The organism is Pseudomonas sp. 06C 126 (assembly GCF_001855215.1).
Classification (GTDB): domain Bacteria; phylum Pseudomonadota; class Gammaproteobacteria; order Pseudomonadales; family Pseudomonadaceae; genus Aquipseudomonas; species Aquipseudomonas proteolytica.
The window spans coordinates 165,242-219,447 of record NZ_MIFU01000108.1 but is presented as its reverse complement, the minus strand read 5'-3'; the positions used below and the strand labels follow the sequence as shown (position 1 = coordinate 219,447).

The following is a 54,206-nucleotide window of genomic DNA, read 5'->3' as shown; positions in this document are numbered from 1 at the left end:
TTCCAGGGCATGATCAGATACCTCCTGACCATGCGTATTAACCTGTAAACCATGTCCCCGGTTAGAAATGTAAACGATGTCCCCGGTTTGTACCGGGACGAGCCCCCTCGCCACAGGGGCGGTGTTCAATTAGTTGCCGCTAAACACTGCCGGCCGGCGCTGGGCAAAGGCTGCCAGGCCTTCGCCAAAGTCGGCGCTTTCGCAGGCCTGGCGGCGCAATTCGGCGATCTGTTCCATGGCCTGCACCGGCATCGGTTGCAGGTCTTCGAGGATGCGCAGTTGTTCCTTGACTGCCGCCACGGCCAGCGGCGCTTTGCTGGCGATGCCTTGCGCCAGTTCCAGAGCGGTGGCTTCCAGCATATCGCTGTCGACCAGGCGGTTGACCAGGCCAAAGCGTTCGGCGCGTTGCACATCAAGCTTGTTTGCCGTGAAGAACAGTTCCTTGAGCACATGAATCGGCAAGTTGTGGAAAAAGCGCAGCAGACCGCTGGTGGTGTACGGCAAGCCAATGTTTACGGGGGTCATGGCGAAGCTCGCGCTGTGATCTGCCACGACCATGTCGCAACTCATCACCAGGTCCACTGCGCCGCCCCATACCGAGCCGGACACCAGGGTAATCACCACCCCGGGATAGGCGCGGATGCTGCGCAATACGCGCTCGAGCGGTTTGCCGTAGGCAATCGGGTCGCGGTCGTGTTGCAGTTCACGGATGTCGTGGCCGGCACTCCACACCGACTGGCCGACTTCGCTGCCCAGGATCACCACCGGGATGCGTTGCGCCGCCAGGGCCGCGAGGCTCTCGTCAAGCGCCTGCAGCAACTGTGCGCTGAGTGCATTGCGGTGGGTGGGATTGCTGAAGACCAGCCGCGCGATGCGTGGGTCGACCTGCTGGACGGTCACGGTGGCGCAAGACGTTGGATTCATGGTGCGGTTCCTGTTGATTGGGCACAGTCTTGGAACACTACTTGCGCGGCGAGCAGTGCGTTGATCGATGCGGCGTCGAAACCCGCTTCACGCAGTACTTCGACGGTGTGTTGCCCCAGCAGTGGCGGCGGTCGGCTGGCGGCGCCGGCGGTGGCGCCAAACACCGGGGTCACGACCTGGCGCAGTGCGCCGAGTGTGGGGTGCGTGAGGGTCTCGGTCAGTTGGCTGTGCAATACCTGGGGGTCGGCGAAAACCTCATCGAGGGTATTGATGGGGCCAGCGGGTAAACCGGCGTCGACGAACATGGCCGTCCATTCGCGCTTGCTGCGGGTTTTCAAGCGGCTCTCCAGAATGCCGCGCAATTCGTCACGCCGTTCGACACGCGCCTCGTTGGTGGCAAAGCGCGGATCGTCCGGCAGCCCAGGTAACTCCAGTAGGACACACAGGCGCCCCCACATGGCTGAAGTAATCGGTGCCAGATTCAGCGGGCCATCCTGGGTCTGGAATACCCCGTAAGGCGCAATCACTGAATGGGCGTTGCCGGTGCGCCGTGGCACATCCCCCAGGCTGAGATAGCGTTGGCCGTGCACACTCAACAACCCCACCAGGCTGGCCAGCAGCGAGGTGCTGACATGTTGGCCACAGCCGGTGCGCTCACGCTCCAGCAGCGCGGCCAGCACCGCCGTCACCAGCCACATGCCCGAGGTCAGATCACCGATGGCGGTGCCCGTGCGCGTCGGGTCGCCATCGACGAAACCGGTCAGGCTCATCAGGCCCGAGTAGCCCTGGGCGATCTGGTCGAAGCCCGGCCAACTGCTCATCGGCCCGTCGGTGCCAAAGGCATTGATGCTGCCCATCACCAGTCGTGGGTTGCGGGCGCTGAGCACTTCATAGTCCAGGCCCATGCTGTGCAGCGTGCCGGGTTTGAAGTTCTCGATGACGACGTCGGCGCCATCGATCAAGCGCTGGACGGTCGCCAGCCCCTCGGGGTTGCGCAGGTCAATGCACATGCCGCGCTTGTTGCGGTTGCAAGATAAATAGTAGGTGCTCACGCCCCGGTCGAACGGGCCCCAGGTGCGACTCATGTCGCCCGTCGGGCCGGGCTCGATCTTGATCACATCGGCCCCCAGGTCTGCCAGGACCATGGTGCAGAACGGTCCCGACAGCGCGCGACTCAGGTCGACGATTTTCACGCCTTGCAAAGCTTGCATAGGGTTCTCCAGTGAAGAACGCTTGGTGGGTTGTGGTCCGAGTCTAGGCGCCGTATCTCATAAACTAAAAATATGATATTCCTCTACTCTCATCGGAAAATCATATGGCTCAAGAGGTACCCATGGACCTGCGCCAATTGCGCTACTTCGTCAAAGTCATCGAGTGCGGCAACATTACCCGCGCCAGTGAAGCGCTGCATATTGCGCAGCCGGCAATCAGTCAGCAGATGCGCAATCTGGAACTGGACATGGGTATGCCGTTGCTCGAACGCAGCGTGCACGGCGTAGTCGCCACGGCGGCCGGGCAGACCCTTTACCGGCATGCCATCGAGCTGCTGCGCCAGGCCGATGGCACCCGGGAACTGCTGCGCCAGGACGCCGACTTCCCGCAGGGTAAAGTCTCGGTCGGCATGCCATCGAGTACCGCACGCATGCTGGCCATTCCCTTGGCGCGCGCGATTGGCCAGCGATATCCCGGCATCAAGCTGGAGTTGATCGATGCCCCCAGCGCCGAACTGGGGCGCCTGATCACCGTGGGGCGGGTGGCACTGGCGGTGAACGTTGATGTGGTCGAAACCCGAGGCATGGCGTTCCAGCGGCTGTTGACCGAAACCCTGTACCTGGTGGCGTGGCCGGCGTTTGAATTGCCCGATGAACCGGTCTCCATCGAGGCCTTGGCAAACATGCCGCTGGTGCTGCCTTGTGCGCCCAACACCATTCGCAATCGGGTCGAGTTTGCCCTGCAGGAGGCCGGCCTCAAATGCGAGGTTGAGTTTGAAGCCAACTCCACCGACCTGTTGTTCTCAGCCGTCAAGGCGCAGTTGGGTGTCACGATCCTGCCGTGGGCAGCGGCCCACGCCGAGTTGGTGCAACACCGGCTCAAGCTGGCCAGGATCGATCATCGACTGTTCAAGCGCGATCTTTCACTGTGCTGGCATGACACGGTGGTCGAGAGCAACGCGGTACAGAAGGTCAAGGCAACCATCATTGAGCTGTTCGAGGCGTTCGGGCGCCAGCCGGGGTGGGCGGACGGGCAGTGACAAGAGGCTGGGGCTCGACGCGGGCGAATAAACGGTACCATTGCCGCGCCTGGCCCACTGATCGGTTCAAATGAAGGAACAGAAGACATGATCGAAACCCGCCTGCTGCGCCAGTTCATTGCCGTGGCTGAAGAGCTGCACTTTCATAAGGCGGCGATCCGCCTGCACATGGCTCAACCGCCGCTGAGCCAGGCGATCAACCGCCTGGAGGGCAAGCTGGGGTTCAGTCTGTTCAACCGCAGCAAACGCGGGGTAAAACTGACCCCGGCCGGTGACGCGTTCCTGCACGCCGCCTATAGCACCCTCAAGGAACTGGAGCTGGGCATCGAACACGCTCGCCAGGTGTCCGAAGGGATCGCGGGCAAGCTGACAGTGACCGCCGTGTCGATCACCTACTACGAGTCGCTGCTCAATAGCCTGCGCCGGTTCCGCGAACACTTTCCCAAGGTGCAGTTGATCATCAAGGAGATGCCCTCCTCCAACCAGGCCAAGGCGATTGTGGCGGGAGAAGCGGACATTGCCTTCATGCGCAAATTGCCGATTTCGGCGCAAAACGTCGAGTCGCGCCTATTGCTGGATGAAGAGATCGTGATGGCGCTGCCTGCCCACCACCCCAAGGCGGATGCTGGCCAGATCGATTTGCGGCACTTTGCTGGCGAAGACTTCGTGTTCACCCCCCAAGCCCTGGGCACTGGCTATCACAGCCAACTTATCGCCCTGTGTGAAGCCGCCGGCTTTTACCCCAGGGTGGTACAGGAGGCCGCGCAGATCCATACCTTGATCGGCCTGGTGGCCTGTGGCTTCGGGGTCGCGCTGGTGCCTGAATCGATTGCCCACTCAATCATGCGCGACAAGGTCGTGTTTCGGCGGATCGGCCCCGTGGGCGCGACCCCCAACCCGACCATCGGCCTGTATATGAGTTGGAACACCGACAACCCATCACCGTTGCTGGACAGTTTTATCGCCATGCTCGATTTCAATCCTGCCTCGGTGCCATCGACCAGGGGTTAGTCGTCGTCAAAGGTATCAGGCAGAGACTTTTATAGTATTTCCCAGCGGGCGAGCGGCGCCCCATCATCCCCTAAAGCCTCGCTCGCCCTCCTCCCGTCACTGAGTTCTTATGCCTGCCGTCATCTACATTTTTTCACTGTGTACCTTCACATTCGGCTTGTCCGAATTCGTCGTCGCCGGCCTGGTATCGGCAATCTCCCTCGACCTGAGCGAGTCCATCGCGCAAGTGGGTTCGGCCATTGCAGCCTACGCCCTGGGTGCGGCCATCGGCGCCCCGGTCATCACCGCCATGCTGGCCACTTGGCGCGACAAAACCGTGTTGCTCCTGACCCTCGCCGTGCTGGCCATCGGCAGCGTAGTCATCAGCCTGGCGGCAGATATCGTGACCCTGCATGGCATACGCTTCGTTATCGGCCTGGCGCACGGTGTATTCATGGCCGTGGCCTCCAACGCCGCGGTCAAGCTGGTTGACCCGCTACGGGCCGGGCGTGCGCTATCACTGGTGTGGATTGGCCTGACCCTGTCGATCGCCTTTGGCGTGCCGATCGGTACCTTTTTCGGCAGCTACTGGTCATGGCGCATGGTATTCCTGGCAATCGGCGGCCTGGGCTTGATCAGCACCCTGGGCCTGATTCTGCTGATGCGCCAGCCACCCGCCGACGCACTGCACAAAGACCACGGCCTGAAACAAAGCCTCGCCGCCCTGCTGCAGCGCGAACTGTTGATGGCTGCCAGCATCGCAATGCTGGTGAGCGTGGCGACTTTCTCATTTTTTACCTTTGTGTCGCCGTTCCTGCTGGAGATCACCCGCGTTCAACCACAGGTGCTGAGTTTTGCGATGCTGGTGTTCGGTGTCTGCTCCATCCTTGGCAACGTGCTGGGCGGTTACCTCGCGGATGCATTCGACGCCGACCGATGCCTGCTCGGCGGGTTGAGCGCATTGATGTTCAACCTCTTGGGTTTGTATGTGTGGGGCGACTCGATCATCGCCACCTTGATGCTGGTGGGGCTGTTGGGGGTGGTGTTCTTTGCCATTGTGACCCTATCGACCCTGCGCTTGCTGCGCCTGGCACACCAGCATATTCCCCAATCCAGTGCAGTGGCTTCAGGGCTCAATATTGCCGCGTTCAACCTCGGCACTGCGCTGGGTGGCATCGGGGCAGGCTGGGTGATCAGCCAGTTCGGGCTGGCCTATATACCCATTGCGGGTGCCGGCGCGGCGTTAGTAGCCATGGGCGTGCTTGGGCTGCAGATGAACCATGTACGATTGAACAACCCCTGCCACCCAACGGTTTTGTAGGAACTGGCTTACCAGCGAAAGACTCAAGCGCGTCGTGTTCCTTCCGGTTGCCCGCGTTATCGTTGACGATTTTCGCCGGCAAGCCGGCTCCTACAAGATGCTGCATTGATTGCATTGATGATGACTATCAAACCGACCGGCCTGTTTAATTGCCAACGCTGATTCCTATAATCGCCTCCACATTCTCCCCCGGCCTGGCTTCAGGCTGCATTCCCCCCGGATCTCAACACCATGCCAAGCGCCAGCCAGGTCCCTCGCAGCCTTCCCGAACATAATCAACAGAGTGTCAAACAGCAGTGGCTGGCGATTCTCTCGGTGGCCGTGGGTGCCTTTGCCCTGGTGACCAGTGAGTTCCTGCCGGTAGGCGTGCTCAATGATGTCGCCAGTGACCTGGGTATCACTGCCGGTCACGCCGGGCTGATGGTGACCCTGCCGGGCATCATGGCCGCCCTCGCCGCGCCTTTGCTGTCGGTCAGCATTGGCACCATGGACCGGCGCTATCTATTGATCGGCCTGACGCTGATCATGATCATCGCCAACTCGGTAGTGGCTTTTGCCAGCGACTTTGGCCTGCTGCTGTTGGGCCGCGTGCTGCTGGGTATCAGCATCGGGGGCTTCTGGGCGACCGCCATCGCTCTGAGCGGCCGGCTGGCGCCCAAGGGCGTGGGTGTCGCCCAGGCGACTTCGATCATCATGGTCGGCGTGACCCTCGCCACCGTCCTGGGCGTGCCCGTAGGCACCTGGCTGAGTGGCCTGATGGGCTGGCGCATGACCTTCCTGGTCACCGCGCTGATGGGCGTCCCGGTGCTCCTGGCGCAGATATTCCTGCTGCCGCGACTCAACCCCGAGAAAGCCATCCACATCCGTGACCTGCCCGCCTTGTTTATCAACCCCCAAGCGCGGGTCGGGTTGATCGCCGTATTGCTGATCGGCCTGGCGCACTTTGCCGCGTACACCTATGTCGCGCCGTTCTTCAAGCACAGTGCCGGCTTCGACGGGCCAACGATTGGCTCGTTGCTTTTGCTCTTCGGCGTGGCTGGGGTGGCGGGAATATTTTTGCCGGCTTCGCCGCCAACCGCAGCGTACGTCACACCCTGTTGCTGGTGGCGCTGATGATCGGCACCAGCACCGCCCTGTTCCCCCACTTCGCCACCGGCATGACCGGCGCAGCCATGTTGATTGGGCTCTGGGGTTTTGCCTTCGGCGCCTTCCCGGCCTGCGCCAGCATCTGGATGTTTGTCGTGGCGCCCAAGGATGTCGAACGCGGCATGCCGCTCTTCGTCGCGCTGTTCCAGGTGATCATTGCCCTGGGCTCATTCTTCGGCGGGCGGATCGTCGACCAGTTGGGCAGCTCGGTGCTCCTGAGCCTTGCCACGGTGCTGGTGGGCTTTGGTTTTGTGACCGTGCTGGTGCTGGGGCGCAATGTCAGCAACAGCCTCGCGGCCCAGCCCTGCTAGTGGGCTAAGTGTGGCTCTCCCATCAGCCGGGGGAGCCTAGTCGATTTTACGAGACAGCCTGACTTTCGCTTTACCGATGGGGAACTCTTGCAGTCCTGCCCTCAATGCCAGGGAAACCCTGGTGTTTTGCGCGTCAACCTTCACTAGCAGGTCGATATCTTTTTGCGTGCCCAGCTTCTGGAAAAGATCAAAGATTTCCTTCTCATCGAAAGCGTCGATCCACACGCCATACCGGCTGGTACCGTTGCGCCAATAGAAGCCACAGAACTTGGGAATGGCCCTTTGTTCATAGCGATTATCCAGTAGAGCCTTTGCGAATATATTTTCTTGCTCGCCGTTGTAGGCGCTGAATGCAAAATCCAGCCATTCGCCCTCTTGCAGGACAACCACAGGTCTCCAGCTATATTTTTCCCGGTAGACGCTATAGGTTTGCGGCGCAGGATAGCCTTGCGCTTGGATTTTTTGCCGGATTTGCGGGCTGAAGGTCTTATAGGACGGATCATTGAGCATGCGGTCTGCATAGCCGTCTTTAAACATGTACTGGGCGTTGCTGTAGGCGCTCTCCTTGGTCATCGTCGTGGCCTGCGCCTGAAAGACCCCGACCTCCTTCTGGTTTCCCGCCCCGCTCAGCCAGAGCACCACCCGACCCTGCGGCGCCAACCCAACGACAAAAGTGTTGTAGGTGTCTTTTTTACGGGTGTCCTGGTCGATAAAGCCCTCATCCAGGAGGCGCTTTATCTGGTCTTTGTCCAAGGCCCAGTTACCGGTATAGAACGTTCGCTCCACCAGCGAGTACCACGTAAATTCCAGCTGATAAGGCACACGCTTTTTTTCGATCGCGGTGGTCATCGTTCCACCGTGGTTGCCCCAACCGGTATTCTGCGTGCCCCAGATCGCGTCAAAACCGTAAGTAAAACCCTCAGCGATGATGGCGCCCCGGTAAATCTCCATAGGGTATTCCTGGGGTGCGGATACCGTTCCCGACCAGCTGTAAGTTTCAGCCACGTCGTTACTCTTGCAAGCCGTCAGGGAAAAACAGGACAAGACAGCAACCATCACTGTCATCAGGCTTTTTATTTTCACGCACCCCTACCTCGTCATTGCCCATCGCCAATCGCTGCAGTTCCTTCTCCCGGAATCAAGACCATGCTCTGGGGGGAAGACAATGTAATGCCCATTTCCTGAAGGCGCGCCAGCAGGATAAACAGCAAATCGCTGCGGGTACCGGACACCGAACGCGGGCTGTTGACGTAGCCGCTGACACCAATGATCAGGCCGTCCCTGGCCAAGTCCTTGAAGGTGACCGAAGGTGCGGGGGTGGCGAGAATCGCCTCATGCTCGGTAAACGACTGCATCAACAGTTCGCGAACTTTCAATACATCGGTGTCCAGCGGCAATGTGAGGGTGATACCCACCACGCCGAGCGCGTTGCCCATGGTGACGTTGCGCACGTTCTGCGAGATGAACTGTGAGTTGGGCACGATCACCGTCGAGCGGTCGGACATCTGGATTTCGGTGGCCCTGACGTTGATCCGCCGAATATCGCCCTCGACCCCACCCAGGCTGACCCAATCGCCGACTTTCACCGGCCGTTCGGTCAGCAGGATCAGCCCGGAGATGAAGTTCTGCACAATGGCCTGCAGGCCGAAGCCGATCCCCACCGACAAGGCACTGACGACCCAGGTCAGGCTGGTCAGGTTGATGCGCAAGGTCGACATCACCAGCAGACTCAACAACACAAAGCCCAGGTACCCCACCAAGGTGACCAGGGACGCACGCATGCCGGCGTCCATGTTGGTTTCCGGCAGCAGACGCTCGCTCAGCCAGCGCTTCAAGGTACGCACGGCGAACAAGCCGATGACAAACATCAGCAGCGCAACGAGGATGTCCTGGGGAATGATATGCAGGTTGCCCAGCGTCTTGCTGGACTCGCCCAACTGGCTGAAACCCTGGAGCAACTCGCTGGGGCTGGAGCCCGCCGGCAAAAAGGCCGCCATCACTGCGGTGAGCAGCAACAACGTACGGCCGACGCCAGCCAGCACCGTACAAGCCTGGGCCTGGTGCCGTGGCGACAGCCCCAATGCGTTGGCCAGTGCCAGGCCGCTCGGCTGTTTGGGCGACAGCAAGGTTTCACAAACGTCGCCGTAAAAGGCGATCAGCAGGTAGGCCGTCGCCGCCACGACGCTGACCCACAGCAGCTTGACGGTCAGGAAGTACGCCAGGGACAGGTAGCCGGTAAACAACGCCAGGACAATCACCGCCACCCATATCGACGCGACAAAAGGCAGCATGCCGGCGAGCCCGCCCGGGCGCTCCAGCGCAAGCTTTTTGCGCACGTGGCGCACGCGCAGCAACGCGGCGATAAAGATCAGCGCCGTGGTCAGCGCCGTCAGGCCATTGAGCGCCACGGTCAACGCCAGGCTGGCGCCCGTGACATTGTTGATCCGCTCTTCGGTGGCCACCAGCATCAAGGCCACCGCCAGAATCGCCGGGAAAGGCCCAAGCGCACTGGCAATCTCATCGGCAATGGCCGGCAACCGCCAGGACGGGCGCGGCAGCATCAGCAAGGCGCGTCCAAGGCCCGCAATAAACGCACAGAAGGTGGCCAGGGTGACCAGATGATCGGAAAGCCGGGCCAGGTTCTCGCTCAAGACGGCATTGCTTTCCAAGCCCCAGCGCATCAGCGAGACGGCGCCCATGATCGTCAGGATCGACGATAACCCCACCGCCACCGCCAACGTGCTGCGCCGCAAGCGACCCTCCGGCAGCCAGCGGATCATCGCCCAGGTCAGCAGATGCTCAAGCAGTCGCCTGCCGAAACTCCAGATCAGCACTGCCGCCAACAACGTGCCGAAGAACGCCCAACGGCGCTCGGGGCTGACCGCACTTTTCAAGGCGACAATGCCTTCGGCCTTTAGATTGTCCAGGCGTTGCAGGTCTTCCGGGGTCGGGCGGATCAGGGTCGACCAGAACGTGGGGCTGAAGGGAGTATCGGTACGTGAAGTGACCTGGGAATTAAACAGATTGCGCCGCAGGTTGACGATTTGCGCAGCGAGCTCGCGGCTCGTCTGGCTCAGTTGTTTGGCCTGCTGCTCATCGTCCAGCAGGCTGTTCTTTTTGCGCGTAAGGGCATTGCGCTGGTCGGTAAGGCTCTGCGCTTCCCCAGGTTGGGCCTCGCCCAATACCTTGAGTTGATCGTCGAGGCGCTCCATCTCGGTAGCGCGTACCGTGAGCAACAGGGCAGCCTGTTGCTGTACCTGCAGTGCACCCTGTCGAAACTCCGCCAGCTTCTCGTCACTGGTGCTGATCGGCACGCTCTGGCGAATCAGCTCAAGCTGCTGGCTAAGCTGCTTGAGGTCGGCGTCTTCGGGCAACAGCGGCAAACTGTCGACGACATCGACTGGCGCCGGCGCTGCGGCCGCATCTGCCCATCCCGGCAGGCTGATAGCCAAAACCATGGCCAGCAAGGCCTGGCAGATGACGCCCCTATACATTCGCCGCATCACTTCACCCTTTTGTGTCTTTTTTCCATTGGCATTATGGACCGCCAGGGCAGAAAGGAAATTCCGCCCTGACGGCAAAAGAGTAGAGGCGGCGTTTTCTTCTCAGTCAACCAGCGTGGCCTTGGGCGCCAATGCCCACGGCGCCATCAAGCGTTGCGGGGTCTGGCAGGTCTTGCGCTTAAACACGAAGTTACGGCACTTCTCGGCGAACTGTTGGCGGTTTTCCACCATGTCCAAGCGCATCTGAGCCAGCTCGTTTTCGCGGCAGCGTTCAATCTGCTCAAGGTCCAACTGGGCTTTGCGCGCTCGATGCAGGGCGTACTTTTGATCGGTCAACGCAGCACTGGCCTGTTGCAGCAACCAGGCGCCAAATGCCCGCGGGCAGTGTGGACCGATATCCTGGATCATCCCCCACTGCCGGGCCTGGAAGGTACTGATCGGCAGGCATTCTTCGATAAGTTTATGGGCGATTTCACTGCCGACCGCGCGCGGCAGGCTGTAGGTCCAGTATTCAGAGCCATACAAACCCATGGTTTTGTAATGCGGATTGAGTACCACACCTGCCCGGGCGAATACGATGTCGGCCGCCAGCGCCAGCATCACGCCGCCGGCTCCGGCACCCCCCGTCAGGCCACTGACCACCAGTTGCCGGGCCGTCAGCAGCTCCTGGCAGACATCGTCGATAGCCTGGATATTGGCCCAGGCCTCCAGCCCCGGCACCTCGGCCGCCTGAATCACGTTGAGGTGCACACCATTGGAAAAGCTCCCGCGCCCGCCCCGGATCAGCAGCACCTGGGTGTCCCGGGCCTTGGCCCAACGCAGCGCAGCGACCAGCCGCTGGCACTGTTCGGTGCTCATGGCACCGTTGTAGAACTCGAAGGTCAGTTCGCCAACATGACCCGACTCTTGATACCGAATCGGTTGATACGCCATCTCGTCGAACCCTTGGCTGGCAATCGAACCATCCAGCACCGGTACACCCGCCAACTGCCCAGCAAGTACGTGACGGGCCGGCAACTTGAAGGTTTCCTCGCCGGGCTGGGCCTTGCGCTTGAGTGAGCCGATCCACAGGCTGTGATCGCCGGTCGCGACCAATACCGCGTCATCCTGCACCGCGAGGATTTCCCCCGGCGTACCGCGGCGCGAATCCAGGTGCGCGTCATACAGGTAATACTGCCCGCCGGCGAGACTCGCCAACACACCGGGCTGGCCGTCGGCCGCATCGATATTGCGTTTGATGAACCGGGCGCAATCGTACCAACCGAAGGTGCGATCAGCCTGCTTCATGTTCGGCTGCAAACGTCCGATAACGTCAGGTTGCGTGTAGTCCAGTGGCGTCGGTACGAAACCGCTGGCAAACTTACCCACCACGTCACGGATGCAATAGAGCGCAGCGTCACTCACCGGACCGTTGTACAACTCGGATTTACGCACATCGGCGGGCATGTCGAACTCACAGGTCGACCAGACTGGGCCGGCGTCCATCTCCTCCACCGCCTGCAACGCGGTGACGCCCCAGCGCCTGACCTGCTGAGTGATGGCCCAGTCCAGGGCGCTGGCGCCACGATCGCCCACGATCCCCGGATGAATGATCACCACCGGGCGGTCCGCGTTGCTCCAGAGCTGCTGCGGTACGCGGTCCTTGAGAAACGGGCAGATCACCAGATCCGCCGCCGACTCCTCGATCTGCCGGCATACCGTGGCTTCATCGGTGAACAACACCACACTGGGCTCGTGCCCCGACTGACGTAAATCCAGCCAGGCCCGTTGGGTCAGACCGTTGAACGCCGACGACAACAAAATAATCTTCAATGACTGCATGACTGACTCTTCCTTGAGAATGCATGGCCGGTGGCTCTCCATGAGCCATCCTTGGCCTTTTATGGAAACGCCAGCATAGAGGGTGTGTCAGGTGGGGTAGATGATCGAGATCAATCTTGTGCCAGCAAGTGTGCCTGGTGAAGCGCGGGGGCGTTATCCATCATGCGCAGCGCCTCAGCGTTGCGTGCCGCTGTCGCACCGCCCCTCCGACGATGGATGCCAGTTTGGTGGGCTCTGCGCTCAATCGCAGCACTATCCAGTCGACCTTGAAAGATCGCTCCTACGTCTTTACCAAGCGCTTCCGAAGGCCCCGTCCGAAAAACCCGACAGTCACGAAAAATGACGAGCCCTTCTTTACAATAAACGTTATGTATTCAGTTGTTCTGGGCAAGAAGCCCACATATCCATTCATCTCATGAAGAATCAGGATCATGCTAAATACTTCGTTTTTACCCACGCTGCGTGCCGCCCTCGGTACATCCCTGCGGCCCCGACAGCTCGACCGAGAAGAAGAGCGATTGATCCGCTACTACCGTTTATTGTCAGAGCAGGATCGTGAAGCAGTGCGCTGCCTGTTGTTTGCAGTCAAGGAAACCAGCCGGTCCGAATGCATTAAGCAGTCGCAAGTGATATCAGCCGATTCAGCGACCAAATAAAGTGGAAGGCTCTAGGTCCGATCGGACTATTAAGACCCACGACCAGAAACACAATGTTTTTGCGCACCTCTTTGGCAGTACGCTCCAGTTGCTGATGGGCCCGGGCATTGACCCACTGAAAAGTGCGCCCACAAGAACTGGATAGGAGTGTTTCAGGGAAGAGCGCAGCAAAAGCCAAAGAAAGACTTTTCTTGGGACGAAAAAAATGGACCTCTTTTCAGAGATCCATTTTTTAATGTTTGGAGCGGGAAACGAGACTCGAACTCGCGACCCCGACCTTGGCAAGGTCGTGCTCTACCAACTGAGCTATTCCCGCGTCTTGGTGGTGTGCATTCTATAGATTCCAGAACACACGTCAAGCCCTTGATTCAAAAATGTTTTATTTCTTTTCCACGGTCGTGCGCAAGTGGGGCCACGCGGCGCGCAGGTATTGCAGCATGGACCACAGGGTCAGGCCGGCGGCGATCAGTAGCAAGGCGTAGCCCAACAGCACCCAGAAGGTGAAGTTCGACGGGTTGGCCAGCAGGATGACCAGCGCCAGCATTTGCGCGGCGGTTTTCCATTTGCCCATGTTGGACACGGCTACGTGGGCGCGTGCGCCGATTTCGGCCATCCACTCGCGCAAGGCCGATACGACGATCTCGCGACCGATGATCACGGCAGCAGGCAGGGTCAGCCACAGGTTGCCGTGCTCCTGGACGAGCAGCACCAATGCCACGGCGACCATCAGCTTGTCGGCCACAGGGTCAAGGAACGCGCCAAACGGCGTGCTCTGCTCCAGGCGTCGTGCCAGGTAGCCATCCAGCCAGTCGGTCGCGGCCGCGAAGGCAAAGACCGAACTGGAGGCCATGTAGCTCCATTCATAGGGCAGGTAAAACAGCAAAATGAAGATCGGAATGAGCAGGACGCGTAGAACGGTGATCAGATTAGGGATATTCATCGGCACAACTGGCTACGAGGTGAGAAGGCATTCTACTCGCTGTGTAGGTTTGCATAAATCAACTCAGCGAGCTTTTTACTGATACCGGGGGCTTTGGCTATTTCTTCAATGCTGGCACGGGACAATTCCTGCAATCCACCAAAATGTTTCAACAGTTCACGCCGCCGTTTTGGCCCTACCCCTGCAACCCCTTCCAGGGTTGAAGTACGCCGGGTTTTACCACGTCTGGCGCGGTGGCCGGTAATGGCAAAGCGGTGGGCTTCGTCACGGATCTGCTGAATCAGGTGCAGCGCCGGTGAATCGCCCTTCAAGGTGAACTCATGGGCCGCATCATTCAAGTACAACGTTTCGAAACCGGCCTTGCGCGTCGTGCCCTTGGCCACGCCGAGCAGGATCAGGTCGGGCACCGCCAGTTCGTTAAGTACATCACGGGCCATGGACAACTGGCCCTTGCCACCGTCCACCAGCAGGATATCCGGCAGCTTGCCCTCGCCGTCCTTGAGTTTACTGAAGCGCCGGGTCAAGGCCTGGTGCATGGCGGCATAGTCGTCGCCCGGGGTGACGCCTTCGATGTTATAGCGGCGATAATCGGACTTGATCGGCCCTTCCGGCCCGAACACCACGCAAGATGCCACCGTCGCCTCGCCGCTGGAGTGGCTGATGTCGTAGCACTCCAGGCGTTGCGGCGGCTCGTCGAGTTTGAGCACGTCAGCCAGCGCTTCAAAACGCGCGGCCACATGCTGGCGGTTGGCCAGGCGGGCACTCAGGGCCTGCTCGGCGTTGGTCACCGCCAGTTGTTGCCAGCGCGCACGGGTGCCGCGCACCCGGTGGCTGATGTCCAGTTCGCGGCCGCGCAATGCATGGATCGCGTCGATCAGTGCGGGGAAATCCTCATGCACCACGTTGACGATCAGTTCGCTCGGCAGGTCGCGCTCGGGGCTGCTGACGTAGTACTGGCCGAGGAACGCCGCCATGACTTCGGCCACCTCCTCCTCGATTCCCGTCTGGGGAAAGAAGTTCTTGCTGCCCAGCACCCGGCCGCCACGCACGCTGATCAGGTGCACGCAAGCGCCACCTGGATTGACGAAAGCCGCGATCACGTCGACATCACCGGTGCCACCTTCCATGCTTTGCTGATCCTGCACCCGCCGCAACAAGGACACCTGGTCGCGCAGTTCGGCGGCCCTTTCGAAGTCCAGGACACTGGCTGCCTGCTCCATGGCGCCGGACAGTTCGTCCGCCAGGGCATTGCTGCGCCCTTCAAGGAACATCACCGAGTGCCGCACGTCTTCGGCATATTCCTGGGGCTCGACCAGCCCGACACAGGGCGCCTTGCAGCGCTTGATCTGGTATTGCAGGCACGGGCGGGTACGGTTCTTGTAAAAGCTGTCTTCGCACTGGCGCACGAAAAAGGTCTTTTGCAGCAGGCTCAAGCTCTCGCGGATCGCCCCGGCGCTGGGGTAAGGGCCAAAATACTTGCCCTTGCGCTTCTTTGCCCCGCGATGGATGCTCAGGCGTGGAAAGTCACCGTCCGACAGAAACACGTACGGGTAGGACTTATCGTCACGCAACAGAATATTGTAGGGCGGCCGCCACTCCTTGATCAGCGTCTGCTCTAGCAGCAGCGCCTCGGTTTCATTGGCGGTGATGGTGGTTTCGACCTGGGCGATACGCCCTACAAGCGCAGCCGTCTTCGGCGCCAGGCCGGTCTTGCGAAAGTAGCTGGCCAGGCGTTTCTTGAGATTCTTGGCCTTGCCGACGTACAGCAGGCGCGCCTCGCTGTCGAACATGCGATACACGCCAGGCCGGCCACTGCAGGTCGCAAGAAATGCACTCGGGTCAAACGCGGCGGTTATTTCAGTGGCTTGCATTTCAGGCGCTGGCGTCCACCATGCCGTGGCGAACCGCCAGCAAGGTCAGTTCCACATCACTGCTGATGGATAGCTTCTCGAAAATTCGATAACGGTAGGTGTTCACGGTTTTCGGCGACAGGCAGAGCTTGTCGGAAATCGACTGGACCTTCTGACACCCCACAATCATCAGGGCAATCTGAATTTCGCGCTCGGACAAGGCATCAAATGGCGAGTCACTGACCGGCTGAAACGACTTGATTGCCAGTTGTTGGGCAATCTGCGGGCTGATGTAACGCTGGCCAGCGAATACCAGGCGGATGGCCTGGACCATTTCCGCGAGCCCTGCACCTTTTGTCAGGTAGCCTGCCGCGCCCGCCTGAAGAAGCCTTGTGGGAAAAGGATCTTCTTCACAGACCGTCACTACGACGACCTTGATATCCGGATGACTGCGCAACAACTTGCAGGTAGCGCCAAGACCACCAATCCCCGGCATCTTGACGTCCATCAAGACCACATCGGGCTTCAATTCACGCGCTTTGATCAGGGATTCCTCCCCTGACTCGGCCTGACCGACTACTTGCAGGCCATCGATGTCAGCCAGCATTCGTGTAATGCCTGTACGAACGAGATCATGGTCATCGACTACTAGCACCCTAATCAAGCAGACACCTCGCGAAATGGTCTTATAGGTTGCCGGACACCTTAGCAAAAAACCACGGCACAGACCTAGCTGAACGCGTCATATATATAGAGTTTCAATACACTACGAACGCCTGCCGAGCGGCAGGCGGGGGTGTTTCCTGGGTAAAAGGTCAGGATTCCTTGGGGATCGGCGGGGATTTTCCATTCACCACAGAGCAATGCTCTGCCAAGGTACTGGTCAGCCGGCGGATCGCATCCTGATCCTCTTTAAACATCGCGCGGTAGTTGCCCAGAACCTTTTCTTCGACCTGGCTCAGGTTTTCCAGCTGGATGGGCGTGGGGCTCCCTGTCAAAACAAACAGGATATCGACACCCTTCTCTGCAACGCGCGATAAGTAATCAGCCTTGGGCGCGCGACCACCGCTTTCGTATCGACCTTGGGCGTTAGCCTCCACGCCTCCTATTTCACCGAAAACCTTTTGCGACAAACCCAGCCGCTCCCTCTCTTGCCTTAAGCGCGAACCTATTCCACTCATTTGGATGTAATATCCTTTATGGCACACCCCAAGAGGTGACGATGTCATCTCGTTTTACACAAACTTGAACGGTTTTGAACTATGCCCGGAATCCGTACCGCTGCACAAGCCAAAGCCTGGCTGGAACATCAAGGAAAATCGGTCCAGGCATTCGCCAGGGAGCATGGCGTGGACCCGGCGACCACCTATCAAGTGCTCGCTGGGCGCAAAAAGGGGCGGCGTGGGGAAGCCCATAAGGTCGCGGTCCTTTTGGGCATGAAAGACGGGATCATCCTTAACGAGGCAAATAGCCTGGGCAATGATCAGGAGATCGGCTCCTAAAGGGCAGTATGCACCGATTCAAGTCGAGCGCGAGGTTTAACGCGACGACTGCGCTGGCAGACAAACGGACTCCATGCGCCAGAAACAACCCTCTTCACCGACGATACTCAGGCCCTGGCGTTGATACAGCCTTTTTGCCGGATTGGTCTTGAATACCGTCAAGCGCAAATAGCCCCGGTTTTCGACACGCGCCTTGGCAATCATCTGCTCCAGCACCCAACTGCCTGCGCCCTGGCGGCGAAAAGTATCGAGAATGTGCAGCTCGCGAATGTATAGCGCGTTGTCATCCCGGCTCAGACTGACAAACCCTACCAGCCTGTCATCCTGGCAAATCAACCAATTTTCCCGCCCGGCCCAGGCGGTATCGAAGCCTTTATCGGACCACGCCAAATCGTACTGCCGATAGTAATGGCCCATCGCCTGATGTGTCAGGGTGCGCGCAAAGGCCAGGTGCTGGTCCGATGCGGCCTTGAGGGTGAATGCCATCGCGGTGGCCTCCATTACGTCACAGCATGACCTGCCAGCCGCTCCAACTGCCAGCCTCCCTGCGCGCTATTACCAGGGCATCGCCCATACCGGGCGCAGCCGCAATCAACTCGCCATCAGGCCCCCAGATAGCACTGCGCCCGGCACACGCCCAACCGCCGGACGGCCCGCCATGATTGGCCATCAACACCACCATCGAGTGCTCGGCGGCGTATCCCTGAAGCAACGCACTGTCTGCGGCGTAACCACCCTCGCTGATCAAGACACCGGCCGCATAGACCGTAGCGCCGAGCTTCGCCGCATCCTGTGGATGGCTGGCGTGGGAAAAGTCGGCGCAGACCGCCAGGGCAATCCGATCCTCACCCCACGCCAACGCCTCTCCACCCGAACCTGCCGTAAATGCCGCCTCTTCGCCAGGATGCAGATGCTGCTTGCTGTAGACCGCCATAGAACCATCCGCCGCCAACACCAGCGCACCAATCAGCACCCCGCTGCTCGACGGCACGCGAATCGGCATGCCAACCACCACCGTCATGCGCAGCTCACGCGCCAGCTCCCGCAGGGGCGCCAGCACTGCATTGTCCGGCGCAATCGCCAACCCCGCCGCCAGCGCAGGCTCGTAGCCGGTCAGGGACAATTCCGCAAATACCAGCAGTTGCACCCCCTGCTCGGCGGCCGCGACCATAAATGCCAGGTGACGCTGGATATTGCCCGACAGGTCGCCAGCGATGGCACAGGTTTGGGCACTGGCAAGGGTCAAGGTGGTCATGGTCGCGTCCTGGCTATCATTGTGAGTATCCATCCAGCATATCGGGACACCCCCCATAGTGGTAAGCCCCTCATCGCGATAGAAATTACTGATTGAATCCACCGCCATGCCTCAGTTAAGCTCCACCCCATCATTTGGAGAAACACCATGTTGCAACTCACCCTCACCCAGGCTTGCCCTACTGCCAACGCACAGCGTTCGGTCGTGGCTACCCGCGTGAACGGTTTGAGCGCACTGGTCAGCTTTTATTTTGGGTATTGGTTTAGCCACTGGCGCGCCTGATACCTGAAATCGGCGCCCACTACTCAAGGGGTCGCCTGCCAGAGAAATCTAACCCCCGGTCGGCTCCCCGACCGGGGGTTTTGTTTTTTCAGCCCTGAACAATTTTTGCTACACACCGAACTTAAAGGAAATCACACCATGAACTACTCCACTTATTACCGTTACGACACCTGCACCGCCTGGCGATTTAGCAAGCTCCGTTCGGGACAGCCTGCCGCCTCCGATCGGTCACCTATTGGTGGCAAGCCAACACACGCAGCCAATACGGCCAATTGTCGAACACCCCAGTAGGGCAGAGCGTGCGGGAACAGCCCGCCGCTTGCCCAGGAAGCAGAAACCATGAACTCATCCATCGCCGCCCTGCCCGTCACCACCCTTGCCAGCGCCAATGAAGCACTGACCCAGCGCTTGCCCAGCGCCCTTGAGCTCAAGCATCAGTTGCCCCTGAGCCCGTTCCTGACCGAGCAAGTCAACGCTCATCGCCAAGCCATCCGCGCGATTCTCAAGGGTGAAGACTCCCGCCTGCTGATCATCGTCGGCCCCTGCTCGATCCATGATCCCGAATCCGCCATGGAATACGCGCGCAATCTGAAAAAGCTGGCCAATGACGTCAGTGACCAGATGCTCCTGGTGATCCGCGCCTACGTCGAAAAACCGCGCACCACCATCGGCTGGAAAGGCCTGGCCTACGACCCGCACCTCGATGGCAGCGATGACATGGCCGCCGGCCTCACGCTGTCGCGGGAATTGATGCGCGAAATGCTGCGCCTGGGCTTGCCGGTTGCCACCGAGCTGCTGCAGCCGATGGCCGCCGGTTACTTCGATGACGTGCTCAGTTGGGTCGCCATCGGCGCCCGTACCACCGAATCGCAGATCCACCGGGAAATGGCCAGCGGCCTGGGCATGCCCGTGGGCTTCAAGAACGGCACCGACGGCGGCGTGGCCATCGCCTGTGACGCCATGCGCTCTGCGGCTCACCCGCACCGCCACTTCGGCGTCGACAGCCAGGGGCACCCGGCGATCATCCAGACCCCGGGCAACGCCGATACCCATCTGGTATTGCGTGGCGGCCACCGTGGCCCGAACTACGATCGCCAGAGCGTGGCCCAGGTCAAGACCGACCTGGCCAAAAGCAAAGTGGCCACGCGGATCATGGTCGATTGCAGCCATGCCAACAGCGGCAAGGACCCGATGCGCCAGCCTGGGGTATTCAATGACGTGCTGGAGCAACGCTTGCAGGGTGACACCTCATTGATCGGCATGATGCTGGAAAGCCATCTGTTCGAAGGCTGCCAACCCCTCAGCCCGTCGATGCGCTACGGCGTTTCGGTGACCGACGGCTGCCTGGGGTGGGACGGCACCGAGCAATTGCTGCGTGAAGCGGCCGCACGCCTGCGTGCTCAGAAAACACTGGGGTCTGCGTAAGCGAACTGGTCGTGCCGTTGAATGGTAACGGCCTTATTGTGCCAAGCAGGCATATTGTGCCAAGCGGGCTTGTTGTGGCGAGCGGGCTTGCCCCGCGCTGGGCTGCGCAGCAGCCCCATTAAGCCCGCTGCGGTTTTTCAGATAAACCGAGGCTGTAAGTTTTAGGGCCGCTGCGCAGCCCAGCGCGGGGCAAGCCCGCTCGCCACAACAAACCGATCCCCTGCCTATAACAGGCACTCCAGCTACATTCTCCGATGCCTGAACCCGACCCGATAATTCAGTGGAACTTTGCCGGGAAATAACCGCCTGAATCCGGTACGCTCACCTTTTTTATTCAAGGAGTTACCCACCATGCCCAAAGCTACCGCCCGTCACATCCTGGTTGCCACCGAAGACAAGTGCAACGAACTCAAAGCCCAGATCGAAGGCGGCGCTGATTTCGCAGAAATCGCCAAAGCCAACTCCAGCTGCCCATCGAGCCGTGATGGCGGCAACCTGGGTTCGTTCGGCCCAGGCCAAATGGTCAAGGAATTCGACAATGTCGTATTCAGCGCCCCGGTCAACACCGTGCAAGGCCCAGTGAAAACCCAGTTCGGTTATCACCTGCTGGAAGTGACCAGCCGCCAGGACTGATCCCCGTCTTTGCAAAACACAACGGCCCGCCTCTTGGTGGGCCGTTGTGTTTGTGTGGCAGCAGGGTGACTGGCGACCCGCACGCGGTTAGGGTACAAGTCCCCTTCCTTCTTCACCCGGCGCCCAAGGCTGATAATGCGACTGGACTTCCTCACGTTGGTTGGTTCTACCCTGGCCCTGCTGCTGGCGAGCACTGTCTCGTTCGCGGCCCCTCAACATGCACTGACTGTCTACGGCGAGCCCGCCAAGTACCCTGCCGGTTTCAGTCATTTCGACTATGTAAACCCCGAAGCACCCAAGGGCGGCAGCCTCAAGCGTTCGGCCCTCGAAGTCGGCCGCTTCGACCATGTGCTGCCGTATATCGACAAAGGCATCGGCGTCAGCCAACTGGACGGCTGGGTGTATTCGCCCCTGGCCTACCGCTCGCTGGATGAGCCCTATACCGTCTACGGCCTGGTGGCTGAAAAGATGGAGCGCGCCGAGGATGGCCTTTACCTGCGGTTTTTCCTCAACCCCAAGGCGCGGTTTGCCGACGGCAAGCCGATCACCGCCCAAGATGTAAGCTACAGCTTCAACCTGCTGATGACCCAGGGCAGCCTGCGCTTTCGCACGCTGTTTGCCGACGTCAAGCGCGTCGAGGTCGAAGGCCCCTTGCAAGTGCGCTTTGACTTCTCCAGCAATGAAAACCGTACCCTGCCCCTGGATGTCGCGACCCTGCCGGTACTCCCCGAACATTGGTGGAAGAGCCGCGACTTCGCCAATGGCGGCGGTTATGAAGCACCGCTGGGCAGCGGCCCGTACAAGGTCAGCAAGATCAATTCCGGCAGCACCATCACCTTCCAGCGCGACCCCGATTGGTGGGGCAAGGACCTGCCCGTCAACCGCGGCCTGTACAACTTCGATCGCCTGAGCCTGGAATACTTCGGCGATACCGAAGTCGCCCGCCAGGTCCTGCGTGGCGGCGCCTACGATTTCAACCGTGAGTTTTCCGCCACCGGCTATTCCATCGGCTACAACGGCCCGGCCCTGGATGATGGCCGCCTGCAACGGGCGCACTTGGCCAAGGATGCGCCGCAAAACTCCCAGGGCTACGTGTTCAACCTGCAAAAACCGATGTTCCAGGACCGCCGTGTGCGCCAGGCCCTGGCCATGCTCTGGGATTTCGAGTGGGCCAACCGGCAGATGATGCGCAACCTGTACATCCGCCAGCAAAGCTACTTTTCCAACAGCCCGCTGGCCGCGACGCAACTGCCAGACGCCCAGGAGCTGGCGATTCTCGAACCCTTGCGCGGGCAAATCCCCGACGAAGTGTTCACCCAGGTGTTCAAGGCGCCCACCACCGACGGCACCGGGATGATTCGCGACAAGCAGTTGCAAGCCCTGGCCCTGCTGGAAGAAGCAGGCTGGACGCCCAAGGGCGACAAACTGGTGAATGCCGCCGGCGAGCCGCTGGAGTTCACTTTCCTCAATGTGCAAAACGGCCTCGAACGCCTGCTGCTGCCCTATAAGCGCAACCTGGCGCAGATCGGCATCACCCTGAACATCAGACGCATCGACTCCTCGCAGTACGTCAACCGGCTGATGAGCCGCGACTACGACATGATCGTCACCGGTTTCCCTGTCACCACCTCGCCGGGCCTTGAGTTGTACAACTACTTCGGCTCAGCCGCGGCGTTCGACCGAGGCGCCAACAACTACTTCGTCCTGCAAAACCCGGCGGTCGACACCCTGATCACCGGCCTGGTGCGCGCCACCACCCAGACGCAGATGCTCAGCTACGCCCATGCCCTGGATCGGGTGCTGCAATGGAATTACTACTGGATCCCCAATTACTACCCGCCCGGCACCTCGGCGGCCTGGTGGAACCGCTTCGGCCGCCCGGCCATCGAAGCCAGCAACGACGAGGCGCTGGAATCGTGGTGGGAAGTCAGCCCGACACCCCTGACCAATGAGCAGATGAAAGCCCAACTGAGCAAGTCGCGAGGTGCCCACTGATGTTTGCCTATATCGTGCGGCGCCTGCTGCTGATCATCCCGACCCTGGTGATCATCCTGCTGGTGAACTTTGTGATCGTCCAGGCCGCGCCCGGCGGGCCGGTGGAACAGGCCATCGCCCATCTGCAAGGCATCGGCGGCGCAAGCGTCGGCGGGTCGTCCGGCGACGGCGTCAGCAGCGGCTCGCGAGCCAGCCGCGGCCTTGACCCGAAACTGATCAAGGACATCGAAAAACAATACGGCTTCGACAAACCAGCCCACGAACGCCTGTGGCTGATGCTCAAGAGCTATGCCCAACTGGACTTCGGCAACAGCTTCTTTCGCGGCGCCACAGTGACCGACCTGATCCTGGAAAAACTGCCAGTGACCGTGTCCCTCGGCCTCTGGGCGACGCTGATCACCTACCTGGTGTCGATCCCACTGGGGATCCGCAAGGCGGTGCGCCATGGCAGCAGTTTTGATGTCTGGAGCAGTACCGCCATCGTCATCGGCTACGCGATGCCGGCGTTCCTGTTTGCGATGTTTTTGATCGTGGTCTTCGCCGGCGGCACCACCCTGAACTGGTTCCCGGTGCGCGGCCTGGTGTCGGAGAACTTCGAGCAACTGAGCACCGTTGGCAAGATCGCTGATTACTTCTGGCACCTGGTGTTGCCCGTCACCTCACTGGTGATCGGCGGGTTCGCCACCTTGACCATTCTCACCAAAAACTCGTTCCTCAATGAAATCACGCGCCAGTACGTGGTCACGGCACGGGCCAAGGGCCTGAGCGAGCGCCGCGTGCTCTACGGCCATGTATTTCGCAACGCCATGCTGCTGGTGATCTCCGGAATCCCCCAGGCGTTTATCAGTGTGTTCTTCGCCGGTTCCTTGCTGATCGAAGTGATTTTCTCCCTCGACGGCCTCGGCCGCATGAGTTACGAGGCCGCCGTGTCGCGGGACTATCCCGTGGTCTTCGGCTCGCTGTTTATCTTCACCCTGTTCGGCCTCTTGATAAAACTGATCGGCGACCTCTGCTACACCCTGGTAGACCCGCGTATCGACTTCGCCGCGAGGAACGCCTGATGCTCAATCTGTCTCCCGTGGCCCGCAGGCGCTTCGAACGTTTCAAGCAAAACCGCCGCGGCTGGTGGTCGCTGTGGCTGTTTATCGGGCTGTTTATCCTGACCCTGGGTGGCGAGCTGATCGCCAACGACAAACCACTGGTGCTCAGCTACCAGGACGAACTGTACTTCCCCGTGTTCAAGCGCTACACCGAGCAGCAGTTCGGCGGGCAACTGCCGTTCCAGGCCGACTACCGCAGCGACTACGTGCAGCAACTGATCAAGAAGGACGGCGGCTGGATGCTGTTCCCGCCAATCCCCTTCAGCGATGACACGCCCAACTACGAACTGACCCGCCCTGCCCCCAGCCCGCCGTCCACGGTGAACTGGCTGGGAACCGACGACCAATCCCGGGACGTGCTGGCGCGGGTGATCTTCGGTGCGCGGGTGTCGATCCTGTTCGCCCTGGCGCTGACCGCGATCAGCGCCACCATCGGCATCGCCGCCGGCGCCTTGCAGGGCTATTACGGCGGCTGGGTCGACCTGCTCGGCCAGCGCATCCTCGAAGTGTGGTCGGGGCTGCCGGTCCTGTACCTGCTGATTATTCTCTCGGGGTTTGTCGAGCCCAACTTCTGGTGGCTGCTGGGGATCATGGCGCTGTTTTCCTGGCTGGCCCTGGTGGATGTGGTCCGCGCCGAGTTCCTGCGCGGGCGCAACCTGGAATACGTCAAAGCCGCACGTGCCCTGGGCCTGGGTGACGGCAAGATCATCCGCCGGCATATCCTGCCGAACGCGATGACGGCCACCTTGAGCTACCTGCCCTTTATCCTGACCGGGGCGATTTCCACCCTCAGCGCCCTGGATTTCCTCGGCTTCGGTATGCCGGCAGGCAGCGCGTCCCTCGGTGAATTGATCGCCCAGGGCAAGCAGAACCTGCAGGCGCCTTGGCTGGGATTAACAGCGTTTTTCACCCTGGCACTGATTCTGTCGCTGCTGGTATTTATCGGCGAGGCGTTGCGAGATGCCTTCGACCCACGTTCATGAGTGAATCCGTATGAGCGACAACCTGATCGAGATCCGCAACCTGTGCGTCGCCTTCAGCGGCCAGACCGTGGTGCGCAATCTGTCCCTGGATATCCGCCCCGGCGAGTGCCTGGCGCTGGTGGGCGAATCCGGTTCGGGCAAGTCGGTGACCGCCCATTCGATCCTGCAATTGCTGCCCCAGGCCGGTACCGCGAGCAGCGGCTCGGTGCGTTACCGCGGTCAAGAGTTGATCGGCGCCGGGCCCAGCGCCCTGCAAAAACTGCGCGGCAACCGCATCGCGATGATCTTCCAGGAGCCGATGACCTCCCTCAACCCCCTGCACAGCATCCAAAAGCAGATCGGCGAAACCCTGCTGCTGCACAAGGGCCTCGCCGGCAAGGCGGCCCAGGCTCGTATCCTCGAACTGCTGGACCTGGTGGGCATCCGTAACCCCCAGGAGCGTCTTAAGTCCTACCCCCATCAGTTGTCGGGCGGGCAGCGCCAGCGGGTGATGATTGCCATGGCCCTGGCGTGCGAGCCGGAATTGCTGATCGCCGACGAACCAACCACCGCGCTGGATGTGACGGTGCAGCGCAAGATCCTGCAGTTGCTCAAATCCTTGCAGCAACGCCTGGGCATGTCCTTGCTGTTGATCAGCCATGACCTCAACCTGGTGCGCAGCATTGCCCAGCGCGTGTGCGTGATGCAGGCCGGGGAAATTGTTGAGCAGGCCGACTGCCAAACCCTGTTCAGTGCCCCGCAACACCCCTACAGCCGCCTTTTGCTGGATGCCGAACCGGTCGGCACGGCGCTGGGCCAGGATCAACGCGAGAACGTCTTGCAGGTCGACAGCTTGAGTGTGCGCTTCCCCATCGGTGGCGGGCTGTTCCAACGCAAGCAGTACCTGCAGGCGGTGGACGGCATCAGCCTGGACCTGCAACGGGGCAAGACCTTGGGTATCGTCGGCGAGTCTGGCTGCGGTAAGTCCACCCTGGGCCAGGCGATCCTGCGCCTGCTGGACTCCAGCGGCAGCATCCGCTTCCAGGGCGAGGCCCTCGATGGCCTGAGCCAGAAGCAGATGCGGCCCTGGCGCAAGCAGATGCAGGTGGTATTCCAGGACCCCTACGGCAGCCTCAGCCCGCGCATGTCTGTGCACCAGATCATCAGCGAAGGTTTGGAGGTACACGCACCCTGCAGCCTGCAGGAGCGTGACGCGCAGGTGATCAAGGTGCTGCAGGATGTGGGCCTCGACCCGGCCAGCCGCTATCGGTACCCCCACGAATTTTCCGGTGGCCAGCGCCAGCGCATCGCCATTGCCCGCGCGCTGGTACTGCGCCCGGCCTTGATGCTGCTGGACGAGCCCACCTCGGCCCTGGACCGCACCGTGCAAAAACAAGTCGTGACGCTGCTGCGTGAACTGCAGGAAAAGTACGGCCTGACCTACCTGTTTATCAGCCATGACCTGGCCGTGGTGCGGGCCATGGCCCACGATATGGTCGTGATCAAAGATGGCCAGGTGGTCGAGCGCGGCCCGAGCCAGGAGCTGTTCGACTCACCACAACATCCCTACACCCAAGAACTGCTCGCAGCCACACAACTGCCCTTGTAGGAGCGAGCTTGCTCGCGAAGATCGTTAACGATAACGCGAAAAGCCTGCCACCCCGAGGCGTCCTCAGGTTTTTCGCGAGCAAGCTCGCGCCTACAAGGGGCGGCGTGATCCTATTCACCTTTTTATTGGCGGCGCCAGCATGAACACCAGCGAAAGCCTCAAGGACTACCAGCACGTTCGCGGCCTGGCGATCCAGTCCCTGTTCGAAATCATCGAGCAGTCCAGCGAAGGCACTGTGATTGTCGACCGCGACGCCAATATCGTGTGGATGAACGAGCGCTACGCCAAGCGCTTTGGCCTGAAAAGCGCTGACCAGGCCATCGGCCAACCCTGCGAACAGGTCATTTCCAACAGCCTGCTGCGCCAGGTGGTACGCAGTGACCAACCGATCCTCCTGGATATCCAGGACACGCCCAAAGGCCCGCTGGTGGTGATGCGCCTGCCGATCCACGACGATGCCGGCAAGGTGATCGGCGCCATCGGCTTTGCCCTGTTCGATGAGTTACGCAACCTCTCGCCGATGATCGAGCGCTACCTGAGCATGCAACAGGAACTGGCCTCGACCCGTTCGCTGCTGCGCTCACGCCAGAGCAAATACAACTTTGCGCACTTTATCGGCACCAGCGCCGCCAGCCTGGAAGTCAAGCGCCGCGCTAGGCGCAGTGCGAGCGCCGAGTCACCGGTGTTGCTGCTGGGCGAGACCGGCACCGGCAAGGAGCTGCTGGCCCAGGCCATCCATGGTGCCTCGCCGCGCGCCAATAAAGCCTTTGTCAGCATCAATAGTGCCGCCATCCCCCACGACCTTTTGGAAGCCGAGTTCTTCGGCACCGCGCCCGGCGCATTCACCGGTGCCGACCGCAAGGGCCGCCCCGGCAAACTGCAAATCGCCCAGGGCGGGACGTTGTTTCTCGATGAAATCGGCGACATGCCCTTGCCCCTGCAAAGCAAACTGCTGCGGGTGTTGCAGGAAAAAGAGTTTGAGCCGGTGGGCTCCAACGAGATGATCCACAGCGACGTGCGCGTGATCGCCGCGACCTCCACCGACCTGGAAGCCGCGATCAAGCGCGGCGAATTTCGCGCCGACTTGTACTACCGCCTCAACGTGTTGCCAATCCAGGTCCCGCCCCTGCGAGAACGCCTGGATGACATCCCGGCGTTGAGTGAAGCGATCCTTGAAGAACTGCGCAGCCAGCATGAACTGGACCGCGAAGCCCTGGCGTTGCTGGCCCAGCATGCCTGGCCGGGGAACATCCGCGAATTGCGCAACGTGCTGGAGCGGGCCGCCTTGCTCAGTGATGATCTGGTGCTGGATGCGCGGGAGATTCGCGCAGCAATCGGTACGTTCAGCCCGGTGGAACGCGATGCCGTGGCACCCGTTGAAGTCGAAACCTTCAGCATGGCGCGGGAGCGCTTTGACCGGCAGTTGATCGCTGCAGCATTGCGTCAGTGCGAGGGTAATGTGGTGGAGGCGGCCAAGCGGCTGGGGCTGGGGCGCTCGACGCTGTACAAGAAAATGGTGGCGTTGGGCATCGCCCAATCTCAATAAAGAGACACACATCCCAAAACCAAGACAATCCCATTGTGGGAGCGGGCTTGCTCGCGAAAGCGGCCTATCAGCAACAAAATCATTGGCTGACACACCGCTTTCGCGAGCAAGCCCGCTCCCACATTGGAACTTCGTTTGTCTTGATATAGAGACAAGACTCGAAAACCAATCACAAAAATCTTTAATTATCCTTATATATCAATGAGTTACAAACTTGGCACAATTCCCGCTATAGCCCCTTCCTACAGCTTTACCCCACAACAATAACAATCCGATGGAGACACACCATGAGTGTGATCATTGCCCTGGCGGCGCTCGCGCTGCTGATGCTGGCTGCCTACCGTGGCTACAGCGTCATCCTGTTTGCCCCCATCGCCGCCCTCGGCGCCGTCCTGCTCACCGACCCTTCCGCCGTCGCCCCTGCGTTTACCGGGGTGTTCATGGAAAAAATGGTCGGTTTTATCAAACTGTATTTCCCGGTGTTCTTGCTCGGCGCGGTGTTCGGCAAGTTGATCGAGCTGTCGGGCTTTTCGCGCTCGATCGTGGCAGCGGCCATCCGCTTGCTCGGCACCCGCCAAGCGATGCTGGTGATCGTGCTGGTCTGCGCCCTGCTGACTTACGGCGGCGTGTCGCTGTTCGTGGTGGTGTTTGCGGTGTACCCGTTTGCCGCCGAGATGTTCCGCCAGAGCAATATCCCCAAGCGCCTGATCCCGGCGACCATCGCCCTGGGCGCGTTCTCGTTCACCATGGACGCCCTGCCCGGCACGCCGCAGATCCAGAACATCATCCCCAGCACGTTCTTCAACACCACCGCCTGGGCCGCGCCCTGGCTGGGCTTGATCGGCACGATCTTTGTGTTCTGCGCCGGCATGCTGTACCTGGCACGCCAGCGCAACAAGGCCCAGCGCGCCGGTGAAGGCTATGGCACCGACTTGCGCAACGAGCCGGAAACCGCCGAAGACCTGAGCCTGCCCAACCCGTGGATCGCCTTGTCACCGTTAATTCTGGTGGGGGTGATGAACCTGCTGTTCACCCACTGGATCCCACAGTGGTATGGCAAGACCCACAGCCTCGCGCTGCCGGGCATGAGCGCGCCGGTCACCACGGAAATCGCCAAGCTCACTGCCATCTGGGCGGTGCAGGCCGCGTTGCTGGTGGGGATCATCATGGTCCTGGTGTTCGGCTTTTCGGCGATCAAGAGCAAGCTGGCCGAAGGCAGTAAGAGCGCAGTCAGCGGCGCCCTGTTGGCGGCGATGAACACCGCCTCGGAATACGGCTTCGGAGCCGTCATCGCCTCCCTGCCGGGGTTCCTGGTATTGGCCGACTGGCTCAAGGGCATCCCCAACCCGCTGGTCAACGAAGCGATTACCGTGACTCTGCTGGCCGGTATCACCGGCTCTGCCTCCGGCGGCATGAGCATCGCCCTGGCGGCGATGTCCGAGAGCTTTATTTCGGCAGCCCATGCAGCCAATATCCCCCTGGAAGTGCTGCACCGCGTCGCAGCCATGGCCAGCGGCGGCATGGACACCCTGCCGCACAATGGCGCGGTGATCACGCTGCTGGCGGTCACCGGGCTGACCCACCGCGAAGCCTACAAGGATATTTTCGGCATCACGATCATCAAGACCCTCGCGGTGTTCGTGGTGATCGGTACTTTCTACGCCACCGGCATTGTGTGAGGTTTTCATGACGACATTGAACGGCAAGACCGCCCTGGTCACCGGCTCCACCAGCGGCATCGGCCTGGGCATTGCCCTGAGCCTGGCCAAAGCCGGCGCCAACCTGATCCTCAACGGTTTCGGCGATGCCAGCGCGGTGATCGCCCAGGTGCAAGCCTTTGGCGGCAAGGTCGGCCACCACCCGGCCGATGTCAGCGACCCGGCGCAGATCGCCGAGATGGTCGCCTACGCCGAGCGCGAGTTCGGCGGTATCGACATCCTGGTCAACAACGCGGGCATCCAGCATGTGGCGGCGGTAGAGGACTTTCCAGTGGAGCGCTGGGATTCGATCATCGCCATCAACCTTTCATCGGTGTTCCACAGCACGCGCCTGAGCCTGCCGGGCATGAAGGCCAAGGGTTGGGGGCGGATCATCAATATCGCCTCGGTACACGGCCAGGTCGGCTCGGTGGGCAAGGCGGCGTATGTCGCAGCCAAACACGGCGTGATCGGCCTGACCAAGGTCGTGGGCCTGGAAACCGCCACCAGCAATGTGACCTGCAACGCCATCTGCCCCGGCTGGGTGCTGACGCCGCTGGTGCAAAAACAGATCGATGATCGCATCGCCGCAGGCGTTGACCCGCAGCAGGCCCAGCATGACCTGCTGGCCGAGAAGCAGCCGTCATTGGAATTCGTGACCCCATCGCAACTGGGCGAACTGGTCCTGTTCCTGTGCAGCGAGGCCGGCAGCCAGGTGCGTGGCGCGGCGTGGAATATCGATGGAGGTTGGCTGGCCCAATAAACCCATCCTGCGCACAACGCCGATCCAAATGTGGGAGCGGGCTTGCTCGCGAAAGCAGTGTGTCAGTCAACCTATTCATTACTGAACCACCACTTTCGCGAGCAAGCCCGCTCCCACCTTGGGATCTTTGCAGTGTCAAACATCTGCGAAAAGAACAAGAGACGAGCCTATGTCCGACATCCTCTGGCAACCCAGCCCGGAACGCATCCACAACACCCGGATGGACCAGTTCCGGCGCTTTATCAATGATCGCCACGCGTTGCAGATCAACGATTACCCCACCCTGCACCAATGGAGCATCGACCAGCGCCCGGCCTTCTGGGCGGCGATTGTCGAGTTTTTCGAGGTGCAGTTCCGTACGCCACCCAGCACCGTGCTGGTGGAAGGCGCGCAGATGCCCAGTGCCCAGTGGTTCCCCGGCGCTACCCTGAACTTTGCCGAGCACCTGCTGCGCCGCCGCGATGAGCACCCCGCCGTAGTCGCCATCGGCGAAGACGGTCAGCGCGAACAATTGACCTATGCCGAACTGGCTCGCCACGTCGCCGGCCTGCAGCGCAGCCTGCAAGCGGCCGGCGTGGGCGTGGGCGACCGGGTGGCGGCGTGCATGCCCAATACCTGGCAAACGCTGGTAGGCATGCTCGCGACCACCAGCCTGGGGGCGATCTGGTCTTGCTCCTCGCCGGATTTCGGCACCCAAGGGGTGATCGATCGCTTCGGCCAGATCGAACCCAAGGTGCTGATCACCTGCGCCGGTTATCGCTACGCGGGCAAGCTGATCGACCAGAGCGCCAAGCTCAACGAAATCCTCGACCGCCTGCCGTCCCTGCAACAACTGATCATCGTGCCCTACGCCCGGCCCGAAGCGCGTGTCGACGACTACCAGACCCAGGCCGAAGTAACCCTGTGGGGGGACTTCTACCGCCCAGGCGGCGAACCGCAGTTTGCCGCCGTACCCTTCGACCATCCGCTGTACATCCTCTACTCCAGCGGCACCACCGGCGTGCCCAAGTGCATCATCCACGGCACCGGCGGCGTGCTGCTGACCCACCTCAAGGAGCACGGCCTGCACGCCGACCTGTCGCGCGACGACTGCCTGTTCTACTACACCACCTGCGGCTGGATGATGTGGAACTGGCTGGTCTCGGTATTGGCCATTGGCGCCACGGCGGTGCTGTATGACGGCTCGCCGTTTCACCCCGGGCCAGAGCGTCTGATTGACCTGATCGACCAGGAGCGCATCAGCGTGTTCGGCACCAGCCCAAAATTCCTCGCCACCCTGGAAAAGGCCGGCCTGCAACCACGCACAAGCCACGACCTGGGCAGCCTCAAGGGCCTGATCTCGACCGGCTCGCCGCTCTCGCCCCAGAGCTACGACTATGTGTACCGCGAGATCAAGCAGGAGCTGTGTCTGTCGTCGATGTCGGGGGGCACCGATATCGTCTCCTGCTTCGTGATCGGCAACCCCGTGCTGCCGGTAAGGCGCGGCGAGATGCAATGCAAGAGCCTGGCGATGGCAATCGAAGTGTGGGACGACCAGGGCCGGCCGCTGATTGGCGACAAAGGCGAACTGGTGTGTACCCGGCACTTCCCGGCCATGCCCATCGGCCTCTGGAATGACCCCCACGGGGACAAGCTGCGCGCCTCGTATTTCAGCCAGTTCCCCGGCGTGTGGGCCCAGGGCGACTATGCCGAACAACGGCCCAATGGCAGCCTGCTGATCCATGGGCGTTCGGATGCGGTGCTCAACCCGGGGGGCGTACGCATCGGCACGGCGGAGATTTACCGCCAGGTAGAAAAAGTCCCGCAGGTCCTGGAAAGCCTGGCCATCGGTCAACGCTGGCAGGACGATGTGCGCGTGGTGCTGTTTGTGCGCCTCAATGACGGCGAACACCTGGACGCCGCCCTGGAACAGCAGATCCGCGAGGTGATCCGCGCCAACACCACGCCGCGCCACGTGCCGGCAAAAATCCTCGGCGTCAGTGATATTCCGCGCACCATCAGCGGCAAGATCGTCGAGCTTGCGGTAAGAAACGTCGTACACGGGGAACCGGTGAAAAACACCGATGCCCTGGCCAACCCCGAAGCCCTGGAGCAGTTTCGCAACCGGCCGGAGCTGGGATAAAAAGATGAAAGGTTTCAGCGTCAATGCACTCATTTGAAGATAAACCCCTCAAGCATGCTATTTTTCGAGGGGTAGTCAGCCGTTTCCGCAGCACGGGATAATCGGCTTCTGTCATTCTTCAAGCGTTACGCGCGGGACACTTACATGAACGGATCACCCACCGGCAGCCAGGCCGCGGCCCTGATCGCACGGCTGGACTGGGCCACAAGCCCCCTCGGTGATGCCAGCCACTGGCCGCAAAGCCTGCGCACGGCAATCGATATTGTCATCCACTCGCCGATGCCAATGTTGTTGCTGTGGGGCGACGAACTCACGCAAATCTACAACGACGGGTTTGCCCTGCTGGCCGGCAACAAACACCCCCAGGCTTTCGGCCAGCCGACACACGCGGTCTGGCCGGAGCTGCAACACTTCACCGCGCCGATCTACAGCGCCGTATTGACCGGCCAGGTGCGCACCTTCAGCGAGCAGCGTTTTGTCCTGCAGCGCAACCACCGCGATACGGAAATCTGGCTGGACCTGACCTACAGCCCGATCCGCGACGAACGTGGCCGGGTTGCCGGGATCCTGGTGACCGCCATTGAAACCAACGAACGCCGGCAACTGGCCGAGGAGCTGCAGCAACGTTCCGAAGCCAGCCTCAAGGCCCAGCACAACACCGAGCAGCGCTTGCAACTGGCCCTGGCCGCCACCGACGCGGTGGGCACCTGGGACTGGGATATCAGCGAAGACAACTTTATTGCCGACAGCCATTTTGCCCAGCTGCATGGGGTCGATCCGCTCAACGCCCACCAATTGCCCATCAGCGACTACCTGCAAGGCGTGCACCCGGAAGACCGTGGCATGGTGGCGCGCAGCATCAAGCATTGCATTACCCATGGCACCGAATACGCCGAGGAATATCGCCTGCTCCAGGCAGACGGCCAGGTACGCTGGGTGTTTGCCCGTGGCCGCTGCTACAAGGATCATCATGGCCGGCCGGTGCGTTTTCTCGGCGCAGCGCTGGACCTGACCGAACGCAAGCACACCGAACAGGCCCTGCGCCAGAGCCAGACCGAGCTGCAACTGATCATCAACGCCATGCCCGTGCTGATCGGCTATGTCGACCACGAAGAACGCTTTCGCCTGAACAACAGCGCCTACCTCGACTGGTACGGCCTGACTCCGCAAGAACTGTATGGCAAGAGCATTCGCGAAGTGATCGGCGCCGAAGTGTATGCCGGGCGCGCCGATAAAATCGCCGCCGCGCTCAAGGGCAAGGCCTGCAGCTTCATCACCATCTCCCCCCATCGCGATGGCCGGCCCCGGCACGCACTGATGAAATACCTGCCGCGCTTCAGCGCCGATGGCTCGGTCAATGGCTTCTACATCTTTGTGATCGACGAGACCGAGCGCAAACTCACCGAAGAGGCCCTGCGCCATCTCAACGATAACCTCGAAGAGCGCGTGGCCCAGCGCACCCAGGCCCTGGCCGAAGCCAACCAGCGCCTGCAAAACGAGATGTTCGAACGCGAGCGCGCCGAAGATGCGTTGCGCCATGCGCAAAAAATGGAAGCGGTCGGCCAGCTTACCGGCGGTATCGCCCACGACTTCAACAATATGCTCACCGGGATCATTGGCAGCCTGGACCTGATGCAGCGCTACATCGCTGCCGGGCGCAGCGATGAGATCGCTCGTTTCACCGATGCCGCCGTGTCCTCGGCCCATCGTGCGGCCGCCCTGACCCACCGCCTGCTAGCCTTCTCCCGGCGCCAGTCGCTGGATCGGCGGCCCCTGGACCCCAATCAGTTGGTGGCGTCCCTGGAAGAGCTGTTCCGGCGTACCAAAGGCGCCCATATCGACCTCAAGGTAAAACTGGGCAACGACATCTGGCCGGTCAACACCGACGCCAGCCAACTGGAAAATGCCCTGCTCAACCTGGTGATCAACGCCCGCGACGCCATGCCCGATGGCGGGCAACTGAGCATCGAGACAGCCAACAGCTACCTCGACGGCACCGATATCACCACCCTGGAACCGGTCAAGGCCGGCGACTACGTGATGCTCGGCGTATGCGACAACGGCGCCGGCATGACCCCGAAAATCCTGGCCAAGGCCTTCGACCCGTTTTTCACCACCAAGCCCATCGGCCAGGGCACCGGGCTGGGGTTGTCGATGATTTATGGCTTTGCCCAGCAATCCGGCGGCCACGTCACGATCCATAGCGAGCCGGGCCGAGGCACCTGTGTGCGCTTGTACCTGCCGCGCCTGCACGGCACCGCACTGAAAAAACCCCAGCCCCAGAGCCCGATGGAAGCTCCAGTGGCGCGCGATGGCGAAGCCGTGGTGGTGGTCGAGGACGATGCGGCGGTGCGCATGCTGGTGATCAACCTGCTCGATGAGCTGGGCTACACCGCCCACCAGGCCGCAGATGCGCGAGCGGCGCTGCCGTTGCTCGAATCCGATCTGCGGGTGGATTTGCTGGTGACCGATGTCGGCCTGCCCGGCATGAACGGTCGGCAACTGGCGGAAATCGCCCGCCAGCACCGCCCCGAGCTCAAGGTGCTGTTCATGACCGGCTACGCCGAAACCGCCGCCGAGCGCCAGGGTTTCCTGGAAGACGGCATGGACATGGTGGCCAAGCCATTTTCCATCGACCAGTTGGCCACGAAAATCCGCAGCATGATCGGCGTCAAAGGCCAAGTTGATGCATAATCCCGCGCCTTCAAGCCCGACCGTTGCAAGGTAACTGCCCAATGAAAGCCCAAGCCCGCCACATCCTGGTGAAGACCAGCGAGGAAGCCGAACAGCTCAAGCAGCGTATTGCCAAGGGCGAAGCCTTTGATGTGCTGGCCAAGAAATTCTCCACCTGCCCGTCCGGTAAGCGCGGCGGCGACCTCGGTGAAGTGCGGCCGGGGCAAATGGTCGGGGTGATCGATGCGGTGATTTTCAAGAAACCCCTACGGGTGGTACACGGGCCGATCAAGAGTAAGTTTGGTTACCACCTGGTGCAGGTGTTCTACCGCGACTGAGCGCTTGGCTCAAGGCCGCTATCGCAGGCAAGCCAGCTCCCACACTGGAAGGTGTGAACCCGGCCAAATGTGGGAGCCGGGCTTGCCCGCGATCCGCCGCAGGCGGCCTTACACCCTCAATCCCTGGGAATCAGCGCACCCGGAACCTGGATCACCCGGCTCGCCAGCCAATGCCCAGCCAAAGCCGCCTCTTGCGGCGAACCACCGCGCAGCCGGCTGGCCAGGTAAGCCGCACTGAACGAATCCCCCGCCGCCGTGGTGTCCACCACCTTCTCAACCACGATCGCCGGCACCGCGAAACGCTGGCCGCTTTGGCGAATCAGGCAGTCATCCGCGCCGCGCTTGAGCACCACTTCATCAACCCCCGGATAGGCCGCAAACACCTGATCGCCGTCGGCATAGCCGAACAAGGCACGTTCGTCGTCCTCGGTCAGCAAGGCCAGATCCACATGCTCCAGCACCTGCCGGTAAGCCTCGCGGGCGGCTTCGACACTGGCCCAAAGACGTGGCCGGTAGTTGTTGTCGAACACCACTCTGGCACCCCGCTGACGGGCTTCGACCAACACAGCCAGCAGGCGTGTACGCCCGACTTCACCCAACACCGCGAGGGTGATCCCGCTCAAATACAGCACATCGTAGCCCGGCAGGGCCGCCAGGATCGGTTCCGCCCCAGGGGTAGTGAAGCAATCGCGCACCGCCGCTTCGTTGCGCCAGTAGAGGAATTTGCGCTCGCCATTGGCATCGGTCTGGATGCAGTACAACCCCGGCAGACGGCCCGGCAAGCGCTGGACTCGCTGCAGGCCAAGGCCTTCGGAGGCCCATTGCGCGCACATGGCATCGCTGAAGCTGTCATCGCCCAGGGCGGTGACGTAGTCCACCGTGCTGTCTGCCCCCAGTTCGCGGCGCAGGTAGATGGCGGTGTTCAGGGTGTCGCCGCCGAAGCTCTGGTGCAGGCTGCCGTCGGCGCGGTGTTGCAGTTCGATCATGCATTCGCCGATCAGGGCGATGCGCGGGATTGGCTTCATTTCACAGTTCTCCAAATACACCTGCACTGTAGGAGCGAGCTTGCTCGCGAAAAACGCAAGATCGCCACGGGGTGTCAGACGACCAGCGTTATCGTTGACGATTTTCGCGAGCAAGCTCGCTCCTACAGTGGCCGTAGCCTAGAAGCAGGTATGCAGCGACTCGATTACCTGCAACTGCTCATCCACCAGGCACCCCACCTGCCACTTATCGAACGTCAAGCATGGGTGCGATGTGCCAAACGAGATGATGTCGCCAATCCGCAGCTCAACCCCCACCGCCACGCTCATGAACGCATGCTGGTCCATCACCGCCGTGACCTTGCAGCCACTCACGTCATCGCCCACCGCCGGCAGCACGCCGGCCTTGTAGCGCTTGAGCGGCACCGGCAAGCCCGCGTCGTAGGCCACGTCACGCTTGCCCAGGGCAATCACCGCAAACCCAGGCTCCGGCAATGACTGCACGTGGGCCCAGACTTCCAGGGCCGGACGCAGGCCTTCGCTGAGATCGCTGCGCCGGTCCAATACGCAGCATTGCGCGTCCTTGTAGATGCCGTGGTCGTGGGCCACATAGCTGCCGGGGCGCAGCACGCTGAGGAAGCGCCCCTCGGCATTTTGCGCGGCAAAGGATTCGGCGATCAGGTCATACCACGCAGAACCCGAGGCGGTGATGATCGGCTGGCCAAGGTCAAAGGCACCGCTGTTCTGCATATCCACCGCCAGGCGCACCAACGACGCGGCAAACTCGCGGATACCGCTGATGGCATGCTCGCCGTGGATAACCCCTTCGTAGCCTTCGATACCCGTGAGCGCCAGGGCCGGTTGGGCCTTGATCGCCCGCGCCAGGTCCAGCACCTCTTGCTCGCTGCGGCAACCGCAGCGACCGCCGACCACACCGTATTCGATCATCACGTTCAGCCGCAGGCCACGGGCGGCGAAGAACGCGCCCAGGTCAGCCACGTTGTCCGGGTGGTCGACCATGCAATGGAAGTCAAAGCCTGGGTCCGCCAGCAGTTCGGCGATCAACGCCATGTTCGGCGCGCCCACCAATTGGTTGGCCATCAATACCCGGCGCACACCACCGGCATAGGCGGCGCGGGTCTGCACGGCGGTGGCCAGGGTGATGCCCCAGGCGCCTTGCGCCAACTGACGCTGGAACAGCGCCGGCATCATGCTGGTCTTGCCATGGGGCGCCAGTTGCGCGCCGCTTTTGCTGACGAAGTCCTGCATCCACTGAATATTGTGTTCCAGCGCCGCGCGGTGCAGCACCAGGGCAGGCAAGCTGACGTCGCGTACCAGATGGGCACCGCTGGCGGCAGCGCCTTTTTCAACGGCATTGAAGACCGGCATGGGATTACTCCGTTTGGCTATTCATTGATACGACGGGCCAGGTTGTTGGCGCTGTCGATCAGCACCCGGCGGTAGTCGTTGTAATGGTTCTGGGCGTCGGCCCGTGGGGCGACGATGCACAGGGTCGCAATGGCGATGCCCTGGGCATCGCGCACCGGCGCGGCAAAGCAGTGGGTAAAGGTGTCGGCGACACTGTCGAAGGAAAAGAAACCATCGAGGCTGGCCTGGCGGATCTGCCCGAGAAAGGTGTCCAGGGGCAGGCATTGGCCGTCCGGCAGGATGAAGTCATCGGGGTCGATCAGATCGATGATCTGCTGGTCGCTCAAATGCCCCAGCAGCAAGCGCCCGGAGGCGGTCCAGGGGATCGGCGCGTTCTCACCGATATCCGAAGAAATCCGGAAATGCCGCTGGCCCTCGCGCATCAGCGCCACCGTGTACTTGCGCCCGTTGAGCAGGCACATCTGCGCGGTCTCGTGGGTTTGGCGGACAATTTCCTGCAACGCGTGATCGGCCTCGCGGGTCAGGTCGAAATGGCGCAAGTGAGCCTGGCCGAGGAAGTACAGTTGGCGGCCCAGGTAGACATGACCATCCTTGCCCACGGTTTCGAGAATCCGCCGCTCGAGGAGGGACGCGACCAACTCGTAGACCGTGGACTTGGGGCTGCCGATGCCACTGGCAATATCGTTGGGGCGCAGGGGCTGGCCGACTTCCTTGAGAAAATCGAGGATATCGAACGCCCGGTCGAGGCCTTTGGCGCGGCGTTTGATGGTGTCTTCGGTCATGGCAGTCTTCATCGGCATAAAAGGTCCATGTAGGAGCGGCGCTTGTGTGGGAGCGGGCTTGCTCGCGAAAGCGCTGTGTCAGCCAACAAATCTGGCACTGATACACCGCTTTCGCGAGCAAGCCCGCTCCCACCCAAACCCAGTCCACTTTGGATTTGAGTGGGCTTTAGATCAGGCATTCAGCCTTTTTTCTTGTAGGCCACGCAATCGATCTCGACCTTGCAATCAACCATCATGTTTGCCTGCACACAGGCCCGTGCCGGGGCGTGTTCGGGGGTGAAGTATTCACCGAATACCTTATTGAAACTCCAGAAATCCCGTGGGTCTTCCAGCCATACGCCCACCCGGACCACGTCTTTAAGCTCATAACCGGCCTCTGCAAGGATTGCCACCAGGTTCTTCATGGTCTGGTGAGTCTGCTCGACAATCCCGCCATTGATGATTTCGCCATCCACTGCCGGCACCTGCCCCGATACGTACAGCCAGCCATCCGCCTCCACTGCACGGGCGAATGGGCGGGGTTGGCCACCGCCGGCGGTGCTGCCGGCGCCGTAACGAGTAACGCTCATAAAATTGCTCCTTGATTAAAAATGGATATTTTTCAGGAATTGCGCCAGGCGTGGCGGAAGCCGCTTATTCCGCTGTAACGGAACACGGTATGTAACAACGGAATAAGCAGCAGAAAGTGTGCCACAGCCAGTCCCAGGAAAATATTCAAACGTTAAAGTCGTTTTAAATCATGCACATAAGAAATCGCCACGCCACCGACGCCCCGCCCGCGACGACCCACGCACTGCTACCGCGCCCCACAATCCGTTGCGATCCGACACATTGGGGTGCGCTACCTGTGAATTCTGACAGTAGACCGCCGGCCCCACCCGGCTTAGGGTTTGGCCACGGACCTGAGAAGGAGACTGTCATGGGACTGATCAACACAGTGATCGATGACGCGGATGCGTATAGACGGGCGCTGCAGACACAACGCACGGTGTTCATGCTCTTTGTATCGCCCCAGTGCCCGGCATGCGGAACGGCCAAGCCACTGTTCAGTAAAGTGGCCAGCCGCTATCGCCGCCAGGCCGCCCTTTATGTACTCGATACCAGCCAGACGCCTCGGCACCCCGCTGTCACCGGCACACCGACGCTGCTGATACTGAAAAACGGCACGCTGGTCGAAACACTCAAAGGGTTCGGCCCCTGGGAAACCCAGGAGCAGACCCTGAAGAAAACCTTCGCGCGGCACACCCGTGGCGTGCCGACCAAAAGGGCCAGGCCCCGTTAACCCACCGCGAGCGGGGTCAACAGCACCTGCGTCACCCGCCGCTCCTCCACCGCTGCCACGGTCAGGCGCCAGCCGGCGTGTTCCAGGCTGTCGCCCACTACCGGTAGGCGATCCAACAGGCTCATCACCAGGCCGGCGAGGGTCTGGTAATCCTCGGTGGCCATCGCCTGAAAACCGGTGCGCTGGCGGATCAGGTTCAGGTTCAACGCACCGTTGGCGCGGTAGCCGCCCTGCTCTTCGACGATATCCGGGCCTTCTACTTCACTGGCATCCGGCAACTCACCGGCAATGGACTCAAGAATGTCGGTCATGCTCAACACCCCCATGAAATCGCCGAATTCATTGATCACAAAAGCAATGTGCGTCGACTCCTGGCGCATCTGCTCCAGAGCGTTGAGGATCGAGAAGCTGTCGAGCAGGTTGATCGCCCGTCGCGCCAGGTGTTCCAGGTTCGGCTCATTGCCGGCCAGGTACTCCTTGAGCAGTTCCTTCTTGTGCACGAAGCCCAGGGGCTCATCCACCGCGCCGTTACGGATCAACGGCAAGCGCGAGTAGGACGAGTGCATCAGTTTCAGGCGAATGGTCTCCGGATCGTCAGCCAGATCGATGTAGTCCACATTCGCGCGCGGGGTCATCAAGGTGCGGATCGGCCGTTCGGCCAGCTGCAATACGCCGCTGATCATGATCCGTTCGCGGCGATCGAACAGCGGGCCTTGGCTATTATCGGCGCCATCCAACAGGTCGGTAACGTCCTCACCCACCTCTTCCACCGCCAGGCTGCGACCACCCAGCAAACGCATGACCGCATGGGCCGTGCGCTCACGAATCGGCCGCAGGCCTTGCGCGGACTTCTTGCGGCGCGCCCGGGCGATCTGGTTGAACACCTCGATCAGGATCGAGAAACCGATGGCCGCGTACAGGTAGCCTTTGGGGATATGGAAGCCCAGGCCTTCGGCGGTCAGAGCGAAACCGATCATCATCAAGAAGCCCAGGCACAGCATGATCACTGTCGGGTGCGCATTCACGAAGCGGGTCAGCGGCTTGCTGGCCACGATCATTACGCCGATGGACACGATCACCGCGATCATCATCACCGCCAGTTCATCCACCATGCCGACCGCAGTAATCACCGCGTCGAGGGAGAACACCGCGTCCAGCACCACGATCTGCGCCACGATCGGCCAGAACATCGCGTAGGCCGCATTGCCGGTGCGTTCGGTGACATGCCCTTCGAGCCGCTCATGCAACTCCATGGTGGCCTTGAACAACAGGAACACACCACCAAACAGCATGATCAGGTCGCGTCCGGAGAAGCTCTTGTCGAACACCTCGAACAACGGCTGGGTCAAGGTCACCAACCAGGAAATACTTGCCAACAGGCCCAGGCGCATCAGCAGTGCCAGGGACAAGCCAATCAACCGCGCACGGTCACGCTGCTCCGGTGGCAGCTTGTCCGCCAGGATCGCGATAAACACCAGGTTGTCGATGCCCAGTACCAGTTCCAGCACAATCAAGGTCAACAGGCCGAGCCAGGCCGTTGGATCCGCTAACCATTCCATATAGAAGTCTCTGTCTCTTTATTGATATTCAGAATGCCGGGCACAACAAAACGCGGTCCGATGGCCGGGAAAAGGTTAGCAGTCTGAATAGGGGATGCTTCAGCGGGAACGGCGGCAATAGAGGTCTTGGGGAAAGACGACTGGGAGGCTCCGAGAGGGTGTTCATGCAAGTCCTGCAGTGAGAAAAGGACTTTAATCCTACAGCCGAAATACAAACTTCCTACAATTTAAAACTATTACAAGATCTGTAAAAGCACCCCGCAAACCCCTGTAGGAGCCGGCTTGCGATGCACGCCCCTCGATGTATCCGTCACGCTGCGGTGATGCTATCGCAGGCAAGCCAGCTCCCACACAAGCCAGCTCCATGAGCGAGCGGGTCAGGTTTTGCGGGTTGCGTCATCCAACGCCAGGATGGTGTGGGCATTCGTTACCGTGGTTGCCAGAGTATTGATCACCCCCGAGCGCAGCGCCCCCAGCGTCGCCGCCGCCTTGGTGTTTTCACTGGCGATTGCCACTACATCTGGAATACGGAACAGCTCCTGTACCGTCAAGCCGATCACCCGCCCTTGAATGGCGTTGACCGCCGGCTGGCCATGGATGTCGATAAAGTCGTAGCCCATCATGTCGCCCACGGTGCCGGACAAACGCGCCTGGGCGATTTCCTGGGGTGAGAACCAGCCCATGCGCACCATATTGCTGTTTTCGCTCATGTCACCGATGCCGATCAGCGCCATGTCGGCCCGCCGTGCACGGTCGAGGGTGGAGCGTACGGTGTCGTTGCTGATCAGCACGCTGCGCAGTTCCGGGTTGGCCACCAGCGCCGGGGCGTACAGGCTTTCGCTTTCACCGCCAAAGCGCAGGGCCAGGCGTCGGCAGATGTGGTCGGGGTTCATGTATTCGCCAGCCTTGAGCGAACCGCCAATGGCGCAGACAAACGTGCAGTTGCGCGTCACCGGCAAAAACACATTATCGGCCACCGCTCCCACATTGCGGCCCATGCCCACGGCGACGATCATCCCGTCGCCCAGGGTCTTGTTCAGGTAGTTGGCCACCAGGCTGGCCACGGCGGAGCGCTGGGTGTCTGCGTCGCTGTGATCGACCGCGATCAACGCACGGTCCAACTGGAAGCGCTCCACCAGCGCCTGCTCCAGTTCATTGTTCATTGCCGGATGCTGCAACACCCGCACTTCGACAATCCCTTCATCGCGCGCACGCTTGAGCAGCCGGCTGACTTTGGCCCGGGACAGGTCGAACCGCTTGGCGATGGCTTCCTGAGTGACGTTCTCAAGGTAATAGAGCATCGCCACTTCGGTCATCAGATCGATATCGCTGGCGGTGCGCAGGGTGCTGTCACTCATGGGGACGGGCTTCCGTTTCGGCGTCAAAGGCGCATTCTCCCGACTCTTGCCCCGCTACGTCCACTACTGATGCCCATCACGCTCAATGGCATTGATGCGCTCGACCTTGGCCCCGGACCGCGCCGCCTCGAACTCCGAGGCCAGAAACGCGGTGACGATGCTCTTGGCCAGCTCCGCACCCACCACCCGCGCACCGATGGACAAAATCTGCGCATCGTTGCTCTTGCGCGCCCGTTCTGCCGAATAGGTGTCGTGGGCCTGGGCCGCGCGAATCCCCAGCACCTTATTGGCCGAGATGGCCATGCCGATGCCCGTGCCACACACCAGCACGCCCAGGCGCTGCTGCCCGGCGTTGATGGCCGTGGCCACCGCCAGCGCAATATCCGGGTAGAGCACCGGGGCCGTGGAGTGGGTGCCAAAGTCGGTCACCGGATACCCCAGCGCCTCGATATGGCGCTTCAACAGCTCCTTGAGCTCAAAACCTGCTTCATCACATCCGATAGCCACCGGGAAAGGTGTGTTCATGGCATTAGGCTCCGCTGCCGTGGTGAAATTTAAGACTGATCATATGATCACTCAGTGAAATTTCGATCAGCCATTTCTCGGATATTCCCCGACAACTGTCAAGCACGATTTAACTGACCTGCCAGTCAAACCCCTCTAAAACGCCACGAATTAAGAAAGAGCAGGCAATTACAAGTTTTCAATGAAAGAGATTGACTGATCAGAATTTCATTTGATACACATATGCTCACGCAGCAACACGACTGTGTACCTAATAAGAATTCACAGCACGAGGACACGCCGATGGCTACGCCATTACTGCTCCAGGCTGAACACGTCGCCAAGGCCTACGCCGGCATCCCTGCCCTGCGTGACGGCCGCCTCTCGCTGCGGGCCGGCAGTGTGCATGCCCTGTGCGGCGGCAACGGCGCCGGCAAATCCACGTTCCTCAGTATTTTGATGGGCATCACCCAGCGTGACGCCGGCAGCATCCTGCTCAATGGCGCCCCTGTGCATTTCCATCGCCCCAGTGAAGCGCTGGCGGCGGGTGTCGCGATGATCACCCAGGAGCTGGAACCGATCCCCTACATGACCGTCGCCGAAAACATCTGGCTGGGCCGCGAACCACGGCGCGCCGGCTGCATTGTCGACAGCAAGGCGCTGAACCGACGCACCCGCGAACTGCTGGAAAGCCTGGAGTTCGACGTCGAGGCTACCGCGCCCATGCATCGCTTGAGCGTGGCGCAGATCCAGTTGGTAGAGATCGCCAAGGCGTTCAGCCATGACTGCCAGGTGATGATCATGGACGAGCCCACCTCCGCCATTGGCGAGCGCGAAGCCGAAACCCTGTTCAAGGCCATCCGCCGCCTCACCGCGCGGGGCGCCGGGATCGTGTATGTGTCCCATCGCCTCAGCGAACTGGCGCAGATTGCCGACGACTACAGCATCTTCCGCGATGGCGCCTTCGTCGAAAGCGGGCGCATGGCCGATATCGACCGCGCCCACCTGGTGCGCGGCATCGTCGGCCAGGAATTGACGCGCATCGACCACAAGGTCGGCCGCGAAAGCGCCGCCGAGTGCTGCCTGGACGTCCAGGGCCTGAGCCGCAGCGGCGAGTTCCAGGACATCAGCCTGCAATTGCGCCAGGGCGAAATCCTCGGCATCTATGGGCTGATGGGCTCGGGGCGCAGCGAGTTCCTCAATTGCATTTACGGCCTGACCACCCCGGATGCCGGCAGCGTTACCCTGCAAGGCAAACCGATGCCCATCGGCCTGCCCAAGGCGACCATCCGCGCCGGCATGTCGCTGGTCACCGAAGACCGCAAGGAAAGCGGCCTGGTGCTCAGCTCCAGCATCCTCTCGAACATCGCGTTATCGGCGTACAAGCAGCTGTCGAGCTGGTCGCTGATCAATGCGCGCAAGGAAAACCAACTGGCCGAAGACATGGTCAAGCGCCTGCAGATCAAGACCACTTCCCTGGACCTGCCAGTGGCGTCCATGAGCGGCGGCAATCAGCAGAAGGTGGTGCTTGCCAAATGTCTGTCGACCCAACCGGTGTGCCTGCTGTGCGATGAGCCGACCCGGGGCATCGATGAAGGCGCCAAGCAAGAGATCTATCACTTGCTGGACCAGTTCGTGCGCGCCGGTGGTGCGGCCATCGTGGTGTCGTCGGAAGCCCCGGAGCTGCTGCACCTGAGCGACCGTATCGCCGTCTTCAAGGGTGGCCGGCTGGTGACTATCAGCAGCGACACCGCCCTTTCCCAGGAAGCCTTGTTGAGTCTTGCCTCATGAATGCCAAAACCATTACCGCCCCGCTGACCACCCCCGCGCGCAGCCGCCTGCGGCTTTCCCTCGACCGCTTTGGCCTGCCGCTGGTGTTTATCCTGCTGTGCGTGGTCATGGCGTTCTCCAGCGAATACTTCATGACCTGGCGCAACTGGATGGACATCCTGCGCCAGACCTCGATCAACGGCATCCTTGCGGTGGGCATGACCTATGTGATCCTGACCAAGGGCATCGACCTCTCGGTGGGCTCGATCCTCGCCTTCGCCGGCCTGTGCAGCGCACTGGTCGCGACCCAGGGCTACGGCCTGCTCGCCGCCGTCAGCGCCGGGATGTTTGCCGGGGCGATGCTGGGGGTGGTCAACGGCTTTATGGTGGCCAACCTGTCGATCCCGCCCTTTGTCGCCACCCTGGGCATGCTCAGCATTGCCCGAGGCATGACCTTCATCCTCAACGACGGCAGCCCGGTCACCGACCTGCCGGACGCCTACCTGGCCCTGGGCATCGGCAAGCTGGGGCCGATTGGCGTGCCGATCATCATCTTTGCCGTGGTTGCGCTGATTTTCTGGATGGTGCTGCGCTACACCACTTACGGGCGCTATGTGTACGCGGTGGGCGGCAATGAAAAAAGCGCGCGCACCTCGGGAATCGGCGTGCGCAAGGTGACGTTCTCGGTATACGTGGTCTCGGGCTTGCTCGCCGGCCTGGCAGGCGTGGTGCTGTCTGCGCGTACCACCTCGGCCCTGCCCCAGGCCGGCATGTCTTATGAGCTGGATGCGATTGCCGCGGTGGTGATCGGCGGCACCAGCCTGTCGGGCGGCGTCGGCACCATCGTCGGCACGCTGTTCGGCGCCCTGCTGATCGGGGTGATCAACAACGGCCTGAACCTGCTCGGCGTGTCCTCCTATTACCAGCAGGTCGCCAAGGGCCTGATCATCGTGCTCGCGGTGTTGATTGACGTGTGGCGCAAGAAAAAACGCTAGTCGCTTTTCCTCTGAACGAACTGAACGACCACAACAATAAACGGAGTTCTCATCATGAAAGTCGCTACATCATTTGCCGCCGTTGCGGCCCTCACCCTGCTCGCCAGCAGCATCACCCTGGCCGCCGATGGCAAGACCTACAAAGTCGGCGCTGCCGTGTACGGCCTCAAGGGCCAGTTCATGCAGAACTGGGTACGCGAGCTGAAAGAACACCCGGCGGTCAAGGACGGCACCGTGCAGCTGACCGTCTTCGACGGCAACTATGACGCCCTGACCCAGAACAACCAGATCGAAAACATGGTGACCCAGCGCTACGACGCGATCCTCTTCGTGCCCATCGACACCAAGGCCGGCGTTGGCACCGTGAAGCAGGCGATGTCCAACGATGTGGTGGTGATTGCCTCCAACACCAAGGTCGCCGATGCCAGCGTGCCGTACGTGGGCAACGATGATGTCGAGGGCGGGCGCCTGCAGGCCCAGGCCATGGTCGACAAACTCCAGGGCAAGGGCAATGTGGTGATCATCCAGGGGCCGATTGGCCAGTCGGCGCAGATCGATCGGGAAAAGGGCGAACTGGAAGTACTGGGCAAGCACCCCGGGATCAAGATCATCGAGAAAAAGACCGCCAACTGGGACCGCGCCCAGGCCCTGACCCTGACTGAAGATTGGCTGAACGCCCACCCCAAAGGCATCAACGGGGTGATCGCGCAAAACGACGACATGGCCCTCGGCGCCGTGCAGGCCCTCAAGTCCCATGGCCTGACGTCCAAGGACGTGCCCGTCACCTCCATCGACGGCATGCCCGATGCGATCCAGGCGGCAAAAAAAGATGAAGTCACCACCTTCCTGCAAGACGCCCAGGCCCAATCCCAGGGCGCACTAGATGTGGCCCTGCGCCAATTGGCCGGCAAGGACTACACGCCCAAGTCGGTGATCTGGGAGCGCTATGCCAAGGACGTGACCTGGGGCGACGGCACTGCCAAGAACTACATCCTGCCGTGGGTGCCGGTGACCAATGCAAATGCGGATGCGCTGTACCAGCAGGTCAGTGGCAACAAGTAAATATTGATGTGCAATACAGCCCAGTGTGGGAGCTGGCTTGCCTGCGATGCGAGCACCTCGGTGTATCAGGGTTACCCAGTCGCTGCTATCGCAGGCAAGCCAGCTCCCACATTTGATCTGCACTGTTTTTGAGAATGGAGTTAAACCAATGTCTGGATTCTGGAACCAAGCCTTCGACCTCAGCGGCCGTTGCGCCGTGATCACCGGCGGGGCGGCGGGGATTGGTCTGGCGTGCGCCAGCCTGCTGGTGGAGCGTGGTGCCCGCGTGGCCTTGCTCGACCGCGATCCGGCCGTGGTTGAAGTGGCCGCCAGCCTCGGCGCCGGGCATATCGGCCTTGCCGTCGACCTGCGCCAACTCGACCAGGTGCAGAGCAGCATCGACTACGTGTTCGCGCACTTCAAGCGCCTGGACTACCTGGTCAACAGCGCCGGCGTGGTGATGCTGGACAAGGCCATCGACGTCAGCGAAAACGCCTGGGACATCACCCTGGACATCAACCTCAAGGCCAGCTTCTTCGTGGCCCAGGCCTGTGCCAAATACATGCTGGCCCAGGGCAGCGGGCGCATCGTCAACCTGGCGTCCCAGGCAGCGGTGATCGGCCTGGATCGACATGTGGCGTATTGCGCGAGCAAGGCTGCGATTGTCGGCATGACCAAGGTCCTGGCCATGGAATGGGCACCGCACATCAATGTAAATGCCATCTCCCCCACCATTGTCGAGACTGCCCTGGGCAAGAAAGCCTGGGCAGGCGAAGTGGGCGAACGGGCCAAATTGCAGATCCCGGCGGGCCGTTTTGCCCAGCCCGATGAAATCGCCGGGCTGGCGTTGTACCTGCTCAGCGATGCCGCCCAGATGATCACCGGCGCCAATATGGTGATCGACGGCGGCTACAGCATTCAGTAACCCATCTATTCGTCGTGAGGTTTGTCATGTCCACCGCTACCGAACGTACCGCCGAACAACTCCACCCGGTGATCCCCAAGACCATGCAGGCCGTGGTCTGCCATGGTCCGGAAGACTATCGCCTGGAAACCGTCGACGTGCCCACCCCCGGCCCCGACGAGATTCTGACCAAGGTCGAGCTGTGCGGCATCTGCATGGGCGATATCAAGACCTATCGCGGCGCGCCATCGTTCTGGGGCGACGCCGAGCAGCCGCGCTACGTCAAGCCGCCGATGATTCCCGGGCATGAGTTTGTGTGCCGCGTGGTCGCTCTGGGCCCCGGCGCCGAGAAGCGTGGGGTGAAGGTTGGCGACCGGGTGATTTCCGAGCAGATCGTGCCCTGCTGGGGCTGCCGCTTCTGCAACCACGGCCAGTACTGGATGTGCCAGAAACACGACCTCTACGGCTTCCAGAACAACGTCCAGGGCGCCATGGCCCAATACATGATTTTCACCAAGGAAGGCATCATCCACCAAGTGCCGGACTCCATCGCGCCGGACGAGGCGATCCTGATCGAACCCCTAGCCTGCTCGCTGCACGCGGCGGAACGGGCCAATGTGGATTTCGACGATGTGGTGGTGGTGGCCGGCGCCGGCACCCTGGGCCTGGGGATCATCGGCGCGGTGCGCATGCGCAACCCCAAACGCCTGATCGTGCTCGACATGAAACCCGAACGCGCCGAACTGGCCCTGCGCATGGGTGCAGACGAGGTGTGGAACCCGGCCGAGGTCGATGTACTGGCGAAAATCCGCGAAATCACCGACGGTTATGGCTGCGACATTTACATCGAAGCCACCGGGCACCACAAGGCGGTGAACCAGGGCCTGGCGATGCTGCGCAAGCTGGGGCGCTTTGTCGAATTCAGCGTATTCAACGACGAGGCCACGGTAGATTGGTCGATCATTGGCGACCGCAAGGAACTGGACGTGCTGGGTTCGCACCTGGGGCCCTACATGTACCCACGGGCCATCGACTTTATCGGCAAGCGCAAGATCGACATGCGCGACGTAGTGACCCACAAGTTTGCGTTGGCGGATTTCAAGGAAGCGTTTGCGGTGATGGAGCGCGGGGACAAGTCCTTGAAGGTTGTGCTCGAACCCTAAAACCCCCCAACCGCTTTTTACTGTAGGAGCGAGCTTGCTCGCGAAAAACCTGAGGGCGACGCACTCATCCAGGTAGCCCGCGTTAGCGTTAACGTTTTTCGCGAGCAAGCTCGCTCCTACAGTTAGTTGCCCACAACAAGAACAGGAACCCGCGTTATGAATCGAGTCATCAACGATCCGGACCAAGTGGTCGAGGACATGCTGCGCGGCATTCTGGTCGCCCATCCCGAGCTGCGCCAAAGCGAAACCAACCCCCGCGTCATCAGCAAGGCCAAGCCGTCCAGACAAGGCTGCGTGGGCATCGTCACCGGCGGTGGCTCCGGCCATGAGCCGGCGTTTCTCGGCTACGTGGGGCCCGGCCTGGTGGACGCCGTGGCCGTCGGCGAAATTTTCTCTTCGCCCACCGCCAAAAGCTTCTTCGATGCCTTCCGCGCCGCCGATCACGGCGCGGGCGTGGCCTGCCTGTACGGCAACTATGCCGGCGACAATATGAACGTGAAGCTGGCGATGAAAATGGCCGCCAGCAAAGATATGCAGATCCGCACCGTAGTCGCCAACGATGACGTGGCGTCGGCGCCCAAGGCCGATATCGCCAAGCGGCGCGGGGTGGCCGGGGAAATCTTTATGTGGAAAATCGGCGGTGCCGCCGCCGCCCAACACTATGACCTGGATGGGGTGATCCGCGTCGCGCAGAAGGCCGTCGATCACTGCCGCTCGATCGGTATCGGCCTGACGCCCTGCACCATTGCGGCCGTGGGCAAGCCGAACTTCCAGATCCCCGATGGCCAGATGGAATTGGGTATCGGCCACCACGGCGAACCCGGCATCGAAGTGATTCCGATCGAGTCCGCCGCTGCCATGGCCACGCGCATGCTGGCACCGATCCTCGCGGATCGGGATTTCAGCCAGGATGACAGCGTGGTGGTGCTGGTCTCGGGCCTGGGCGCGACGCCGGTGATGGAGCTGTACATTTTCTACGCCGAAGTCGAAAGCCAGCTCAAGGCCAAGGGCCTGAAGATCCATCGCTGCTACGTCGGCAACTACTTCACCTCCCTGGAAATGATGGGCGTGACCCTGACCCTGCTGGGCCTGGATGCCGAACTGAAAACCCTGATCGACCAACCTTGCCGCTCCATCGGCATGACCCAGGCGGAGTAAACCATGAGCCAGCATTTCTCTACCCACGACGGCAGCGCGATTGTCGCTGACCTGGTGAGCGTGATCGTCGCCAACCGTGAATACCTCAGCGCGGTCGACGGCGCGATTGGCGATGGTGACCACGGCATCAATATGGCCAAGGGCTTCGCCCATTGTGGCCGCACCATTGAGGGCCGGCAGTTGACCCTGGCCGAGGCCCTGGATGAACTGACCCTGAGCCTGATGGAAGGCATCGGCGGCTCCATGGGCCCGCTGTATGGCAGCCTGTTTATCGGCATGGCCGACGAAGTACGCGGCTGCGAAGACATCGATGGCGCCACCTTCGCCCATTTACTGCGCGGCGGCCTGACCTCGTTGCAGGACATCACCGAAGCCGGCGTGGGCGACAAGTGTTTGATGGACACCTTGATTCCCGCGGTGGAGACGTTTGAACAGGCACAGGCAGGGGGCGCCTCCTTCGGTGATGCCCTTGAGGCGATGAAAAGTGCAGCCTCCCAGGGCCGCGACTCGACCAAGGACCTGGTGGCCAAGATCGGCCGGGCCAGCCGCCTGGGCGAACGGTCGCTGGGGGTGCTGGACGCCGGGGCGGTGTCCTGCTGCCTGATCCTCACGCAACTGGCAGACTCGATCCAACCCCGCCTGGCCCTGTAGGGGCCAGCTTGCCGGCTCCTACAGGGTGGGGTTGTGTTTGATGTGCTGGATATACCGCGCCACGGCCGGGGCCTTTTCAAAGCGCCGGTAAATCAGCGACAGCCACGACGACGCATCGCTGCCCTGGATGTGGCGGTACTGCACGCCCGGCAGGCTGACATGCCCCACCACCGATTCCGGCACCACCGCCACCCCCTGCCCCAGCGACACCAGGGCAATCACCGCCACCAGGCCTCCCGGCTGGGGCCCCAGGCGCGGGGCATACCCGCCTTGCGCGGCCACCTGCAAGGTGCCGCTGATCTGTTCGGGCAGGATGAAGGTCTCGTTCTGCAAATGCTCGCAGGTGATCGCCTTCAAGCCCAGCAGCCACGAGCCCTGGGGCAGCGCCAGGACAAAACCTTCGCTGCCCAGGCGTAGCGCCTCCACACCGTCGGGCAAGGTCATCGGTGAGCGAATGTAGCCAATGTCGTAGCGCCCTTCGGCCACCAGCCCCGGCAACAGGGCCATGGGGCTTTCCCGCACGCTGAGGCTCACATCGGCAAACTCTGCGCAAAACGCCTGCACCTGGCGTTGCAGCACCCCCGAATACACCGCCGATGCCACATAACCCAATTCGATATGGCCGATTTCGCCACGCCCGGCGCGCTGGGCATTGCGCTGGGCAAACTCGAACTGGCGCACGGTGGCCTCGGCTTCGGCCAGCAGCGCGGTACCCGCCTCGGTCAGGCTGACGTCACGCTGACGCCGGATAAACAGACGGGTGCCCAGGGTGCGCTCCATATCCTGGATCTGCCGGCTCAAGGTGGGTGGGGCAATATCCAACTGCTCGGCGGCACGTGTGAAGTTGCGGTGCCGGGCAACGGCCAGGAAGTAGCGGAAATGACGTATTTCCATTGCAGGATTAGCTCAAAGGTAATGATGTGCTTCGCCTCGGCTAACAGAACCACTGGGCGCCGACGTTAAGCTGACAGGACGCCCACAGTAGAGAGTCGCTACGATGCCCGTCAAATCCAGCTTGCCTGTTGCCTGCCAGGTAATCATGCCATGAGCCAGGTCAGCCCACGCCTTACCTTGTTGACCGCCTCGGGGGTCTGCTCGCTGATTGTCCTCGATACCAATATCGTCGCCGTGACCCTGCCGACTATCGCCCGCGACCTGGGGGCCAATTTTGCCGATATCGAATGGGTGGTCAGCGCGTATATGCTGGCGTTCGCCGCCCTGCTGTTGCCGGCCGGGAGCATTGCCGACCGCTTTGGTCGCAAGAAAACCCTGCTCTGTGGCCTGGTTATTTTTATCCTCGCCTCCCTGGGCTGTGGCGCCGCCCCCAACGTGCTGCTGCTGGATATCGCCCGCGCCGTCAAAGGTGTCGGTGCGGCGTTACTGCTGACATCAGCCCTGGCGTCCATCGGCCACGCCTTTCACGACGAACTGGAACGGGCCAAGGCCTGGGCCTTCTGGGGCGCCTGCATGGGCGTGGCGATGACCGCCGCGCCGACCCTCGGCGGCCTGATTACCCACTACCTGGGCTGGCGCTGGATTTTCTACCTCAACCTGCCGGTGGGCCTGGCGTTACTGGCGCTGGTCCTGCATGCCATACCGGAATCGCGCGACAGCCAATCGGCGCGCCTCGACCCTTGGGGCAGCCTGACCTTCAGCGCCAGCCTGCTATGCCTGATCTGGGGCCTGATCGAAGCCAACCGGATCGGCTGGGACAACCCGTTGACCTCTGCGCGACTGCTTGGCGGCGCGTTCCTGCTGGGCCTGTTTGTGTGGGTGGAGCGCTTGCAACACCGACCGATGGTGGACCTGCAACTGTTCCAGCACCCACGGTTTATCGGCGCGTTGCTGGGGATGTTTGCCTATGCCGGCTGTGCCCAGGTAATGATGACGCTGCTGCCGTTTTACCTGCAGAACGGCCTGGGGTTTTCTGCGATTGCCTCGGGCTTGGGGATGCTGCCGTTTGCCCTGACCATGCTGATCTGCCCACGTATCGGCGCACGCCTGGCCAGCCGCTTTGCCCCGGCCACCCTGATGGCGGCCGGGCTGGCCTTGGTGGGCAGCGGCAACCTGCTCAGTGCCTGGGCCGTGAGTGTCGGCGGTTATCTACCGTTCGCCCTGGCAATTGCAGTGACCGGCGCCGGTGCCGGGCTGCTTAATGGCGATACCCAGAAAAACATCATGGCCTGCGTGCCGAGGGACCGGGCGGGCATGGCCTCGGGCATGAGTACCACCATGCGTTTCAGCGCGATCATGTTGGCGATCGGGGTGTACGGGGCACTGCTGGCCAGCCATAGCGAGCATCTGCTGCAAGCCAGCCTTGGCGCGCAATGGCAGGCTCAGGTACCGGGGATTGCCTCGCGGGTGGTGGCCGGGGACATGCCTGCGGCCATGGCGCTGCTGCCGGAATCGGCGCAAGGGCAAGTGCAACCTTTGGCCTGGCAGGCGTTTGTCGGTGGGTTTGGCCGGGTATTGTGGGTGGCGGGAGTGTTGAGCCTGCTGGGGGCGCTGGTGGTGGGCCTGCTGATGAGGCATCCGATTCCCACACCTTGTAGGAGCGAGCTTGCTCGCGAAGGTCGTCAACGGTAACGCGGGTTTGTTGGATGACCGCGTTGGTCTTGAGTTCTTCGCGAGCAAGCTCGCTCCTACAGAGGCGGGCCCGGCTCCAGGCGGGCCGTGTTACCAGAAGCGCTGCTGGGTCAGGCGGCTCCACCAGGTCAGCAGTACCCGGTCCACCGAGCCACTGGCCGCCAGGCCCACCCGCTCCTGCAGGCTTTTGCGCTCGGCATAGTGCAGGTGGAACAGTTCGGCGGTCTTGGCCTTGGTCGCCAGGTATTCGTCGCTGGTCTGCAGGGCGTCCACCAATTGCTTGTCCAGCGCTGCGACGCCCAGCCAGACTTCGCCGGTGGCCACGTCATCAATCGCCAGTTGCGGGCGATAGCGCGAGACGAAGTTCTTGAACAGTTGGTGGGTGATATCCAGGTCTTCCTGGAACTTCTCCCGGCCTTTCTCGGTGTTTTCGCCAAACACCGTCAGGGTGCGCTTGTACTCGCCA

At 61.4% G+C, this 54,206-nt stretch carries 47 protein-coding genes, 1 tRNA gene and 1 pseudogene (1 of these 49 cut by a window edge); 28 read left to right on the top strand and 21 right to left on the bottom strand.

What is annotated here, in order from left to right; genetic code table 11:
• Positions 1–129: 129 nt before the first annotated feature.
• Together scpB and BHC62_RS21870 are read right to left on the bottom strand one after the other, a co-directional pair.
• Positions 130–924, bottom strand: coding sequence for a methylmalonyl-CoA decarboxylase (gene scpB, locus BHC62_RS21875; protein ID WP_070996127.1), 795 nt, complete (start codon positions 922–924; stop codon positions 130–132).
• Positions 921–2,135, bottom strand: a complete 1,215-nt coding sequence (locus BHC62_RS21870) for a CaiB/BaiF CoA-transferase family protein (RefSeq protein WP_070996125.1) — start codon at positions 2,133–2,135, stop codon at positions 921–923. The genes scpB and BHC62_RS21870 overlap by 4 nt, the downstream gene beginning before the upstream one ends.
• A gap of 104 nt (positions 2,136–2,239) precedes the next feature.
• Between BHC62_RS21870 and BHC62_RS21865 the strand changes: the two genes are divergently transcribed.
• The 4 genes and pseudogenes from BHC62_RS21865 to BHC62_RS21850 all read left to right on the top strand — a co-directional run bounded on the left by BHC62_RS21865 (position 2,240) and on the right by BHC62_RS21850 (position 6,943).
• Positions 2,240–3,175, top strand: a complete 936-nt coding sequence (locus BHC62_RS21865; protein ID WP_238353642.1) for a LysR substrate-binding domain-containing protein — start codon at positions 2,240–2,242, stop codon at positions 3,173–3,175.
• Between the two features lie 87 nt (positions 3,176–3,262).
• Positions 3,263–4,186 (top strand): LysR family transcriptional regulator, encoded by a 924-nt coding sequence (locus BHC62_RS21860; protein ID WP_070996124.1) that lies wholly within the window; start codon positions 3,263–3,265, stop codon positions 4,184–4,186.
• Positions 4,187–4,295: 109 nt separating this feature from the next.
• A complete protein-coding gene (locus BHC62_RS21855; RefSeq protein WP_070996123.1) occupies positions 4,296–5,486 on the top strand; it encodes an MFS transporter in 1,191 nt (396 codons plus the stop codon).
• Positions 5,487–5,717: 231 nt separating this feature from the next.
• A pseudogene (locus BHC62_RS21850) lies at positions 5,718–6,943 on the top strand (MFS transporter).
• 36 nt (positions 6,944–6,979) lie between these two features.
• Here BHC62_RS21850 and BHC62_RS21845 read toward each other — a convergent pair.
• From BHC62_RS21845 to BHC62_RS21835, 3 genes are all read right to left on the bottom strand, one after another.
• On the bottom strand, positions 6,980–8,026 hold the full coding sequence (locus BHC62_RS21845; RefSeq protein ID WP_143007575.1) for a DUF2931 family protein: 1,047 nt from the start codon (positions 8,024–8,026) through the stop codon (positions 6,980–6,982).
• Between the two features lie 14 nt (positions 8,027–8,040).
• Positions 8,041–10,449, bottom strand: a complete 2,409-nt coding sequence (locus BHC62_RS21840) for a DUF3772 domain-containing protein (protein ID WP_371128929.1) — start codon at positions 10,447–10,449, stop codon at positions 8,041–8,043.
• A 99-nt stretch (positions 10,450–10,548) separates the two neighbouring features.
• Positions 10,549–12,267: a hydrogenase maturation protein gene (locus BHC62_RS21835; protein ID WP_070996120.1), complete on the bottom strand. Its 1,719-nt coding sequence runs from the start codon at positions 12,265–12,267 to the stop codon at positions 10,549–10,551.
• Between the two features lie 431 nt (positions 12,268–12,698).
• Here BHC62_RS21835 and BHC62_RS28345 point away from each other — a divergent pair, with 431 nt between their 5' ends.
• Entirely contained in the window at positions 12,699–12,923 is a 225-nt protein-coding gene (locus tag BHC62_RS28345) for a hypothetical protein (RefSeq protein ID WP_143007574.1), read from the top strand.
• Positions 12,924–13,163: 240 nt separating this feature from the next.
• On the opposite strand, the gene BHC62_RS21830 is transcribed toward BHC62_RS28345, so the two are convergent.
• From BHC62_RS21830 to BHC62_RS21810, 5 genes are all read right to left on the bottom strand, one after another.
• Positions 13,164–13,239 (bottom strand) — tRNA-Gly (locus tag BHC62_RS21830).
• 63 nt (positions 13,240–13,302) lie between these two features.
• Positions 13,303–13,863: a CDP-diacylglycerol--glycerol-3-phosphate 3-phosphatidyltransferase gene (gene pgsA / locus BHC62_RS21825; RefSeq protein WP_029293776.1), complete on the bottom strand. Its 561-nt coding sequence runs from the start codon at positions 13,861–13,863 to the stop codon at positions 13,303–13,305.
• 32 nt (positions 13,864–13,895) lie between these two features.
• A complete protein-coding gene (uvrC, locus tag BHC62_RS21820; RefSeq protein WP_029293775.1) occupies positions 13,896–15,719 on the bottom strand; it encodes an excinuclease ABC subunit UvrC in 1,824 nt (607 codons plus the stop codon).
• A 16-nt stretch (positions 15,720–15,735) separates the two neighbouring features.
• Positions 15,736–16,377 carry a UvrY/SirA/GacA family response regulator transcription factor gene (gene uvrY, locus BHC62_RS21815; RefSeq protein WP_029293774.1) on the bottom strand — a complete coding sequence of 214 codons (642 nt, stop codon included), beginning with the start codon at positions 16,375–16,377 and terminating at the stop codon, positions 15,736–15,738.
• 151 nt (positions 16,378–16,528) lie between these two features.
• Positions 16,529–16,894, bottom strand: coding sequence for a helix-turn-helix domain-containing protein (locus tag BHC62_RS21810; RefSeq protein ID WP_070996119.1), 366 nt, complete (start codon positions 16,892–16,894; stop codon positions 16,529–16,531).
• An 81-nt stretch (positions 16,895–16,975) separates the two neighbouring features.
• Between BHC62_RS21810 and BHC62_RS21805 the strand changes: the two genes are divergently transcribed.
• Positions 16,976–17,215 (top strand): DNA-binding protein, encoded by a 240-nt coding sequence (locus BHC62_RS21805; RefSeq protein WP_029293771.1) that lies wholly within the window; start codon positions 16,976–16,978, stop codon positions 17,213–17,215.
• 36 nt (positions 17,216–17,251) lie between these two features.
• Here the strand turns inward: BHC62_RS21805 and BHC62_RS21800 are convergent, their stop codons facing one another.
• Positions 17,252–17,701: an N-acetyltransferase gene (locus BHC62_RS21800; RefSeq protein WP_070996148.1), complete on the bottom strand. Its 450-nt coding sequence runs from the start codon at positions 17,699–17,701 to the stop codon at positions 17,252–17,254.
• A 19-nt stretch (positions 17,702–17,720) separates the two neighbouring features.
• Positions 17,721–18,470 (bottom strand): carbon-nitrogen hydrolase family protein, encoded by a 750-nt coding sequence (locus BHC62_RS21795; RefSeq protein WP_070996118.1) that lies wholly within the window; start codon positions 18,468–18,470, stop codon positions 17,721–17,723.
• Between the two features lie 147 nt (positions 18,471–18,617).
• Here BHC62_RS21795 and BHC62_RS29080 point away from each other — a divergent pair, with 147 nt between their 5' ends.
• The 13 genes from BHC62_RS29080 (at position 18,618) to BHC62_RS21735 (ending at position 35,615) form a co-directional block, all read left to right on the top strand.
• Positions 18,618–18,752 carry a hypothetical protein gene (locus BHC62_RS29080; protein WP_256324408.1) on the top strand — a complete coding sequence of 45 codons (135 nt, stop codon included), beginning with the start codon at positions 18,618–18,620 and terminating at the stop codon, positions 18,750–18,752.
• A gap of 339 nt (positions 18,753–19,091) precedes the next feature.
• On the top strand, positions 19,092–20,177 hold the full coding sequence (locus BHC62_RS21790) for a 3-deoxy-7-phosphoheptulonate synthase (protein WP_070996117.1): 1,086 nt from the start codon (positions 19,092–19,094) through the stop codon (positions 20,175–20,177).
• A 351-nt stretch (positions 20,178–20,528) separates the two neighbouring features.
• Positions 20,529–20,810: a peptidylprolyl isomerase gene (locus BHC62_RS21785; RefSeq protein ID WP_029293764.1), complete on the top strand. Its 282-nt coding sequence runs from the start codon at positions 20,529–20,531 to the stop codon at positions 20,808–20,810.
• A 135-nt stretch (positions 20,811–20,945) separates the two neighbouring features.
• Positions 20,946–22,805: an extracellular solute-binding protein gene (locus tag BHC62_RS21780; RefSeq protein ID WP_070996116.1), complete on the top strand. Its 1,860-nt coding sequence runs from the start codon at positions 20,946–20,948 to the stop codon at positions 22,803–22,805.
• A complete protein-coding gene (locus tag BHC62_RS21775; RefSeq protein WP_029293758.1) occupies positions 22,805–23,866 on the top strand; it encodes a microcin C ABC transporter permease YejB in 1,062 nt (353 codons plus the stop codon). Before BHC62_RS21780 ends, BHC62_RS21775 begins: the two co-directional genes overlap by 1 nt.
• On the top strand, positions 23,866–24,888 hold the full coding sequence (locus BHC62_RS21770) for an ABC transporter permease (RefSeq protein ID WP_029293756.1): 1,023 nt from the start codon (positions 23,866–23,868) through the stop codon (positions 24,886–24,888). Before BHC62_RS21775 ends, BHC62_RS21770 begins: the two co-directional genes overlap by 1 nt.
• 10 nt (positions 24,889–24,898) lie before the next feature.
• Positions 24,899–26,476, top strand: coding sequence for an ABC transporter ATP-binding protein (locus BHC62_RS21765; RefSeq protein WP_070996115.1), 1,578 nt, complete (start codon positions 24,899–24,901; stop codon positions 26,474–26,476).
• A 139-nt stretch (positions 26,477–26,615) separates the two neighbouring features.
• The gene (locus tag BHC62_RS21760; RefSeq protein WP_070996114.1) at positions 26,616–28,022 is read left to right on the top strand and encodes a sigma-54-dependent Fis family transcriptional regulator; all 1,407 of its coding nucleotides are present in this window, start codon (positions 26,616–26,618) and stop codon (positions 28,020–28,022) included.
• Between the two features lie 287 nt (positions 28,023–28,309).
• Positions 28,310–29,701 (top strand): GntP family permease, encoded by a 1,392-nt coding sequence (locus tag BHC62_RS21755; RefSeq protein WP_029293751.1) that lies wholly within the window; start codon positions 28,310–28,312, stop codon positions 29,699–29,701.
• 7 nt (positions 29,702–29,708) lie between these two features.
• Positions 29,709–30,482 (top strand): 3-hydroxybutyrate dehydrogenase, encoded by a 774-nt coding sequence (locus BHC62_RS21750; RefSeq protein ID WP_070996113.1) that lies wholly within the window; start codon positions 29,709–29,711, stop codon positions 30,480–30,482.
• Positions 30,483–30,651: 169 nt separating this feature from the next.
• Complete coding sequence (locus BHC62_RS21745; RefSeq protein ID WP_070996112.1) at positions 30,652–32,604, top strand: acetoacetate--CoA ligase; 1,953 nt, start codon at positions 30,652–30,654, stop codon at positions 32,602–32,604.
• A gap of 144 nt (positions 32,605–32,748) precedes the next feature.
• Complete coding sequence (locus BHC62_RS21740; protein ID WP_070996111.1) at positions 32,749–35,298, top strand: PAS domain-containing protein; 2,550 nt, start codon at positions 32,749–32,751, stop codon at positions 35,296–35,298.
• Between the two features lie 41 nt (positions 35,299–35,339).
• Positions 35,340–35,615, top strand: coding sequence for a peptidylprolyl isomerase (locus BHC62_RS21735; protein ID WP_029293742.1), 276 nt, complete (start codon positions 35,340–35,342; stop codon positions 35,613–35,615).
• A gap of 116 nt (positions 35,616–35,731) precedes the next feature.
• On the opposite strand, the gene BHC62_RS21730 is transcribed toward BHC62_RS21735, so the two are convergent.
• The 4 genes from BHC62_RS21730 to BHC62_RS21715 all read right to left on the bottom strand — a co-directional run bounded on the left by BHC62_RS21730 (position 35,732) and on the right by BHC62_RS21715 (position 39,338).
• On the bottom strand, positions 35,732–36,640 hold the full coding sequence (locus BHC62_RS21730; protein ID WP_070996110.1) for a sugar kinase: 909 nt from the start codon (positions 36,638–36,640) through the stop codon (positions 35,732–35,734).
• A gap of 138 nt (positions 36,641–36,778) precedes the next feature.
• Positions 36,779–37,987, bottom strand: a complete 1,209-nt coding sequence (locus tag BHC62_RS21725) for an amino acid deaminase (protein WP_070996109.1) — start codon at positions 37,985–37,987, stop codon at positions 36,779–36,781.
• 17 nt (positions 37,988–38,004) lie between these two features.
• Positions 38,005–38,769, bottom strand: a complete 765-nt coding sequence (locus BHC62_RS21720; protein ID WP_070996146.1) for an IclR family transcriptional regulator — start codon at positions 38,767–38,769, stop codon at positions 38,005–38,007.
• A gap of 179 nt (positions 38,770–38,948) precedes the next feature.
• The gene (locus tag BHC62_RS21715; protein WP_029293733.1) at positions 38,949–39,338 is read right to left on the bottom strand and encodes a RidA family protein; all 390 of its coding nucleotides are present in this window, start codon (positions 39,336–39,338) and stop codon (positions 38,949–38,951) included.
• A gap of 350 nt (positions 39,339–39,688) precedes the next feature.
• Here BHC62_RS21715 and BHC62_RS21710 point away from each other — a divergent pair, with 350 nt between their 5' ends.
• Entirely contained in the window at positions 39,689–40,051 is a 363-nt protein-coding gene (locus tag BHC62_RS21710) for a co-chaperone YbbN (protein ID WP_070996108.1), read from the top strand.
• Here the strand turns inward: BHC62_RS21710 and BHC62_RS21705 are convergent.
• The 3 genes from BHC62_RS21705 to rpiB form a co-directional block, all read right to left on the bottom strand.
• Positions 40,048–41,610 carry a TerC family protein gene (locus BHC62_RS21705; protein WP_029293728.1) on the bottom strand — a complete coding sequence of 521 codons (1,563 nt, stop codon included), beginning with the start codon at positions 41,608–41,610 and terminating at the stop codon, positions 40,048–40,050. The two genes, BHC62_RS21710 and BHC62_RS21705, sit on opposite strands and share 4 nt — an antisense overlap.
• Before the next feature lie 377 nt (positions 41,611–41,987).
• Positions 41,988–42,968: a sugar-binding transcriptional regulator gene (locus BHC62_RS21700; RefSeq protein ID WP_029293725.1), complete on the bottom strand. Its 981-nt coding sequence runs from the start codon at positions 42,966–42,968 to the stop codon at positions 41,988–41,990.
• Between the two features lie 63 nt (positions 42,969–43,031).
• Positions 43,032–43,493 carry a ribose 5-phosphate isomerase B gene (gene rpiB / locus BHC62_RS21695; RefSeq protein ID WP_029293723.1) on the bottom strand — a complete coding sequence of 154 codons (462 nt, stop codon included), beginning with the start codon at positions 43,491–43,493 and terminating at the stop codon, positions 43,032–43,034.
• Between the two features lie 282 nt (positions 43,494–43,775).
• Here rpiB and BHC62_RS21690 point away from each other — a divergent pair, with 282 nt between their 5' ends.
• The 7 genes from BHC62_RS21690 (at position 43,776) to dhaL (ending at position 51,154) form a co-directional block, all read left to right on the top strand.
• Complete coding sequence (locus BHC62_RS21690) at positions 43,776–45,263, top strand: sugar ABC transporter ATP-binding protein (protein WP_029293721.1); 1,488 nt, start codon at positions 43,776–43,778, stop codon at positions 45,261–45,263.
• The gene (locus tag BHC62_RS21685) at positions 45,260–46,237 is read left to right on the top strand and encodes an ABC transporter permease (protein ID WP_029293719.1); all 978 of its coding nucleotides are present in this window, start codon (positions 45,260–45,262) and stop codon (positions 46,235–46,237) included. Before BHC62_RS21690 ends, BHC62_RS21685 begins: the two co-directional genes overlap by 4 nt.
• Before the next feature lie 54 nt (positions 46,238–46,291).
• A complete protein-coding gene (locus BHC62_RS21680; RefSeq protein WP_070996107.1) occupies positions 46,292–47,299 on the top strand; it encodes a substrate-binding domain-containing protein in 1,008 nt (335 codons plus the stop codon).
• Between the two features lie 148 nt (positions 47,300–47,447).
• On the top strand, positions 47,448–48,203 hold the full coding sequence (locus tag BHC62_RS21675) for an SDR family oxidoreductase (RefSeq protein WP_029293715.1): 756 nt from the start codon (positions 47,448–47,450) through the stop codon (positions 48,201–48,203).
• Positions 48,204–48,229: 26 nt separating this feature from the next.
• On the top strand, positions 48,230–49,345 hold the full coding sequence (locus tag BHC62_RS21670) for a zinc-binding dehydrogenase (protein WP_029293713.1): 1,116 nt from the start codon (positions 48,230–48,232) through the stop codon (positions 49,343–49,345).
• A 156-nt stretch (positions 49,346–49,501) separates the two neighbouring features.
• The gene (locus BHC62_RS21665) at positions 49,502–50,503 is read left to right on the top strand and encodes a dihydroxyacetone kinase subunit DhaK (protein ID WP_070996106.1); all 1,002 of its coding nucleotides are present in this window, start codon (positions 49,502–49,504) and stop codon (positions 50,501–50,503) included.
• 3 nt (positions 50,504–50,506) lie between these two features.
• Positions 50,507–51,154 (top strand): dihydroxyacetone kinase subunit DhaL, encoded by a 648-nt coding sequence (gene dhaL / locus BHC62_RS21660; protein ID WP_070996105.1) that lies wholly within the window; start codon positions 50,507–50,509, stop codon positions 51,152–51,154.
• A gap of 18 nt (positions 51,155–51,172) precedes the next feature.
• Here dhaL and BHC62_RS21655 read toward each other — a convergent pair whose 3' ends face one another.
• Positions 51,173–52,048, bottom strand: a complete 876-nt coding sequence (locus tag BHC62_RS21655) for a LysR family transcriptional regulator (RefSeq protein ID WP_070996104.1) — start codon at positions 52,046–52,048, stop codon at positions 51,173–51,175.
• Between the two features lie 150 nt (positions 52,049–52,198).
• Here BHC62_RS21655 and BHC62_RS21650 point away from each other — a divergent pair, with 150 nt between their 5' ends.
• A complete protein-coding gene (locus tag BHC62_RS21650; RefSeq protein WP_070996103.1) occupies positions 52,199–53,740 on the top strand; it encodes an MFS transporter in 1,542 nt (513 codons plus the stop codon).
• 90 nt (positions 53,741–53,830) lie between these two features.
• Here the strand turns inward: BHC62_RS21650 and sohB are convergent, their stop codons facing one another.
• Positions 53,831–54,206: the end of a protease SohB gene (sohB, locus tag BHC62_RS21645; protein ID WP_070996102.1), read on the bottom strand. It continues 647 nt past the right edge of the window; 376 of the gene's 1,023 nt are visible here — the last part of the coding sequence; its start codon lies off the right edge, out of view; it ends in the stop codon at positions 53,831–53,833.

Bases quoted from the DNA above. Each gene is read 5' to 3' on its own strand.
- scpB (WP_070996127.1), bottom strand. From the start codon at position 924: ATGAATCCAACGTCTTGCGCCACCGTGACCGTCCAGCAGGTCGACCCA.
- BHC62_RS21870 (WP_070996125.1), bottom strand. From the start codon at position 2,135: ATGCAAGCTTTGCAAGGCGTGAAAATCGTCGACCTGAGTCGCGCGCTG.
- BHC62_RS21865 (WP_238353642.1), top strand. From the start codon at position 2,240: ATGGCTCAAGAGGTACCCATGGACCTGCGCCAATTGCGCTACTTCGTC.
- BHC62_RS21860 (WP_070996124.1), top strand. From the start codon at position 3,263: ATGATCGAAACCCGCCTGCTGCGCCAGTTCATTGCCGTGGCTGAAGAG.
- BHC62_RS21855 (WP_070996123.1), top strand. From the start codon at position 4,296: ATGCCTGCCGTCATCTACATTTTTTCACTGTGTACCTTCACATTCGGC.
- BHC62_RS21835 (WP_070996120.1), bottom strand. From the start codon at position 12,267: ATGCAGTCATTGAAGATTATTTTGTTGTCGTCGGCGTTCAACGGTCTG.
- BHC62_RS28345 (WP_143007574.1), top strand. From the start codon at position 12,699: ATGCTAAATACTTCGTTTTTACCCACGCTGCGTGCCGCCCTCGGTACA.
- pgsA (WP_029293776.1), bottom strand. From the start codon at position 13,863: ATGAATATCCCTAATCTGATCACCGTTCTACGCGTCCTGCTCATTCCG.
- BHC62_RS21810 (WP_070996119.1), bottom strand. From the start codon at position 16,894: ATGAGTGGAATAGGTTCGCGCTTAAGGCAAGAGAGGGAGCGGCTGGGT.
- BHC62_RS21805 (WP_029293771.1), top strand. From the start codon at position 16,976: ATGCCCGGAATCCGTACCGCTGCACAAGCCAAAGCCTGGCTGGAACAT.
- BHC62_RS21800 (WP_070996148.1), bottom strand. From the start codon at position 17,701: ATGGCATTCACCCTCAAGGCCGCATCGGACCAGCACCTGGCCTTTGCG.
- BHC62_RS21795 (WP_070996118.1), bottom strand. From the start codon at position 18,470: ATGACCACCTTGACCCTTGCCAGTGCCCAAACCTGTGCCATCGCTGGC.
- BHC62_RS29080 (WP_256324408.1), top strand. From the start codon at position 18,618: ATGTTGCAACTCACCCTCACCCAGGCTTGCCCTACTGCCAACGCACAG.
- BHC62_RS21790 (WP_070996117.1), top strand. From the start codon at position 19,092: ATGAACTCATCCATCGCCGCCCTGCCCGTCACCACCCTTGCCAGCGCC.
- BHC62_RS21785 (WP_029293764.1), top strand. From the start codon at position 20,529: ATGCCCAAAGCTACCGCCCGTCACATCCTGGTTGCCACCGAAGACAAG.
- BHC62_RS21780 (WP_070996116.1), top strand. From the start codon at position 20,946: ATGCGACTGGACTTCCTCACGTTGGTTGGTTCTACCCTGGCCCTGCTG.
- BHC62_RS21775 (WP_029293758.1), top strand. From the start codon at position 22,805: ATGTTTGCCTATATCGTGCGGCGCCTGCTGCTGATCATCCCGACCCTG.
- BHC62_RS21770 (WP_029293756.1), top strand. From the start codon at position 23,866: ATGCTCAATCTGTCTCCCGTGGCCCGCAGGCGCTTCGAACGTTTCAAG.
- BHC62_RS21765 (WP_070996115.1), top strand. From the start codon at position 24,899: ATGAGCGACAACCTGATCGAGATCCGCAACCTGTGCGTCGCCTTCAGC.
- BHC62_RS21760 (WP_070996114.1), top strand. From the start codon at position 26,616: ATGAACACCAGCGAAAGCCTCAAGGACTACCAGCACGTTCGCGGCCTG.
- BHC62_RS21755 (WP_029293751.1), top strand. From the start codon at position 28,310: ATGAGTGTGATCATTGCCCTGGCGGCGCTCGCGCTGCTGATGCTGGCT.
- BHC62_RS21750 (WP_070996113.1), top strand. From the start codon at position 29,709: ATGACGACATTGAACGGCAAGACCGCCCTGGTCACCGGCTCCACCAGC.
- BHC62_RS21745 (WP_070996112.1), top strand. From the start codon at position 30,652: ATGTCCGACATCCTCTGGCAACCCAGCCCGGAACGCATCCACAACACC.
- BHC62_RS21740 (WP_070996111.1), top strand. From the start codon at position 32,749: ATGAACGGATCACCCACCGGCAGCCAGGCCGCGGCCCTGATCGCACGG.
- BHC62_RS21735 (WP_029293742.1), top strand. From the start codon at position 35,340: ATGAAAGCCCAAGCCCGCCACATCCTGGTGAAGACCAGCGAGGAAGCC.
- BHC62_RS21730 (WP_070996110.1), bottom strand. From the start codon at position 36,640: ATGAAGCCAATCCCGCGCATCGCCCTGATCGGCGAATGCATGATCGAA.
- BHC62_RS21725 (WP_070996109.1), bottom strand. From the start codon at position 37,987: ATGCCGGTCTTCAATGCCGTTGAAAAAGGCGCTGCCGCCAGCGGTGCC.
- BHC62_RS21720 (WP_070996146.1), bottom strand. From the start codon at position 38,769: ATGACCGAAGACACCATCAAACGCCGCGCCAAAGGCCTCGACCGGGCG.
- BHC62_RS21715 (WP_029293733.1), bottom strand. From the start codon at position 39,338: ATGAGCGTTACTCGTTACGGCGCCGGCAGCACCGCCGGCGGTGGCCAA.
- BHC62_RS21710 (WP_070996108.1), top strand. From the start codon at position 39,689: ATGGGACTGATCAACACAGTGATCGATGACGCGGATGCGTATAGACGG.
- BHC62_RS21705 (WP_029293728.1), bottom strand. From the start codon at position 41,610: ATGGAATGGTTAGCGGATCCAACGGCCTGGCTCGGCCTGTTGACCTTG.
- BHC62_RS21700 (WP_029293725.1), bottom strand. From the start codon at position 42,968: ATGAGTGACAGCACCCTGCGCACCGCCAGCGATATCGATCTGATGACC.
- rpiB (WP_029293723.1), bottom strand. From the start codon at position 43,493: ATGAACACACCTTTCCCGGTGGCTATCGGATGTGATGAAGCAGGTTTT.
- BHC62_RS21690 (WP_029293721.1), top strand. From the start codon at position 43,776: ATGGCTACGCCATTACTGCTCCAGGCTGAACACGTCGCCAAGGCCTAC.
- BHC62_RS21685 (WP_029293719.1), top strand. From the start codon at position 45,260: ATGAATGCCAAAACCATTACCGCCCCGCTGACCACCCCCGCGCGCAGC.
- BHC62_RS21680 (WP_070996107.1), top strand. From the start codon at position 46,292: ATGAAAGTCGCTACATCATTTGCCGCCGTTGCGGCCCTCACCCTGCTC.
- BHC62_RS21675 (WP_029293715.1), top strand. From the start codon at position 47,448: ATGTCTGGATTCTGGAACCAAGCCTTCGACCTCAGCGGCCGTTGCGCC.
- BHC62_RS21670 (WP_029293713.1), top strand. From the start codon at position 48,230: ATGTCCACCGCTACCGAACGTACCGCCGAACAACTCCACCCGGTGATC.
- BHC62_RS21665 (WP_070996106.1), top strand. From the start codon at position 49,502: ATGAATCGAGTCATCAACGATCCGGACCAAGTGGTCGAGGACATGCTG.
- dhaL (WP_070996105.1), top strand. From the start codon at position 50,507: ATGAGCCAGCATTTCTCTACCCACGACGGCAGCGCGATTGTCGCTGAC.
- BHC62_RS21655 (WP_070996104.1), bottom strand. From the start codon at position 52,048: ATGGAAATACGTCATTTCCGCTACTTCCTGGCCGTTGCCCGGCACCGC.
- BHC62_RS21650 (WP_070996103.1), top strand. From the start codon at position 52,199: ATGAGCCAGGTCAGCCCACGCCTTACCTTGTTGACCGCCTCGGGGGTC.